This window comes from Sphingomonas palmae (assembly GCF_900109565.1).
In the GTDB taxonomy this organism is placed as follows: domain Bacteria; phylum Pseudomonadota; class Alphaproteobacteria; order Sphingomonadales; family Sphingomonadaceae; genus Sphingomonas; species Sphingomonas palmae.
In genome coordinates, this window is the sequence record NZ_FNZZ01000003.1 from 1 (window position 1) to 54,475 (window position 54,475).

Here is a 54,475-nt window from a genome sequence, read left to right on the forward strand (position 1 = left end):
ACTCGGCCGTGAAACCCTTCTGCGCCAATGGTACTATCGCTCAAGCGATGGAAGAGTAGGTCGCCGCCAGGCATTGACGCCGGTGAAACACACACAAAGAACCCATCACAATGTTACCCCCTGCCAACACGCAGGCCATATCCCGCTGGACCAACATCCAGCCGACGCGGGGTGGAGCAGCCCGGTAGCTCGTCAGGCTCATAACCTGAAGGTCGCTGGTTCAAATCCAGCCCCCGCAACCAACAATACCACGAAAGCCTCAGACCACCCGGTCCGGGGCTTTCGTGCGTCTCGCGTACACGCTCCCTCCGCGAACGCTAGCATCCGGTACCGGTTACCGGATAGCTGAATGGGGCGCCGCTTGCCGCCACGCGCGTACCAGTTGCCAGCTACATATTTCATCCGCAAATGATAATCTCGTTCAAGAGGTGTCTGTCATTAGGCGAGGCCGTCCATGTCAGAACATGCTTGAGATTGGCTTGGAGAGGTTTGGAGGCGTCGGGCCGTTGTAGTCAGCCTTTTGGTGCATCACCTCGACTCACGTCGTTGACGGTTTTACCCGCCGGTAACAGGTCTGTTTCGCGGACGCGGGAGGTTGAATGGACGCGTTCGATGTCATTGTCGTGGGTGGTGGGCACGGTGGAGCTCAAGCTGCCATCGCGTTAAGGCAGTTAGGGTTTTCGGCCAGTCTCGCGGTGATCGGGGCAGAAGCAGAGCTGCCGTACGAGCGGCCGCCGCTGTCGAAGGAATATCTGGCGGGCGACAAGGCATTTGAGCGGATGCTGATTCGCCCGGCGGCGTTCTGGGCCGAGCGCGACATCACCATGCTGTCCGGCCGCGAGATCGTGAACGTCGACGCGGCCGCGCACCGGGTCACCGATGCGGACGGCGTCAGCTACGGCTATCGGCACCTGATCTGGGCGACGGGCGGCAGTCCGCGCCGGCTGAGCTGCGCCGGCCATGACCTGGTCGGGGTTCACACTGTCCGCACCCGCGCCGACGTCGACCTGATGATTCGCGAACTGCCGCAGGTTGAGCAGGCGGTGGTGATCGGCGGAGGCTATATCGGGCTGGAGGCAGCGGCCGCGCTCACCAAGCAAGGCAAGCGCGTCGTTCTGGTCGAGGCGCTGGACCGCGTGCTGGCGCGGGTCGCCGGACCAGCGCTGTCGCGCTTTTTCGAGCAGGAGCACCGCGCGCACGGCGTCGACGTGCGACTGGGTACCGGCGTCGACTGCATCCTGGGCGACGCGGGCGTGGCCGGGGTACGGCTGGCGGATGGCGAGGTGATCCCCGCGCAGATGGTGATCGTCGGGATCGGCATCGTGCCCGCGGTCGCGCCGCTGCTGGCAGCGGGCGCGGCGGGGGGCAACGGCGTGATGGTCGATGCGCAGTGCTGCACCAGCCTGCCCGACATCTTCGCGATCGGCGATTGCGCGCTGCACGCCAATGAGTTCGCCGATGGAGCCGCGATCCGGCTGGAGTCGGTGCAGAACGCGAACGATCAGGCCACCGTCGCCGCGCGTACGATCATCGGCACGCCCGCCGCGTATCACGCAGTACCGTGGTTCTGGTCGAACCAGTACGACCTGAAACTGCAGACCGTGGGTCTTTCGATCGGCCACGACGCAGCGCTGGTGCGCGGCGATCCGGTGACGCGCAGCTTCTCGGTCATCTACCAGCGGCAAGGGCGCGTCGTCGCGCTAGACTGCGTCAACGCGACCAAGGATTACGTGCAGGGCCGCAAGCTGGTCGAGGCGCGTGCGGTATGCGATCCCGCGCAGCTGATCGATGCTGCGACACCGCTGAAGGAGCTGTTGTCCACCGCGACGTAAGGCCTGTGGCGATCAGGCGCGAGTCGATCGTGAAGGAACTTGGGCTGATGAACGCCACCAGCGTATGCGGGTCCTCGAAGTTGCGACCGCCGACGCCGATGACGATAGTGCTGCGCGAGTGATCGGGTGCACAGACTCATCTTGTTTGTCGGCGCCCCCGGCATCGATCCGCGACGAGAGGTGTTTCGCTTGAACGTGCCCGCGTCCGGCCGGGCGCACGAAATCGAATAGGTAGACGGTGTATGCGATGGCGACGGCGTAATCTGGCGTCGATGAGCGCGGACGTGGGCGATGGCTTGGCACCCGGTGTCGAGGCGATCACCGCGCCACCAGCCACGCTAGCCGCGTCCTCCGCGCAGTCACCGGCGAGCGCGCAGGAGCCGGCGCGCGGGTACCGCGTCACCGCGCTGGTCGTCGCCTCCGCTCTCTTCATGCAGCAGCTCGACGGCACGGTGCTGACGGTGGCGCTGCCGACGATGGCGCGCGATCTCGGCACGCCTGCCACCAGCCTCAGCTTGGCGCTCACCAGCTACCTGCTGGCGCTGGCGCTGTTCATTCCGGCGAGCGGGACGCTCGCCGACCGGTTCGGTTCGCGCACGATCTTCTGCGGCGCGATTGGCGTGTTCCTGCTCGGTTCGATCGCCTGCGCGCAAGCGGACAGCCTCGCGATGCTGGTCGCCGCACGGTTCGTGCAGGGGATCGGCGGCGCGATGATGGTGCCGGTCGGGCGGCTGGTGCTGCTTCGCAGCGTCGCCAAGGAGGACATGGTGCAGGCGCTGTCGTGGCTGGTCATGCCCGCACTCGCGGGACCGATCCTGGGCCCGCCGCTCGGCGGGTTGATCGTCACCACGCTCGACTGGCGCTGGATCTTCTACCTCAATCTGCCGATCGGGGTGGCCGGCGTGATTGGCGCCTGGCTGCTGGTGCCCGACGTGCGCGGCGACTCGCGCGTGCGGTTCGACCGGCTGGGCTTCGTGCTGTCGGGCGTGGCACTCGGCTGCCTGCTGTTCGGGTTCGAGCTGTCGAGCCGGCCGGGAACGGGCAGGGTCGCGATCGCGCTGCTGGCGGCGGGCGTGTTGCTTGGGGCAGGCTACGTTCGCCACGCCAAGCGCGTCGCCGACCCGATCCTCGACCCGACGCTGATGCGCGTGCCGACGTTCTGCCTGTCGGTGATCGCAGGCTCGCTGACGCGGATCACGCAGGGCGCGCAGCCGTTCCTGCTGCCGCTGATGTTTCAGCTCGGCTTCGGCCTGTCGGCGGCGAAGACGGGGCTGATCACGATGGCGGGGGCGATCGGCGCGCTGGCGATGAAGGCGCTCGCGCCGCGCGTGCTCCGGCGCTGGGGCTTTCGCGACAGCCTGATCGTGTCGGGGATCGCGAGCAGTCTGGGTTACGCGATCTGCGCTTTTTTTCGCCCCGACTGGCCGGTAGCGGTGATCGTTGCGGTGCTGGGGCTGTCAGGCTTCTTCACTTCATTCCAGTTCACCGGCTACAATGCGATCGCTTATGCAGATGTGGATGCGACGCGGATGAGCGCGGCGACAAGCTTCTACGCGACCTTCCAGCAGCTGACATTGTCGCTCGGCATCTGCACCGCGGCGACGATCCTCGAACTTGGCACGGCGATCGGCGGGAAGGGCGTGCCGACGCTCGGCACCTTCTCCGCCGCCTTCCTAACCGTGGCGGGCATCTCGTTCGCCGCACTGGTATGGAACCGCCGCTTTGCCGAGGATGCGGGCGCGGACATGAGCGGGCACCGGCAGGCCGGGTGACCCGGTCCGCTTGGTTTCCGTGACATGGAAAACCCCGGCGCTCGCGCACCGGGGTTCTTCACTTAGACTGCTCAAAAGAGCGGCGCGCTTACTGACAGGCGAGGCACTCGTCATAGTCAGTCGTCTCGCCGAACTCGTACTTAGGCTTCTCGATCGTGTTGTCGTTCTCGACGCCGCCCGCGAAGCCCGCGCGCTGCACCGACTTGGAACGCAGATAGTAGAGCGACTTAATGCCCAACTCCCACGCGCGGAAGTGGAGCATCAGCAGGTCCCACTTCTCGACATCGGCCGGAATGAACAGGTTCAGCGACTGCGCCTGGTCGATGTACGGCGTGCGGTCGCCGGCGAGTTCGAGCAGCCAGCGCTGATCGATCTCGAAGCTGGTCTTGTAGCAGTCCTTCTCGTCCTGCCCCAGGAAGTCGAGGTGCTGGACCGACCCGCCGTGCTCGAGGATCGAGCTCCACACGGCCTCGGAATCCTTCGACTTTTCGGCCAGCAGCTTCTTCAGATACGAGTTCTTGACCGAGAAGCTGCCCGACAGCGTCTTGTGCGTGTAGATGTTCGCCGGGATCGGCTCGATGCACGCGCTGGTGCCGCCGCAGATGATCGAGATCGACGCGGTCGGCGCGATCGCCATCTTGCAGCTGAACCGCTCCATCACGCCGACGTCGGCGGCGTCAGGGCAGGGCCCGCGCTCGACCGCCAGCTGCATCGATGCCTGGCTGACCTGCGTGTGGATGTGGCGGAAGATCTTGAGGTTCCACGACTTCGCCATCGCGCCCTCGAACGGGAGGCCGCGCGCCTGCAGGAACGAGTGGAAGCCCATGACGCCCAGACCCACCGACCGCTCGCGCGCGGCGGAATAGGCGGCACGCTCCATGCCCGGCTCGTGGCGGTCGATATAGTCCTGCAGAACGTTGTCGAGGAAGCGCATCACGTCCTCGATGAAGGTCTTGTCGTCCTTCCACTGATCCCACGTCTCGAGGTTCAATGACGACAGGCAGCACACCGCGGTGCGATCGTTGCCGAGGTGGTCGCGTCCTGTCGGCAGCGTGATCTCGCTGCACAGGTTCGAGGTCGACACCTTGAGCCCCAGCTCGCGGTGATGCTTGGGCATGTTCGAGTTCACGTGGTCGGCGAACACGATGTACGGCTCACCGGTCGCGAGCCGGGTTTCGACCAGCTTCTGGAACAGCGCGCGGGCGTCGACCTTGCCGCGGACCGCGCCATCCTTGGGGCTCTTCAACTCCCACTCGGCGCCGTCGCGCACGGCTTCCATGAAGGCATCGGGGATCAGCACGCCGTGGTGGAGGTTCAGCGCCTTGCGGTTGAAGTCGCCCGAGGGTTTGCGAATTTCGAGGAACTCCTCGATCTCGGGATGCGAGACGTCGAGGTAGCAGGCGGCCGACCCGCGCCGCAGCGAGCCCTGGCTGATCGCGAGCGTGAGCGAGTCCATCACGCGGACGAACGGGATGATGCCGCTCGTCTTGCCGTTCAGCCCGACCGGCTCGCCGATGCCGCGCACGTTACCCCAATAGGTGCCGATGCCGCCGCCGCGGCTGGCGAGCCAGACGTTCTCGTTCCACGTGTCGACGATGCCGTTCAGGCTGTCGGGTACCGAGTTCAGATAGCAGCTGATCGGCAGGCCGCGACCGGTGCCGCCGTTCGACAGCACCGGCGTCGCGGGCATGAACCACAGCTGCGAAATGTAATCGTAGATGCGCTGCGCGTGCGCCTCGTCGTCGGCATAAGCGGCGGCGACGCGGGCGAACAGGTCCTGGTAGCTCTCACCCGGCAGCAGGTAGCGATCGTTGAGCGTTTCCTTGCCGAAGTCGGTCAGCAACGCGTCGCGCGACGCATCGGTCTTCAACTTGAAGTCGCGCGCGGCGGCCTTCTTGGTCGGCGCACGCTCGGACGCGGCCGACATGCCCGGCGCGCCGCGCTCAGACGCCGGCTTGGGCGCATCGGCGCCCGGCTTCACCACGCGCTCCATCAGGTCCATCATCGACTCGCTGCCGGCATCCCCGAAGTTCATCCTGGCGCTCCTTCAATCTCGTGTTTCGCGTGCCGGGGATCGCTCCCCGATGATCTGATAAGCGCGCTCCGCTGGCCGGTGACGAAGGCCCCGCATCATTGCGAACCACTCCGTGCCGCTCCTGATGGTGCGGCGTCATCCTACCAGCGGTAGCGCGTCTTGCCTGTAAGAACCCCAACAAATTGTGCCAAACCGTCGCGGCGGGCAAGGGGGTAATGCGCGGACGAGGCGCTGGTTCATCGGTGTAAATGTGGGTCTTGCAGCCTCAACCGAACGCGACGCGTGGATTTCCGCGGGGTTCGGCGATGACAAGCGAAAAGGGGGCCAACGAAAATATTTTTACACGCTCCGCACGCTCCAGCTGGCTAGTTCGCTAGCCGATTGGGGCGGGTCCGCGCGTGCGGTCGCCGCACCTAAACTAGCGCGTGAAGCGGCGTAAGCCGAATTGCGGCGAGCGTCCGCGCGACCTTACGCTGCGCGGCGCTGCGTCGACTGGATCAACTGGTCGATGTCGAGCGGATAGGCGAATTGTAGCCCCGCGCGGCCGTCATCGATCCAGCGGATCGTGGCGGGCACGAATTGTCCGTCGATCAGTTCGATCGTCATTTCATACCCGATCGATTCGGGCGGCAGGTCGACGCCGTCGATCAGCACGCCGCCGGTCGACACGTCGCGGATGCGCACCTCTGCGGTTTCGCCCGCCATCGTCGCGCGCGCGGCACGCAACACCTTATGACGCTGCGCGCGGCTGGTCTTGAACCCGACCGCGATTGCCTTACCGTCCGGCTGCGCGAGCTGGTCGTGCACCGCGGCCGATGGGGCGGGCTTGCCGTAGACGTAGCCCTGGATGTGGCTGCATCCCAGCTCGCGGATCAGCGCGATCTCGTCCTGCTGCTCGACACCCTCCGCGGTCGTCTCCATCCCCAGCGTATCGGCGAGCGTCACGATCGCCTTGATGATCGCGGCGTTGCGATTGCTCTCGTTGATCGCGCCGCGCACGAAGCTCTGGTCGATCTTGATCTTGTCGAACGGCGCCTTTTTCAGATAGCCGAGCGAGGAATAGCCGGTGCCGAAATCGTCGAGCGCCAGCCGGACGCCGATCCGCTTCAACGCCGCGAACATCCGCTCGGACGAGGCATCCTCGTTCAGGAACACGCCTTCGGTGATCTCCAGCTCCAACCGACGCGGCGGCAGGCCCGAGGTCGCGAGCGCGCTGGTGACAAGGCTGGGGAGCGCCGGGTTGGCGAACTGGATCGGCGACACGTTGACCGCGACGCGGACGTGGTCGGGCCAGGTCGCCGCTTCCGAACAGGCGGTGCGCATCACCCACTCGCCGATCGCCTCGATCATCCCGCATTCCTCGGCCACGGGAATGAACTCCGCCGGGCTGACGAAGCCACGCGTCGGGTGACTCCAGCGCAGCAGCGCCTCGTAGCCGACGATGCGTTCGTCCTTGGTCGATACCACAGCCTGATAGGCGAGATGGAGCTGGTTCTGCTTCAACGCCTGCCGCAGGTCGTCCTCCAGCTGGCGGCGATATTGCGCGCCCTCCAGCAGTTCGTCGCGGTAGAAACGGTGGACGCCGCGGCCGTCGCCCTTGGCGGCGTAGAGCGCCAGATCGGCGTTGCGGACCAGCGCCTCGGGATCGTCGCCGTGCTCGGGCGCGATTGCGATGCCGATCGAGCAGCCGATCGAGATCGTCGCGCCGTCGATGTAATAAGGCCGCGAAAGCGCAGCGATGATCGCGTCGGCCAGCGTCGCCAGCCGCTCGCGATTGCCCTCGCGGGGCACGATCACCTTGAACTCGTCGCCGCCCAGACGTCCGACCATGCCGGCATCGCCGACCGTCTTCTGCAAGCGCCCGGCGACCTGCTTGAGCAATTCGTCGCCGACCTGGTGGCCGAGCGTATCGTTGACCGCCTTGAACCGGTCGAGGTCGAGCAGGAACAGCGTATTCGACCCCTGCGTGCGCTGCTGCGGCGACAGCATCTGCTCGAGCGACAGGCGCATGCGCTGCCGGTTGGCAAGGCCGGTCAGGCTGTCGAACAGCGCCAGACGCGTGATCTCCGCCTCGGCGCGGCGCTTCTCGGTTAGGTCGGAGCCCGAGCCGATGAAGCCCTGGAAGCGGCCGAACTGGTCGAGCAGCGGACGCCCCGAGATCGACCACCAGCGCTCCGGCGCTTCCTCGGGCGCGGGGCGGACCGAATAATCGGAGAATGACGTGCGACTCGACAGGTGGAATGTCAGTGTCCGCTCGGTTTCGGCGAGCGCGGTGTCGACGCGGAAGACGCGGGTCAGCGCCTCGCCCTTGGCCTTGATCCCGAAGCCTGCGACCTCGCGCGCGACCTTGTCGCTCAGATAGGTCAGCCGCCCGCCGCGATCGGTCTGCCAGAACCAGCCCGAGCCGTGGCTCTCGAACTCGGTGACCAGCCGGCTGGCGAGCAGCTCGGCACCCGCGGCCTCCTCCTGCTCGGCGAGTTCGGCGAGGCCGGCGCGGCTGCGCCCGATGACGCCGTAGGTCAGCAGCGCGGCGAGGATCACCGCGATGCCGCTTGCCCAGGACAGGCCGTGCTGGACGAGGGTCGCGAACGCCAGTGCGGCGGCGAAGGCGATCGTGGCGGCGGCGACCGGCTGGATCACCACCGCGGTGACGATGATGGTCCCGAATAGCGCAACGCTCGCAGCAACGCGGAACCCGGGATCGGTGAACGCACCCGCGACCGCGGACAGCGCGAACAGCGACAGCGCACCGGTCGCGACGACCGCGGCGAGCAGCAGCGTGCGCTGGTGCGGGGCAAGCTGCTGCGCGACGACGAAGCGGAGCAGCACGAACACGCCGAGGGCCGCAATCACCGCTGGAAAGCCGACGAGCGCCATCGTTGCGGCAAGACCGTGCGCGCCCGACACGAGCGCGGCGACGATCAGCGCCAATGGTGCGGCGAGCATCGCGACGCCCGCGACGGGCCACAGGTCCGCGACATGGGTGAGGGCGGCATCGCGGTAATCACCGACGCGCTCCTCGTCGCTGGCGCTCAGGCCGAGGCTCGTCAGGATCGCAGGGCGCGGGACATCGGGGTCCGGCGTGATCGCTGCCGCTTCGCTCTCTGGCCGATGTACTCTTCCCATGAAGGGTCAGATAGCCTGACCCGGCTTTGTCGAAGCTTAGCGCGCATGCTTAACGCGGCGATAACCAGTCGAATATTCCGGGATTGCACCGCGGTGCCACACGGTTGCGAGGGTCGCTATCGCGTCCTACAGGCATCGGCCATGACGACGATCCGCGAAGCCGATTTGATCGAGAGCGTGGCCGATGCGCTCCAGTTCATCAGTTACTATCACCCGATGGATTACATCCGCGCGCTGGGCGACGCGTATGAGGCCGAGGCGAGCCCGGCGGCGAAGGACGCGATCGCGCAGATCCTGACCAACAGCCGCATGTGCGCGGAAGGGCATCGCCCGATCTGCCAGGACACGGGCATCGTCAACGTGTTCGTTAAATGGGGCATGGACTGCCGGCTCGACAACACGTCGCGCTCATTGCAGGACGTGGTCGACGAGGGCGTGCGCCGCGCCTATCTGCACCCGGAGAACAAGCTGCGCGCCTCGGTGCTCGCCGACCCGGCGTTCACCCGCCGCAACACGCGCGACAACACGCCCTGCGTGCTCCACGTCGACATGGTGCCGGGCAACACGGTGTCGGTCGATGTCGCGGCGAAGGGCGGCGGCAGCGAGAACAAGTCCAAGTTCAAGATGATGAACCCGTCCGACTCGATCGTCGATTGGGTGGTCGAGATGCTGCCGCAGATGGGAGCGGGCTGGTGTCCGCCGGGCATGCTGGGGATCGGCATCGGCGGCACCGCTGAACATTGCGTGCTGCTGGCTAAGCAGGCGCTGATGGAGCCGATCGACATGGGGCCGCTCAAGGCCCGCGGGCCGCGCAACGACCTGGAGGCCCTGCGGATCGAGATCTTCGATAAGGTCAACGCGCTCGGCATCGGGGCGCAGGGGTTGGGCGGGCTGTCGACCATCCTCGACGTCAAGATCAAGGACGCGCCGTGCCACGCCGCGGGCAAGCCCGTTGCGATGATCCCGAACTGCGCCGCGACGCGTCATGCGCACTTCACGCTCGACGGCAGCGGCCCGGCGTATCTGGAAGCGCCCAAGCTCGACGAGTGGCCTAAGGTGGACTGGAAGCCCGACACGGCGGCGATCCGCGTCGACCTTGACACGCTGACGCCCGAGGTGGTCGCGCAGTGGAAGCACGGCGACCGCCTGCTCTTGAACGGCAAGATGCTCACGGGGCGCGATGCCGCGCACAAGCGCATCGCCGACATGCTGGCGCGCGGTGAGGAACTGCCGGTCAGTTTCAAGGGCCGGGTTATCTACTACGTCGGGCCGGTCGACCCAGTGGGCGAAGAGGTGGTGGGGCCTGCAGGTCCGACGACCGCGACGCGGATGGACAAGTTCACGCGCATGATGCTCGACCAGGGCCTGCTCGCGATGGTCGGCAAGGCCGAGCGCGGGCCGGCGGCGACTGAGGCGATCCGCGAGGCGAAGAGCGCGTATCTGATGGCGGTCGGCGGCGCGGCTTACCTGGTCGCGCGCGCGATCAAGGGATCGAAGGTCGTCGGGTTCGAGGATCTGGGGATGGAAGCGATCTACGAGTTCGAGGTCAGCGACTTCCCCGTCACGGTCGCGGTCGACGCCGAGGGGCAGAACGTCCACCAGCTCGCCCCGCTGGTCTGGCGCGAGAAGATCGCGCGCGAGGGGCTGCTACAGCCGGCGTGACGCCCACGCGGCGCCGGTCGCGGTGACACGATCGCCGCGCCCGGCGGCCGCTTGACGAGCGACGGTGCGCAGCGGATGGGTGCGTTCCCGTTCCACTGCCCCTAGCGAGCGACTGCATGACCCTGTCCGACCTGCTGCTGCCGACCTACACCCAGATGCTCGGCACGATGGCCAAGTGGCTCGACAAGGCCGAGGCCGCGCGCGGCGATGAAGTGGATGCGCTGCTGGGCGCACGGCTTGCGCCCGACATGTTTCCGCTTGCCGCACAGGTACGCTTCGCGTGCCGGCAGGCGCAGGAGGCGGTCTACCGGCTGCAGGGGCGGGCATTTCCGTCCGACATCCAGGTCCTGCTCGAAGAAGCCCGGAATGCAGGTGAGCAGCCCGGGACGCTCGCCGACGCGCGGGCGCGGATCAACGAAACGCTGTCGGTGGTGGAGGCGGCCGCCGCCGAGGGGTTCACGGTGTCGGAAGATGCACCGCTCTCCCACGAACTGCCCAACGGCATGGTGCTGGACGTGACCGCGACCGTCTACGCGCGCGACTGGGCGCTGCCGCAATTCTATTTCCACGTCGTGACCGCCTACGCGATCCTGCGCGCGCAGGGCATCGAGCTGGGGAAAGCCGATTATTGCGCGCACATGCTGCCGTACTTTCGCATGCCGCAGACCGAATGAGGCGAGCGCGTCGGCGGGGCCGCCAGCGCAGGCTATGTCCTACAGCGATCGTTGACGCTACGCCGGATGCGTCTTTGATAACGCTATAATTCGCCCACGCGCCTGCGCGCGGGCGCGCGCACATTAGGTATGACTTTTGTGACCTTCCGCGGAGGCTGACACAGATGTCCTGCGCGCATCCACCGGCCCGAAAATGAGAAGAGGCTGCCGGACCGTCTTTCGACGAACCCGACAGCCCCTAGACATGGTCAGCGGCCGGAGAGCTCCAGCCCGGGAGACCATGAACGCCTCTGAAAAGGCATCAGCGAACCGTTGAATGAGGAGGCAATCTCCTCCGGTCCGTCAATGCACTCTTAGACGCGCGTCCCCCGAACGAACTGAACCGAACCCACTGCTGAACCATGAGACATCGGATCACCTCCTTTCGCTGGTTGAAGACACGTGCGACCTGCGTTGATCGCACCTGCAATGTGTCCCTGTCGCGGGCGATATACAAGGCTTGTATTGTCGCGCGGTCTGACCGAACATCCGCCGCCGCAGCGTGGCCGCGACACCGCACTCAGCTGCGGCAATCCTCGATTACGCGGCCGATCTCGGCGTAGGGCGGCAGCACCAGCGCGGGCGTGCCGGCCTGTTCGATCACGAACCTCCCGCGACTGAACGCCATCGCGTCGAGCAGCGGGTCGTTCGGCGCAAAGGCGGTCGCGACATAGGGCGGCGTGCCGCCGGTCGGCTGCGCCGCGACGCTGCGGGTCGCCGAGGTCGTGCGGATCGTGAATGGCGTCGCGGCCGTACCAGCGCGCGACAGGAACAGCCGCCGCTCGCCCAGGTCGCAGCGCAGCACCGCCAGCGCGTCGCGTCCCGCGGTGCCGAACAATGCGCGACTGCCGCGCGCGTCACGTCCGTAGCTCCACGTGCCCGGCGTTCGCGGCCAGTCCTGCCAGTCGACCGGCGCGGGGGCGGGCAGCGCGATCGTCGCGGTCGGCGTTGGACGCGGCACGTCGACGGGGGTCGGCGCACGCGGCGGCGCGACGCAGGCGGCAACCCACAGCAGCGCGACGACGGGCGAAAGGCGGAGCGGCGAGTGGAAGCGGTGGCGCGGTGCGATCATCCGTCCTGCTATGCCGGATGCGTCTCGGAGGCTCAACCGCGGCTGGAACCCGCCGCCGCGACAGACGGTTGTTCCGGCGCACGCGCCCCAGGCGCCATCACAGGAGCCCCCATGTCCGACCACGACGCCGCATCAACGACCTCTGGCGAGCCGACCCAGCTGCTGGTCCGCTCGACGCTGTCCTACTCGATGCGGGTCGACAGTCGCGACGGCGACCATCTCGGCGCTGTGCACGCCTTCATGGTGCACAAGGGATCGGGCCGGGTGACGCATGCGGTGCTGAGCCTGGGCGGGTTCCTGGGCATGGGGAAGAGCTTCTACCCGCTGCCGTTCGGGCTGCTGTCACTCGACGCGGTGCGCGACCTGTACGTCGTCACGATCGACCGCCGCATGCTGGAAGGCGGGCCGAGCTGGGCGAACAACCCCCCGGTGTTCAACCAGTCCTACGCCGACAGCGTTGCGCGCTACTACGAAGTGCCGGCCGAGAACCTCGCCAACGGTTGAACGAGAAAGGACCTGTCACGATGAGCATTTTCGGCAAGATCAAGGACGTGATCTTCGGTCACAATGGTCCGCTCGGCGGGCAGTTCGGCGGCAAGAAGGATGCGGCACCCGCACCTGCTCCGACGCCCGCCGGCGGCGCGCCGCACCCAGCGCCGACGCAGCAGCCGCAGTCGGCTCCGGCGCAGGCTCCTGCAACGCCCGCGCCGACCCCGGCGCAGCCGGTCGATGTCGAGCAGGTGCTGACCAGCATCGCCGCGCAAAAGGGTAACCCGAACCTCAACTGGCGCACATCGATCGTCGACCTGATGAAGCTGCTCGACCTCGATTCGAGCCTCGACAACCGCAAGGAGCTGGCGACCGAGCTCGGTTACAGCGGGGCGAAGGACGGCTCGGCCGAGATGAACATCTGGCTCCACAAGGCGGTGATGCGCGAGCTGGAGAAGAACGGCGGCACCGTGCCCGCCAGCATGAAGGATTGAAGCCGATGTCGGACAAGCAGAACGACGTGCAGAAGGCGACCGAGGAGCTGCTCGAAGACCCGGATGCGCCGGAGAAGGGCAACACGCGCCCGCCGCAGACGATCGACGCCGAACCGGCGCGGGCAGACAAGGACGCGCGGTAAGCGGCAAGTGAGGGAGGCGGTGCCTGCGGGGCCGCCTTCCTGTTCACGAACTTACGTGTGACCTCGGTTCGCCGATTACCTGACGTGGTGTCCGGGGTGCTGGTGGCGCACTAAGTCGCCGGCGCACGCGTGATCAGCGCCGGTCGCCCTCGACCGCCCAGGTATGATTCTCCAATATCCACGCCGGGACTGGACGTCCGTCGGCGTCGCGAGAGGGTTCGTAGCGGAAGCGTTGCTGGATCAGGCGGCAGGTGGCGTCGTCGAGCGAGCGATAGCCGCTCGACCGCGTGATGCGGCAGTCGCCGACACGACCGTTGGTTTGCACGAGAAACTTGACGGAAACGGTGCCTTCGAACCCGGTCTCAGCGAGGTCGCGGATGTCGGCGGGGAAGTCGCCGTCGGTGATGCGGCCCTTGCGCTGGATCGGCGGCGTCTCGTCACCGCCGTCTCCGTCGCCATCCCCCCAGCCGCCCGAGCCCGTTCCGTCGCCGATGCCGCCAGCACCGGTACCCGGACCGACGCGCGGCGCCGCACCCTGCGTCGCCTGATTGCCCTGGAACGCCTTGGTCGCGACGACGATCGGGGGTGGCGGTACAGGGATGACGACAAACGGTTTGGGCGCAACGACTTGTGTTGCTTTCGAACGGATGTTGGGCGGCGCGGCGCGACCCTCCGCGCGCTTGCTGACCTTTGGTCTTGGCACGGTCTTTGGCCGCGGCGGAGGCGGGGGCGGCGCGAGGTCGAACAAGCGTAAGCCTTCATCGACACGCTGCCGGATCGCCTCGCCGGCAAGGCCGTTCAGCAGCGCCCAGCCGAGCGCTGCCGTAACCCCAAGCGCGGCGGCGGCGGCACCGAGGCGTTCCTGTCGAGGCTGCGCGTACATGCCGGCCGATGTAGGAAGCGGTGGCTGAACCGCGAGTGGCTGGCGATGATCGAGATCGCCTGAACGGCGCGAGGAGCACACCCATCTGGCGCGTTCAAGTCAGATAAGAGCGGTCCGTTGGAGCAGATCGTCCGGCGGCCGCGATCACCGTGTCAGGTCACTGCTGGCGGGATCGTCCGCGAAATTGGTTGCGGACCAGACCCACGGCACTTGCCCCGATCGCACCGATGCTGGCGATCACGCACGCCGCCCAGCCGTACAGCCCCGCGAAGTTCGGATCGCCGTTCGCAGCGCGCAGGCCGATCACCGCACCTGTCCAGCCGGCGATCACGAGCGCGGCGAGTACCCACCACAGCATGCGCCGACCACGCGGTGCCGCGGTGCCAAGCACGAAGGGCAATACGGTGGGCAGCGTAGTCACCGCGAACCGCAGCCCCGCATCCGCCCCGTTGCCGGTCGTCGCGACGAGCACGATCCCGCACGCCGTTGCAAGCACCCCGCCCGCGATGAGGAACCGTCCACGGGTCATGTCGTCGCGCGTCACCGGCGCTTGTTCATCCGCATCTGCTGCTGCTTGCCGAAGCGAGTCTTGCGCGTGCCGGGCTTGCCCTCGTTCGAGCGGCCCATGATCGGCGCCTTCTGCTCGTGAACGGGCAGGCCGAGTTCCTCCTGCTCGAGCTGACGGATCTCGTCGCGCAGGCGCCCGGCTTCCTCGAACTCGAGGTCGGACGCGGCCTTGCGCATCTTCTTCTCCAGCTCCTCTATATAGGCGCGCAGGTTGTGGCCGACCATGTGCGGGCGGTCCTCGTCGATCTCGATCGTGACCTGATCGCCCTGGCTGACGTGCGCGATGATGTCGCCGATGTTGCGGCGGATCGTCGTGGGCGTGATGCCGTGTTCGAGATTGTACGCCTCCTGCTTCTCGCGGCGGCGCTGCGTCTCGTTCATCGCGCGCTCCATCGAGCCGGTGATCCGGTCGGCGTAGAGGATCACGCGCCCGTCGACGTTGCGCGCCGCGCGACCGATCGTCTGGATGAGTGACGTTTCGGAGCGCAGAAAGCCTTCCTTGTCAGCATCCAGGATCGCGACCAGCCCGCACTCGGGGATGTCCAACCCTTCGCGCAACAGGTTGATGCCGATCAGCACGTCATAGACGCCCAGCCGCAGGTCGCGGATCAGCTCGATACGTTCCAGCGTCTCGACGTCGGAGTGCATGTAGCGGACCTTGATCCCCGCCTCGTGCATATATTCGGTCAGGTCCTCCGCCATCCGCTTGGTCAGCGTGGTGACGAGCGTGCGATAGCCGAGTTCGGTCGTCTTGCGCGCCTCGACGATCAGGTCCTGCACCTGCTCCTCGACCGGCTTGATCTCGATCGGCGGATCGATCAGGCCGGTGGGACGGATCACCTGCTCGGCGAAGACACCGGCCGACTGCTCCATCTCCCACGTGCCGGGCGTCGCGGAGACGCAGACGGTCTGCGGGCGCATTGCGTCCCATTCGTTGAAGCGCAGCGGGCGATTGTCGATCGCGCTGGGCAGGCGAAAGCCGTATTCGGCGAGCGTGATCTTGCGCCGGTGGTCACCACGCGACATGCCGTTGATCTGGCCAATCGTCTGGTGACTCTCGTCGACGAACAGCAGCGCATTCTCGGGCAGGTATTCGAACAGCGTCGGCGGCGGCTCGCCCGGCAGGCGACCGGTCAGGAAGCGGCTGTAATTCTCGATGCCGTTGCAACTGCCGGTGGCCGCGATCATCTCGAGGTCGAAGTTGGTGCGCTGCTCCAGCCGCTGGCGTTCGAGCAGCTTGCCCTCGATCTCCAGTTCCTTCAGCCGCTCGGTCAGTTCGTGGCGGATCGCGTCGGCGGCCTGCTTCATCGTCGGGCCGGGGGTCACGTAGTGCGAATTGGCGTAGATGCGGATCGAGTTGAGGCTGGCCGATTTCTTGCCGGTCAGCGGATCGAACTCGACGATCTCTTCAATCTCGTCACCGAAGAACGACACGCGCCACGCGCTGTCCTCGTAGTGCGAGGGGAAGATCTCGAGATTGTCGCCCTTCACGCGGAAGTTGCCGCGCTGGAAGGCGGCGTCGTTGCGCTTGTATTGGAGCGCGACGAGCTTGCGGATGATCTCGCGCTGGTCGGCGCTCTGCCCCTTCTTCAGGTCGAAGATCATCGCGGAATAGGTTTCGACCGAGCCGATACCGTAGAGGCACGACACCGAGGCGACGATCAGCACGTCGTCACGCTCCAAGAGCGACCGGGTAGCCGAGTGGCGCATCCGGTCGATCGCCTCGTTCACCGAGCTTTCCTTCTCGATGTAGGTGTCCGACCGCGGCACGTACGCCTCGGGCTGATAGTAATCGTAGTAGCTGACGAAATACTCGACCGCATTCTCGGGAAAGAACGACTTGAACTCGCCGTAGAGCTGAGCCGCGAGGATCTTGTTCGGCGCGAGGATCAGCGCGGGGCGCTGCATCTGCTCGATCACCTTGGCCATCGTGAAGGTCTTGCCCGAGCCGGTCACGCCCAGCAGCACCTGATCCTTCTCGCCTGCGCGCGCGGCCTCGACCAGGTCGCGGATCGCGGTCGGCTGGTCGCCCGAGGGCTGATAGTCGCTGACGAGCTTGAACGGGCGGCCACCCTCGACCTTGGGCGGGCGTTGTGGGCGGTGGGGGACGAAATCGTCGCCCGTCTCGGGTTCGGCCAGGCTGGTGCGGATCTGGATCGACATATGTTCACGATATGGGCGCTCGGTGGCGCGGCGTGAAGGAGCTTGGCGCGCGACAAGCTGCGCTTGGTTGACCCCGCCCGTGGTGCCCCATATTGCGCAGCGTTCGCAATCAGAGTGACAGGCTTAAGGCCGTGCCGTCCGGGCGCGGTTCGAGGAAGAACAGGCATGACCGACGTCCGCGCACCCAAGACCATTCCCGAGAGCAAGGCGTTCGCCAGCGTCAAGGTGAACTGGGTTCGCCACTGGAACGAGCATCTGTTCAGCTTCGCGGTCGAGCGGCCGACGAGCCTGCGCTTTCGTTCGGGCGAGTTCGTGATGATCGGGCTGCCGGGCGAAGAGGGCGCGGACGGCAGCGTGGGCAAGCCGGTCATGCGTGCCTATTCGGTCGCGAGCCAGCATTATGCCGAGGAGTTGGAGTTCCTGTCGATCAAGGTCGAGAACGGCCCGCTGACGGGTCGGCTGCAGCAGATCGTGCCGGGCGACGAAATCTATCTCGGCCGCAAGCCGACGGGCACGCTGGTCACCGACGCGCTGCTGCCGGGCAAGCGGCTGTTCATGCTGTCGACGGGCACGGGCCTTGCGCCGTTCCTGAGCCTGGCGCGCGACCCCGACGTGTACACGATGTTCGACCAGGTGATCGTGGTCCACTCGGTCCGCCGGGTCAGCGATCTGGCGTATCACGACGAGCTGGCGGCGCGGCTGGCGGACGATCCGCTGGTGGCGGACGAGGCGGCGCACCAGTTCCACTACATTCCGACTGTCACGCGCGAGCCGTTCCACACCACGGGGCGCATCGACGCGCTGATGGAGAATGGCCGGATGTTCGGCGATCCGATCACCGGCGACAAATGCTTCAACCCGGAAACCGACCGCATCATGATGTGCGGGTCGATGGACATGATCCGCGATACGGCGAAGACGCTGGAGACGCTGGGCTTCGTCGAGGGATCGAACGCTGCGCCGGGCACCTACGTGATCGAGCGCGCCTTCGTCGGTTAAGCGTGCCGTGGCGAGGTCAGAATAGCTCCAACGCCGCCACATCCTCGGCCGACAGGTCGATGCCGAACATCATGCTCAAGCGCATGCGATAGACGCGCGGGTCGGTGATCTCGGCGGCGCTGTCGGTGCTGGCGGCGCGGCGGCGATAATCGCGATCGGTCAGCGTCGCGAAGCCGTGCGGCAGGACGATCGACACGATCGTCGCGTTGGTGAAGCGGCTGGCGGGCGCGCTCGATGACCACCAATTGCCCATCGCTAGGTCGCTGTCGTGGACCTCGCCCAGCGTGAAGCTGTACTGACGCTGCCACCCCGGACCAGCGCCGCGCCCGTCGGTGGTCGCCGCGTCGCCGTCGCGCAACAGGACCCAACCGTGCTCCGTGTCGCGCGCGAGCATGAAGCGCGCGCCATCGGGCGCCTCCGCTGTTTCACCGTCCGCCAGCCGCATCACAGGCGCGTAGCTGCCGCCGAAGCCGGGGTCGGCGATCCAGTGCTCGCCCGCAATGGTCACCAAGGACAGCGTGTGGGTGAGCGGCGGCACCGCGGTCGCGCCGAGCCAGACGCGCGCGAGCAGCGGACGCGCGGCGAAGCCAGTCGCCGCCAGCGCGTCTAGGAACAACCGATTGTGCTCGAAGCAATAGCCGCCGCGCCGCGCGGTCACTAGTTTCGCGAACACCGACGCGGAATCGATCGCGATCTCGCGCCCGAGCCGCACGTCGAGGTTCTCGAACGGGATCGCGAGCCGGTGCGCACGCTGCACCCGCGCCAGCCCTTCCGCGTCTTTGGTCGGACGCGCGGGCAGGTCGATGCGGGCGAGATAGGCATTGAGGTCGAACATGGACCGTCCGTGACCGATCGCGCGCGAGGGGGCAAGGTTCGCGATCCCTCTAGGCATCCCGGTGCGTGCGGCTATGGTCGCGAACAAGAAGAGGGGGAAATGTCATGCGCCTGATCCACCTGCTGACGGCGGCCGGCACGCTTGCTGCCCTGCCTGCACTAACCGCACCCGCGCTCGCCGAGCCCGATTACGCCGCCGCGGTGCGCGCCGACTACAAGCGCGACTTGGGCGCGATGTGGGACGACTTTCATCGTAATCCCGAACTGTCGTTCCGTGAGACGCGCACCGCGGCGAAGATGGCGGCGGCGCTGCGCGCGATCCCGGGCATGACGGTAACCGAGAAGATCGGGCAGACCGGCGTCGTCGGTGTGCTCAAGAACGGTGCCGGCCCGGTCGTGCTGCTGCGTGCCGACATGGACGGGCTGCCGGTCGAGGAGAAATCGGGCCTCGCCAATGCCAGCCACGCGCGGCAGGTCGGTGTCGACGGCGTCGAGGCGCCGGTGATGCATGCCTGCGGGCACGACACGCACATAACCGCGATGGTCGCGACCGCGCGGCGGCTGGCGGCGCTGCGTGACCGCTGGTCTGGCACGATCGTGTTCGTCGTCCAGCCCGCCGAGGAGCGCGTCGGGGGCGCGAAGGCGATGATCGCCGACGGGCTGTTCACGCGCTTTCCCAAGCCCGATTACGCACTCGCTTTCCACGTCGCGGCGGGGATGGAGGCTGGGACCGTCTCGGCGTCAGAGAGCATCCAATATTCCTCGTCCGACTCGGTCAACATCGACGTGCCCGGCATCGGTGCGCACGGCGCCAGCCCGAACGAGGGCAAGGACCCGGTCTATATGGCGTCGCAACTCGTCATCGCGTTGCAGGGGCTGGTCAGCCGCGAGCGCGCGCCGCTCGACCCTGGCGTCATAACGGTCGGCTCGTTCCACGCCGGCCTCAAGCACAACATCATCTCCGACGCGGCGAAGCTGCAGGTGACGGTGCGCGCGAACAACGAGGCGGAACGCGCCCGGCTGCTCGCCGGCATCAAGCGCGTCGCCTACGGCATCGGCGTGATGAACGGCATGCCGAAGGACAAGATGCCAATCGTGACCGTCAGCGAAGGCACGCCGACGACGATCAACGATGCGGTACTCGCGCGGCGGTTGAACGCGGTGATGGCCGAAGCGCTGGGTGCGAAGAACGTGCCCGCATTTCACCAGGATGGCATGGGCGCAGAGGATTTCGCCTATTACGTCCAACCCGATACGGGCGTGAAAGGCTATTATTTCGCGGTCGGCGGGTCGACGCGCGCGGAGATCGACGCGGCGGCGCGCGGTGGGCCGAGAATCGGATCGCACCACTCGCCCGAGTTCCGCATCGCGCCCGAGGCCGCGATCACCACCGGCGCGATCGCGATGACGGCGGCGGTGCTCGACCTGACGAAGCCGGGCGCGGCGCGTGTGGGAACCGGATCGTGAAGCCGCGCCTGTTCCTGCTCGCCGCCGCGCTGCCGCTGGCGGCGTGCAGCGGGGACATCGACCTGACCAACGCGTCGATCGCGGAAGTAGCCGACGCGACGGCGAGCCTCGAGAAGCCTGAGGCGGGGCAGTGGCGTACCGACACGCGCGTCGTCAGTTTTGACGCGGGCGCGGACAAGACGCCCGCCGCCGCTGCGATCCGCGACCAGGTGGGCGACACCGCGACTACCGAGGCGTGCCTGACCGAGGAGGAAGCGGGCAAGCCGCTGTTCGGCGACCTGTCGACCGCCGCGGGGGCGAACTGTCGCTTCCGCCGCTTCGCGCTCAAGGGCGAGCAGCTCGACGCCGAGATGGCGTGCCGCAATGCGAGCGGCGAGACGCTGACCGTCAGCCAGAAGGGGCGCTACTCGGCGAGCGCGGTCGACTTGACCGCGACCGTGCGGCGAGGCGGGATCGCGGCGCAGGCGGGCGGCATGGTGACGCGGATCGTCGCCCGGCGAACGGGCGACTGCGCGGAGGAGTGACCGCGCTCGGCGAGGTGGGCAGCGCCTTCGCCGCGCGGTTCAGGGCAGGACGCGGCTGGTGGCGGGCGGCGTGTCGTCGAGGCGGATCGCGACGCGATTGCTCTTGTCGGGCTTACCGCGGAACAGTTTCTTCACGCCGCCGGCCACATCGCTCGCGAGTTGCCCCGCGCTGGTCGACTCGCCCGGGTTTTCGCAGCAGCTGTCGGGCGAAATGAGCTTCTGTATGCCGCGGACCAGCGCAACCCCGGGTCCGACCACGTCGACGCCGGTCTGGCACCCGCCCGAGCGTGCGGCACACGGCGTTCCTTCCGCGTTCAAGGCGCCGCGGCCGGTCAGATAGCCGTTGATGGGTACGGGCCGGTCCGACACCGCCTCTTGCGGCAACGGCAGTGTCTGCGATGGAAGCGCGTTGGCGCAGACGACGATGTCGTCGCCCTGATGCCGGGTGCATCGCTCATCGGGCACAGGGACCAGGATCGACATACGCTCGGGTACCGCGGGCAGCGGTGTGGCGGCGGTGGCCGCCTGAACGGCGAGGGCGAGGAGCAGCATCAGGTCAGCAGCGTGATCGAGTGCGGCGCGGGCGTCAACGTTCGGCTAACCGGCGGATGCTAGTCGTGGCTGCGTGAACTTCTCGCGTCTCTTTCGTAGCCGCTGGGCCGCGCTGTGGTGGGCAGGCGGCGTGATCTGGTTCGCCTACGATGTCGCGAGTGCGGCGCCGGATGGCAGCGGCGGCGCGAACGTGAGTGCGGTCGCGGATGTGGGTGATGCGGGGGCGAATATGGCGGATGTCGCTGCCATCGCGAATATGCTGGGTTCGTGATCGCTGTGTGAGGGTGTGATCCGATAAGGGTCGGCCGGGCTAGCATCCTAGAAATCGGATGCAGTCGTACAGTGCTCGGCCGCCCGCCGGCGTGTCAGTCGCGGCGAAGCCGCGCCTTGTGCGCCGGCTCCACCGCGCTGGCCGGTCGACGGCGTCACCTGCGTGACGCGCCTTGTGCGAAGCGTTGCTTCGCACATTGGCCTTGCATCGACTTACGGTCTGAGTGCCTTGTCCTGTCCGTCGTCCAGGTCCCCGTCCTCGGCGAGTGTGTTGTCGTCGAAATCGTCCTGCGCCTCGTCCTCGGCGATGTCGGCATCGTCCTCGTCGGCATCGTCGTCCTGCACGCCGACCTCGGCGTCGGTCATCTGCAGGTCGTCGGCGCTCTCCATGTCCTCGTCATCTTCTTCGACGCCCAGGTCGGGATCGATGTCGGTCATGATCGTGCCGTCGCTGGGACCGTCGCGCGTCGCCTCCAGGATCTCGGCGCGCTGCGATTCGTCGTAGCCGTCCTCGTCGTAGCCGTCGTCGCCGCTGCCGTGGCTGGTGACCTGATGACCGCCCATGTTCGCCTCCTTGTTCATTCCCGCAGCGAACGGCGCAGCGGCGTGCCGGGTTCCGCCACCCCCTTGACCGGCGTGGCTTACTCACCCTAGTGTATTGCAACACTAATACGGAGATCGATCATGCACCGTTCGGCCATGCTGCTCACCGCCACGCTGGCGCTATCGGTCGCCGCCTGCAATCGCGGCGAGGAGGGCACGCAGATCGCGGTGACGGCGAACGGCAGCGGCGGATCGATGGGCAGCGACGGGCAGGTCAAGATCGACACGCCCGCGTTCAAGGGCGCGTTCAAGCTGCCGCAGATCAACCTGTCGGCCGAAAATTTCGAGTTGAACGGCGTCCATCTCTATCCCGACAGCAAGATTGCCGCGGTCAACGCCGACGGCACCGGCAAGGACAAGGTGACGGTGCGCTTCACCAGCCCGGCCGATCCCGCCACCGTGCGGACCTGGTTCGCCGAGCAGTTCAAGCAGGCGGGTACCGAAGTTAAGGTCGACGGCAACACACTGACCGGCCGCGACGACGACCAGACTTTCACGATCGACCTGTCGCCGCAAGGGAAGCAGAGCGCGGGCGTCATCCGCATCGGGTAAGCGCGCGCAGGCTGGCGGTGGCGCGCGCGAGGGCTTATGTCGGCGGCAACGATCAACGGACGATTTCACCATGCTCGACACGCCCTCCGCCCAGGTTCCGACGCTCAGCCTCGCCGATCAGGCACGCGATCCGCACGCGTTCGCCGCCGCACTCGGGCAATCGTTCGAGCGCTTCGGCTTCGCGATCGTCGCCGATCACGGCGTGCCGCAGGAGCTGATCGATCGCGCGTGGGACGAGACGCAGCAGCTGTTCGCGCTACCCGAGGAGGAGAAGCGCGGTTATTTCGTCGAAGGGGCGGGCGGCGCGCGCGGCTACACGCCGTTCAAGACCGAGATCGCCAAGGACGCCAAGCACGTCGACTTGAAGGAGTTCTGGCACGTCGGGCGCGAGCTGCCCGAGGGTCACCGCTTCGCGGGCGAGATGGCGCCGAACATCTGGCCCGCGCGGCCCGAGGGGTTCAAGGACACGTTCACCGAGCTGTTCAGCGCGTTCGACACCGCGGGTGACAAGTTGCTGTCGGCGATCGCGCTGCACCTGGGGCTCGACGCCGACTGGTTCGACCCTGCGGTGCGCGACGGCAATTCGGTTCTGCGCCTGCTCCATTACCCGCCGATCCCGGTCGACGCGGAGGGCGTGCGCGCGGGCGCACATGAGGACATCAACCTCATCACGCTATTGCTGGGTGCCGAAGAGGCGGGGCTCGAGCTGCTCGACCGGCAGTCGGGCCGCTGGCTGGCGATCAAGCCGCCCGAGGGTGCGATGGTCGTCAACGTCGGCGATATGCTGCAGCGACTGACCAATCACGTGCTGCCGTCGACCACGCACCGCGTCATCAACCCGCCGCCAGAGCGCCGCGGTCACTCGCGCTACTCGATGCCGTTCTTCCTCCACCCGGCGCCCGATTTCCTAATCGAGACGCTGCCGCAGACGATCACGCCCGAGAATCCGAACCGCTACCCCGAGCCGATCAGCGCGCAGGATTACCTGATGCAGCGGCTGGTCGAGATCGGGCTGATCAAGAAGTGAGCGAACATGGCGGGATCGTCGACGGCGACCTGCTCGTCGATCGCGACACCACCGTGTCGGGCATCGTCAGTGGCGACGTGATCGTGGCTGCCGGCTGCCGCGTGAAGGTGAGCGGGATCGTTAGCGGCGACCTGATCGCCGCCGAGGGTGCCGAGGTTCACCTGAGCGGCATGCTGAGCGGGCGCATCATCGAACGCGGCGGTCGCGTGCGGGTCACCGGCATGGTGTCCGGCGCCTGATCGCAGGTCAGGCGATCCGCTCGGGCACCTCGTCTGCATCGGCCTGGATCGCGCTATCGGGTGCCATCGCCTCCCAGGGAAAGACGAACCAGTCCTTTACTACGGCACGGTCGATCGTGCGCGCGCGGTAGTCGACCTGCTGCGCCGAGCCGGTGTTGTCGATCAGCGTGGCGAAGCGGACACTGCCCGGTGTCGCGCCGGCGCGCGCCAGCATGTCGCGCAGGTGGCCGATCGTGCGGCCTGAATCGTTGATGTCGTCGATGAACAGCAGCCGCTCGCCCGCGCGGGTGCGGTCGGCCAGCCGCGCGATCGCGTCGGTGGCGAGTTCCTCGGCCTGCGAGCTGTAGTCGACCGCGAGCATCGGCAGGCCGCTGGCGTGGCTGAGGTACACCGCGGGGATCAGTCCGCCGCGGCCGATGCCGATCAGATGGTCGGGCGACCAGTCGGCGTCGGCGGCGAGTGCGTCGGCGAGCGCCCGGACTTCAGAAACCAAATCGGCGTGGGTGATGGCGGTGAAGATCGTCATCGCCGCATCAACCCGCCGAGCACGTTGCGTACCACGCTGGCGAGCAGCCCGCCGCTGCTGCTCGACCGGCGCCGCGACGAGGTGCCGAACACCGCCTTGCTGATCTCGTTGCCGACCTGCCGCCCGACCGACGACGAGGCCGAGCGCATCGCCGAGGTTGCCATACGGTTCCACGGCGAGTTCGCCGCCTCGCGCTCCGCGGTGCGCTGCGCACGCTCGTCGGCGGCGCGGGCGCGTGCGGCGTCGCGGTCGGCGCGCGCCTGTTCCTTCGCCTTTTGCGCAGCGGTGCGCTCCGCTTCGTCGCGCGCGTTGGCGGCGGCGACGCCGGCGGCGGCGGCCTGCGTTTTTGCCGACAGGATTTCCTCCGCCGATTCACGATCGATCGGCTCGTCGTATTTGTCGCCGATCGCGTCGGTCTCGATCAGCACGCGGCGCTCTTCGGGGGTGAGCGGGCCGAGGCGGCTGCCGGGCGGGCGGATCAGCGTGCGCGCGACCGGTGAGGGGGCGCCGTCGGGCTGAAGCAGTGATACGAGCGCCTCGCCGACCTTCAACTCGGTGATGGCGGTGGCAACGTCGACACCGGGGCTGGCGCGGAAGGTCTGCGCAGCGGCGTTGACCGCCTTCTGGTCGCGCGGGGTGAAGGCATTCAGCTTGTGCTGGATGCGGTTGTTGAGCTGTCCCGCAACCGTCTCGGGCACGTCGATCGGGTTCTGCGTGATGAAGTAGACGCCGACGCCCTTCGAGCGGATCAGGCGGACGACCTGCTCGATCTTGTCGAGCAACGCCTTGGGCGTGTCATCGAAGAGCAGATGCGCCTCGTCGAAGAAGAAGCACAGCCGTGGTTTGTCGGGGTCGCCGATCTCGGGCAGCGTTTCGAACAGTTCGGACAGCAGCCACAACAGGAAGGTCGAGTAGAGCTTGGGGCTCTGCATCAACTTGTCGGCGGCGAGGACGTTGACGACGCCGCGGCCTTCGTGATCGGTGGCGATCAGGTCGCGCATCTCTAGTGCGGGCTCGCCGAAGAAATGCTCGGCGCCTTGCGTGCGCAATTGCAGCAGCGCGCGCTGGATCGCGCCGATCGACTGTTTGGACACGTTGCCGTACTGCGTCGTCAGCTCGGCCGCGCGCTCGGCGCAGTGCGCCAGCATCGCCTGCAGATCGTCGATGTCGAGGAGCAGCAGCCCTTCCTTGTCCGCCACGTGAAAGGCGATCGTCAGCACGCCTTCCTGCACCTCGTTCAGGTCCATCAGCCGCGCGAGCAGAACAGGGCCGAGTTCGGACACGGTGGCGCGGATCGGGTGGCCTTGTTCGCCGAACAGGTCCCAGAATTGCACCGGCAGCGCGGCGTAGCGCCAGTCGGTGTCGCCGATCTCGGCCGCGCGTGCTTTCAGTGTCTCGTGCATCTTCGCGGTGGGCGAGCCGGGCATGGCGAGGCCGGCGAGGTCGCCCTTCACGTCGGCGACGAAGCAGGGGACGCCCGCGTCCGAGAAGCCCTCGATGATCCCTTGGAGCGTCACCGTCTTGCCGGTGCCGGTCGCGCCCGCGATCAGGCCGTGGCGATTGGCACGGCGTAGGTCGAGCCGTTGCGGGTTCGCGCCGCCCGCCTGCGCGCCGACGAAGAGGCTGCCGGGGGTGCTTGCGGGATCGGTCATGCGCGCTCCTGATCGGGCTGGTTGGGCGTCAACGCTTCATAGGCGCAGTCGGGCGTCGACCCAAGCGGGAGGGCCCCGAAGTTGAGAAAGTTGACACTCACGCGCATGTGCGTGCGTGCGCGTGAGACCGAGCAGCGGCGATGAGCCGGGCGGAAGTTGAGAAAGTTGACAGTCACGCGCGGGCACATGCGTGCGCGCGCGCGCGATCGCTGCCGGGTCGAAGTTGAGAAAGTTGAGACCGGCGCGGATTGTTCGATGTCGCGGGTGAGAAGGCGGTTTGTCATGCCCGGCTTGTCGCAAGCAGCGGGCGTGTAGGACAGCGCGCCGGAAACAAACAAGGCCGTCGCGGTTGCTTACCGCGACGGCCTCGTTCCGCCGATGCAATCGGCTTACTTGATCTTCACCGCGAGCAGCACGCCTGCGGTGCGCTGGCGCGTGATGCTGAGCAGCACCTGCGGGCGACCGGCCGCCTTTGCCGCCGCGACGCCGCGCGCGAGGTCGGCGCTGGTGCGGACCGGCGCGGAGTTGATCGACGAAATCACGTCGCCGCGCTTCAGCTTCTGCGCCGCGTCCGACGAGGGATCGACCGAGGCGATCACAACGCCTTGAACAGTCGAATCAACGCCGATCGAGCGCGCGATCTGCGGCGTGAGCGGCTGGACCGTTACACCGAGCGCGCTTGACGCAGGCGCAACCGCGCTGTCGCCATCGGGAATGCCGTCGTTATCGTCATCGTCGCCCGCACCGGTCAAAGCGGCGAGCTGGTCGTCGGCGGGACGCACCGTAACGGTCGCGTTGAGCGTCGTCGGCTTGCCGTCGCGGATCACGTCGAGGCGAGTCGAACTGCCCGGCGCGGTGTTGGCGACGAGGTAAGACAAGGTCTTGTCGGGGGTGACCGGCGTGCCGCCGACCGCGGTAACGACGTCACCCGAACGCAGCCCCGCCTTCGCACCCGGGCCACCCGGCTCGACGCGGCCGATGATCTCGCCCTGATTCTTCTTGAGGCCGAGTGCGGCGGCAATGTCGTCGGTGACCGGCTGGATCGTGACGCCGAGATAGCCGCGCTTGATCGACTGGCCCTTCATCAGCGTGTCGATGATCGGCTTCGCCTCGGTCGCGGGGATCGCGAAGCCGATCCCGATATTGCCGCCCGACTGCGAGTAGATCTGGCTGTTGATGCCGATGACGTTGCCGTTCATGTCGAACATCGGGCCACCGGAATTGCCCTGATTGATCGCGGCGTCGGTCTGGATGAAGCTGTCGAATGGGCCTGTCTGTCCGGTCGAGCGGTGTACCGCCGAGATGATGCCCGCCGTCACGGTGCCGCCGAGACCGAACGGCTGGCCGATCGCGACGACCCAGTCGCCGACCCGCGCGGCGGTCGAGTTGCCAAAGCGGACGAACGGCAGCGCGGTCGGCGAAGTGATCTTGAGCAGCGCCAGATCCGAGGTCGGGTCGCGGCCGATCAGCTTGGCGGTATATTCCTTGCGGTCCTGCAGCGTGACCTTGATGGACTCAACCGTCGCGCCGCGGCCAGCGGGCGCGATCACGTGGTTGTTGGTCACGACATAACCGTCGGACGAGATCAGGAAGCCCGAGCCGAGCGACTGACCCTCGCGCGTAACCGGCGCGCCGCCCTGTCCACCGCCGCCGAACTGGCCGAACAGGTCACCGAACGGCGTGCCGGCGAACGGGTTCGCCTGCTGCTGCACCGTCACCTTCTGCGTGGTGGAGATGTTGACCACCGCGGGCTGAAGCTTCGCGACCATGTCGGCGAAGCTCATCGGGGCGCCGGCGCGCGGGGCCTGCGCGCTGATCGCGCCGGGCTCGTTCTGCGCGGTCTGCGCGGTTGCGGGGTTCTGCAAGGTCAGCGACGCCGCCGTCCCGCCAAGGAGGAGCGCGCCGGTGAGGGCGTAGGCGTAACGCACTTTCTTCATGTCCTCTCGATCACCCATCTACAAAAAGGGAGAAAAATTCCGTCCAATCATGCCGGGCATGCGATGAACGGGGTTTGAATATGAACGCTTCGCAACGCCGGTCGACCCGCATCGGGCCCGAGCGGCGGTTGTTTTCTCCCCAAGAGACCCGTTCGCGTCACCGCGACGCGCGCCCTTCGAACTCGCGCAGGTAGGAATTGCCCGGGCTCATGATGATGTTGGTCGAACCTTCGGGCTTGGGGCCGCCGTCGGCACCGAAGGTGTGGCGGTACGACTGCATCGCGCGGTAGAAGTCGTAGAAGCTCGCATCCTTGCTGAACGCATCGGCGTAGATGCGCGCCGCGTTGGCGTCAGCCTCTGCGCGAACGATCTGCGCCTGCTTCTGCCCTTGCGCCCGGATCGTGTTCGCCTCCTGCTGCCGCGCGGTACGCATCCGTTGCAGCGCGCTTTCGAGCGGACTGCCGTCGGGCAGGTCGGCGTGCTTGATCCGCACGTCGACGATCTCGACGCCGTACTGGCGCGCGTCGCGCTGGAGCGAGTTCTGGATCGCGTCCATCACGCGGCCACGCTCGGGGCTGAGCAGGAGCGAGAAGGGCACCTTGCCGAGTTCGTTCCTGAGCGCCGTGCCGAGCAGCGGGCGCAGCTGATCGGCCACGCGCTCCTCGGTGTTCGAGGTGCTGCCCGTCGAGGTCACCGCGCGCAGCGGATCGACGATGCGGAAGCGCGCGAAAGCGTCGACGTTGAGGCGCAGCTGATCGGTCGACAGCACCAACGTGTTGTCGAGATCGGCGTCGAGCACGCGCTTGTCGAGCCAGACGATGTTGTCGATCAACGGAATACGCGCGATCAGGCCCGCGCCCGATCCGCCGATCGTCTGTCCGCGCTGCCACTGGTTGACGACGCGCTGCGGGTTGTTGAGCCGGAGCACGACCGCCTGCTGCGTTTCGGGCACGATCGCGAAGGTCATCGCGGCGACGATCACCGCGGCGAGCACCGCGAACATCGCAGCGATCGGATGCTGGAGCAGGCGCGGCATCAGCGTGCTCCCTCCTGCGGGGCGGCAGGGGTGGCGGTCGTCGCTTCCTCGCCCGGCTCGCGCAGCCGCTTGGCACGGTCGAGCGGCAGGTACGGGGTCACGCCGTTCGGCTCCACGATCGTCTTGTCGGTATTGGCCAGCACGGCCTCCATCGTCTCGTAATACATGCGGCGGCGCGTGACCTCGGGCGCGAGGCGATATTGTTCGTACACCTTGTCGAAGGCCGCGGCCTCACCCTGCGCGCGCGCGATCACCTGCTGCGCGTAGGAGCGCGCGTTGTTGAGGTTGCCGACCGCTTCCTGCTGCGCGGCGGTGACCGCGTTGAAATCGTCGATCAGGCTGGCGGGGGCGGAAGCCTGCTTGATCGACACGCCCTGGATGCGGACGCCGGCCTGATAGCTGTCGAGGATCTCCTGCATCGCCTGCGTCACGCGCGCCTCGATCTCGGTCCGGCCCGCGCCGATCGCCTGTTCGAGCGTGGTGGTGGCGAGGACGGCGCGCATCGCGCTCTCCGCGGTGGCGCGAACGGTTTCCTGCGGGTCCTTGATCTCGAACACGTAGTTGCGCGGGTCGGACACGCGCCAGCGCACGGTATAGGCGAGGTCGATGATGTTCTGATCGCCGGTCAGGACGTTCTCCCCGCCTTCACGCGGGAATTCGTCGGTCCGGACCTGCTCGACATCGACCTTGGTCACGCGCGTGAAGGGCGCGGGCAGCGTCACGCGGATGCCGGGCTCGAGCATCCCCGAGTAGCGGCCGAAGAAGGTGACGACGCCGCGCTGCTGCGGCCCGATCTGGTGGAACGAGGTGAACAGGATCCACACCGCGACCAGCAGCGCGACGCCGATCAGCCACAGCGCGCGCGGGTTGGCGCCGATCGGCAGATTGGGACCGGAGCCGCCTCCGCTGCCGCCGCCCGAGCCGCGGGCACGCTTGAGGAATTCATCGAGCGCGGTCGGCTTGTTGCCGCCAGCGCGATTGCCGCCGCCGGGCGGGACCGACCAGGGATTGCGCGGGCCGCTCTTGTCGCCACCGGCGTCGTTGCCGCCGCCACTACCATTTCCCCACGGGCCATTGTTCTCGGCAGACAGGATGTACGGGCGGCGAAGGCGCCGGAACAGGCGCTGCAAGGTCGTCATGACATTCTTTATAGGAGCCGCGCGCGCGAAAAACAGTGGCAAGCGGCCACGGCGGGCGTAACGCCTCGTTGCTATGGACGCAGAACAGGTAAAAGGCGCGGTTGCCGCGGTGGCGGGCACGCGCGCGACGGTCAGGATCGACGGCCAGCGCATCGGCGTGGTGGTGGACGCGAGCGGGCTCGATCAGCAGGCACGCGATGCGCTGGAGGCGAGCGTGCGGATGGCGGCGAGCGTGCCGGGCGCGGAGGTGCGCGTCGTCGTCACCGCCGAGCGACCGACACGGCGGCTGATCGCGGTGGCGAGCGGGAAGGGCGGGGTCGGCAAGTCGACGCTGTCGGCGAACCTCGCGATCGCGCTGGCAAGGGGAGGGCGGCGCGTCGGCCTCGTCGACGCCGACATCTACGGGCCATCGCAGCCGCGGCTGATGGGGGTGGAGGGGACGCGGCCCGAAGCGCGCGACAAGGTGCTGATGCCGGTCGCGACGCCGTACGGCGTGCCGCTGTTGTCGATGGGGCAATTGGTCGAGCCGGGCCGCGCGCTGGCGTGGCGCGGGCCGATGACGGCGGGGGCGCTAGGCCAGATGGTCGATGCCGAATGGGGCATCGCCGATACGCTGGTGGTCGACCTGCCGCCGGGCACGGGCGACGTGCAGCTGACGATGGTGCAGAAGCATCGCCCGGCGGGTGCGGTGATCGTGTCGACGCCGCAGGACCTGGCGCTGATCGATGCGCGCCGCGCGATCGACCTGTTCGACAAGGCGGGGGTGCCGGTGATCGGGCTCGTCGAGAACATGGCGGGCTACGCCTGCCCGCATTGCGGCGAGGTGTCCGACCCGTTCGGGCGCGGCGGCGCGGAGGCAGCGGCGGCGGAGGCGGGCATTCCGTTCCTGGGCCGCGTGCCGCTCGACATCGCGATCCGCACCGCGTCGGACGCGGGGCAACCGCCCGCGGCGCAGGACGACGACCGCGTCTTCGCGGGTATCGCGGCGCAGGTGGCGGCGTGGATGGCGCGCAACTGACCGCGGGGGCGGGGCGTTCCCTTGCCGAAGGAGTTCGCCCATGCCGCTGACGAGTGACGCCGAGATCAAGGCCCTGCTGAAGGAAACGCGCACGATCGCGGTGGTCGGCGCGTCCGATCGCCCCGACCGGCCGTCGTTCCGCGTCATGAAGACGCTGCAGGACCACGGTTACCGCACGATCCCGGTCAACCCGCAGATCACCGGCGAGCATGTCCACGGCGAGTTCGTGTTCCGCGAGCTGGGGCAATTGGGCGACCCGATCGACATGGTCGACGTGTTCCGCCGCTCCGACGCGGTCGGCGCGGTGGTGGACGAGGCGATCGCGATCGGGGCCAAGTCGATCTGGATGCAATTGGGCGTGATCGACGAGGCCGCGGCGGCGCGTGCCGAAGCGGCGGGATTGAAGGTAGTGATGGATCGCTGCCCCGCGATCGACATTCCGCGGCTGGGCGTGGCGCGGATCGAGGGATGACAGGGACGGGGTGATGCTTTTCCTTCCACCCCCACTTGCCGGATCGGGCGCGGCGGCGCATCCTCCCGCCTCATGATCCCGCTGCTGCTGCTGCTCGCCGGTGCCGATGACGCGATGGAAACCTATCGCGCCCGCACCGCAGCGGAGCATCGCTGCGTCGTGTCGCCGAACGCGACCGACATCACCGTGTGCGGGAAGCGGCAGGCGGATCGCTTCCGCGTGCCGTTCGTCGGCGGCGCGAACGGTAACCGTACCGACGACGTGCCGTACGAGCGCGAGGCGCTGCTCCACCGGACCAACCCGATCCAGGACCTGAGCCCGTTCCTGGTCGGCGGCGGGATGGCGGGGGTGAGCGTCAGCACGCGGGGCGGCGTCGGTGGGTACAAGGCGCGCGAGCCCGCGAAATAGCGGGGCGGGTGGCGATCAGGACCGAGTGGCGCGCCGTCCTTGCACCGACGAGCGACTCGATCTCGCGTGGTGCTCGTCGGGGAGCAGTGCTCGCGTTCGCGGCGTGCTGGGCGGACGGTCGGCTGACTCTCCTGCTTTAGTTTAAAAGCGAAATGCCGGATCACGTCCGGGGTGACGATGGCGGTCGTGGCGACGGCGAGATGCTGCTCGGCGAGGGAGCTGTCCGGTCGACGAATCGGCTAGCGCGCTGATCCGACGGCTGGGGCAACATGCGTCGGTGAACCGTCGACAGTCGCGTCACTGACCCTTTCGCGAGCGGTCGCATCTGTTACGATCGCGCGCAAACAAGGGGGTTGCCAGTGTCCAGTCTTTTCCGCCGCAAGCCGATGGCGCCGCCCGAGGCGGACGCGAACGGTCACGTGCTCGCGCGCACCTTGTCGTGGCCGCACCTGGTCGCGCTGGGCGTCGGCGCGATCGTCGGTACGGGCATCCTGACGCTGATTGGGGTCGGTGCCGATCGCGCAGGGCCTTCGGTGATCCTGAGCTTCGTGATCGCGGGCGCGATCTGTTCCTGCGCGGCGCTCGCCTACGCCGAAATGGCGACGATGATCCCGACCTCGGGCAGCGCCTACACCTACAGCTACGTCGTGCTGGGCGAGGTGATCGCCTGGGTGATCGGCTGGTCGCTGATCCTCGAATATTCGCTGGTGGTGTCGACGGTCGCGGTCGGTTGGTCGGGCTACGCCGCGCCATTGCTGACGCCGTTCGGCTTTCCGGCGACGCTGACGCAGGGGCCGGAGTTGGGCGGGCTGGTCAACGTGCCCGCCATCTTCATCATCGCGGTGGTGGCAGCACTGCTGAGTTTCGGTACCAAGGAGAGCGCGACGCTGAACGCGGTGCTGGTGGTGGTCAAGCTGATCGCACTCGCCGTGTTCGTCGCGGTCGCGTTGCCGCATTTCGACGCTGCCAACTTCCACCCGTTCACGCCGTTCGGATTCGCCAAGTCGGTGTCGCCCGACGGGGTCGAGCGCGGGGTGATGGCGGCGGCGGCGATCATCTTCTTCGCCTTTTACGGGTTCGACGCGATCTCGACCGCGGCGGAGGAAACGAAGAACCCGGGGCGCGACCTGGCGATCGGGATCGTCGGGTCGATGGTCGCGTGTGTCGCGATCTACATGCTGGTCGCGGTCGCCGCAGTCGGCGCACTGTCGTTCACGCGCTTCGCCGACTCGCCCGAGCCGCTGGCGCTGATCCTGCGCGGGATCGGGCGACCGGGGTTCGCGACCTTCCTGGCGGTGAGCGCGGTGATCGCGTTGCCGACGGTGCTGCTCGGCTTCCTGTTCGGGCAGAGCCGCATCTTCTTCGTGATGGCGCGCGACGGGTTGTTGCCGCAAGCGCTCGCCAAGGTGTCGTCGCGCGGCACGCCGGTCAGGATCACGGTGATGACTGCGGTGCTGGTGTCGGTGATCGCCGGCGTGATGCCGATCGACGCGATCGCCGCGCTGGCGAATGCGGGAACGCTGGCGGCGTTCACCGCGGTCTGCGTCGCGATGCTGGTGATGCGCAGGCGGGCGCCCGAGGCACCGCGCACGTTCCGCGCGCCGGCGGCGTGGCCGGTTGGGATCATCGGGGTGCTCGGGTGCGTCTATCTGTTCTTCAGCCTGCCGAGCCGAACGCAGCTGTACTTCGTTTTGTGGAACGCCGCCGGGCTGCTGCTGTATTTCGCCTGGGGCCGTCGCCGCGCGAGTGCGATGCTGGGGTGAGAAAAGCGTTCAAACGGTCGGATCAGCCCATTCACGTTCGTGCGACCCGTCGTGATTGGCCGTCTCCGCTTTGGTCAGGGTGCCGAGCGACCCGGCTCGCGGCTCGCAGTGATGCGCTTAAGACGACCATGCCAAGTTAAGTTGAAGGCCTAGCGGACCGCAGAGACTTCCATGTCTGAGTACGGCGGGTGATCGTAGATCCACCATGCCACCTTTTACGGTTTCCTTCCGCGGCGAGCCGTCGGAATGGTCAAGTGCTAGCGCGCAACCAAGCGTGAGGCAGCTGCATGGTGCGTTGATCTCTGCCGAGCGCCAGGCGGCCCATTGCGCGGCAGCGATCGTTTGTCGGAGTAGAAGGAGAGGGTGGTGTCGCGGTCGCCTCTGAAACCAAGGCGCTGGTAGAGCGACTGCCGATCACCCCTGGATTCGTGCTGTCAGCAGCAGTCGTCATCCTTGACCGCCACTTGTTCGAACGCATCCGATCCCGCTCCGGACGTTTCAACCAGCCTCTCACGCGTCGGATTTCACCGCGCGGCCACAATCAAGAGCAACGTCGTGCGTGGTTACGGCTCACCCAAATCAGCGACGTCGGATCGTCGACCCGCCGCCGCACACGTCACCGTCGCTTCGGCTGACCCGCCGCTGCGCCGCCCGACAGGTCCGGATTCTCTCCCGTGCTGTCCTCGTCGAAGCCTTCGCCCGCATTGCCGCCGCCGGCACCGCTGCCGCTACCGTGCACCTCGCCGGTTGCAGGGTCGAACGAGGCGCGCTGGCCGTTGTCGGGCGGGACCGGCGCGGAGTCGGCCACGCGCTCGCCCGGGCGTGCCGCGACCGTGCCCGATGGCGCCTTCGCGCCCATCGCGCGCTCGTCCTCCGAGCTATAGCCTTCGCCGGTATAGCCCGAAGCGCGGTTGAACGGCGCCGGCTGATGCGACCGCTCGGGATCGACGCCGGGGTGATCGAACGCGGCGTCGGCGCGCCGCTCGTCGGTGTTGCGCATCTTGTCGTCCATCAACCCCGAACGCACGACTTGGGCGGCACGATCCCCGGGTTTCGCCTCAGGCGATCTCGAACAGCCCCGCCGCGCCCATGCCGCCCGCCGTGCACATCGACACGACGACGTAGCGCACGCCGCGCTTGCGCCCTTCGATCAGCGCGTGGCCGACCAGCCGCGATCCGGTCATCCCAAACGGATGTCCGACCGCGATCGCGCCGCCGTTGACGTTATATTTCTCCGGATCGATCCCTAGGTGATCGCGGCAGTAGAGGCACTGCGACGCGAACGCCTCGTTCAATTCCCACAGCCCGATGTCGCCGACCGACAACCCCGCGCGTTCCAGCAGCTTCGGAATTGCGAACACCGGACCAATTCCCATCTCGTCGGGATCGCAGCCCGCCGCCTGGAACCCGCGATAGATGCCCAGCACCTGCTTGCCCTCGCCCTCGGCGGTCGCACGATCCATCACGATCTGCGCGGCGGCGCCGTCGGACAGCTGGCTCGCATTGCCTGCAGTCACGTTGCTGCCCGCACCCGTGAACTCGCCGCCCGCCCAGACGGTCTTCAGGCCCGACAGCGCCTCAACGGTCGTGCCCGCGCGAATGCCCTCGTCCTGCGCGATCGTCACCGTCTCGCTGCCGGTCCTGTTGCCCGCCTTGTCGAACAGCGCCTTCTCGACCGTGATCGGCACGATCTCTTGCGCGAACGCACCCGTCTCCAGCCCGCGCGCGGCGCGTTGCTGGCTCATCGCGGCATATTCGTCCTGCGCGGCCCGCGTGATGCCGTAGCGCTCGGCCACGATCTCCGCAGTCTCGATCATCGGGATGTAGGCCGCGGGGACGTTCCGCGTCACGCTCTCGTTGACGAAACGCGGCGCATCCTTCGTCACCGTATAGCTGATCGACTCCATCCCGCCTGCCAGCGCGACGTCGATGTCACCCGCGATGATTGAGCGCGCGGCGAGCGCCACCGCGGTCAGCCCGGAGCCGCATTTGCGATCAAGCGTGAACGCGGGCACCGACTTGGGCAACCCACCGGCGAAGATTGCCATGCGGCCGGCGTTGCCGCCCTGCGTGCCCCACTGATTGCCGACGCCCCAGAACACGTCGTCGATCCGCGCGGGGTCGATTCCGGCGCGCTCGACCGCAGCGTTCATGACGTGCCCGGCGAGCACCGGCGCCTCGGTCGCGTTGAACGCGCCGCGATACGCCTTGCCGATGGCGGTGCGGGCAGTGGATACGATCGCGGCTTCGCGCATGGGGGCTCTCCTGTGATTTGCCCCTGACTAGATCGCGTACCCGCGCGTCGCAATCACGCGCATATGCTATTGCTTGGACGCATCGCCCGCTTGCTTGGACGCAGCATCCTTGTCCGCCGCGGCAAGCGCCATCGCCTGCGCCGATCCGGTGGCAGGCTTGACGCGCACCGCCGACTCCTCGCGTCCGAGCGTCAGGTAGAGTACGCCAGCGATCAGCAGGGCGAGCGTGGCCAGGACAGGCCAGCCGGAAAAGGTTCGGGCGCGGACAGTACGGGTGTTCATGCTACGGCAGCCTTTTGCAAAGGAACAGCCACCTCAATCGCCCGCTGACAGCCGCGTTCCGGCCGGAACGGTTACATATTCTTGCTGGTCAGGCGGCGAGGCCGTGCGCGCCCGCGGCGAGTGCGTCCTCGGCCTGGGCGAGCGCGCGCGGATCGTCGACATCGAGCCACCACGCATCGCCGACATCGACGATGCGCGCGTCGCCCGAGTCTGCCAGTGCCTCGACCCCGGCCGAGATCGACCCCGCACCGCCGTCCGCGATCGAGCGCCGCAACGCGTCGTGGAACCGCCCATCGACGGCGAAAACGCCGGTATCGTAGCAGTCGTAGTCGGGCAGATGCTTGCCGATCGCGACGATCCGGTCGCCGTCGCTACGCACCCGCGTCACGTCGTCTAGGTCGACCAGCGCGTTGTCCAATCGCCGGTCGACACCCAGCACCAGCGCGGCAGGCGCGCTCGCGATCACGCGCGCGACCAGCGCCGGATCGAACAAATGGTCCGCCATCATCAGCAGGTGGCGTTCGGGACCGACCCGGTCGGCACCGGTCAGCACCGAATGTCCGTTGGGGCGCGACCAGTCGGCGGTGCGCACGCAGGTGATCGGCAGACGATAGGCACGCGCGGTCTGCGCCAGATGCGCTTCCAGCGCCTCGCCTTCGTGCCCCGTCACCACGGTGAACGCGCTCGCGCCGCCGTCCCGCGCCGCCAGGATGACGCGGTCGATTAGCGGCACGCCCGCGACCGGGGTCAGCGGCTTCGACGGGGAAACCGCGCGCAGCCGGCTGCCGTAGCCGGCTGCGACGATCACGGCGTGCACGCGCGCGTTCCTGTGAGAGAGTTCTTACTCGGCCGCGATGCGGACGTCGCCGGCGATGAACTCGTCGGTCATCTGCGCCGCGACATCGTCGGTCACCTGCTCGGGCGGGTGCTTGCAGAAGAACGCCGACGGGCCGGTCAGCGCACCGCCGACCTTGCGGTCGAGGCCGAGCTTGACGCAGCGGATCGCGTCCACGACCACCGCTGCCGAATTGGGCGAATCCTCGACCGACAGGCGCAGTTCCAGGTTCATCGGCACGCCGCCGAACAGGTCGCCCTCGAGCCGCAGGAAGCACAGCTTGTTGTCGCCCAGCCACGGGATGTAGTCCGAGGGGCCGACGTGGATGTTCTCGTCCGCCAGCCGCTCGGCGATCACTGCCTGCACGGCCTCGGTCTTCGACTCCTTCTTGCTCGCCAGGCGATTGCGGTCGAGCATGTTCATGAAGTCGGTGTTGCCGCCGGTATTCAGCTGGTAGGTGTGATCAATCGTCACGCCGCGCTGGCCGAACAGGTTGCTAAGCACGCGGTGGACGATCGTCGCACCGACCTGCGCCTTCACGTCGTCGCCGATGATCGGCAGGCCCGCGTCGGCGAACTTCTTCTCCCACTCAGGCCGGCTGGCGATGAACACCGGCATGCAGTTTACGACGCCGAGACCGGCCTCGAGCGCGCATTCCATGTAGAATTCGGTCGCTTCCTGGCTGCCGACGGGCAGGAAGTTGACCATGATCTCCGCGCCCGAGTTCTTCAGCTCGGCGACGATCTCCGCCTTCTCGGCATCGCGCGTGTCGTTGATCTCGAACCCGCGGTCGTTGGCGGCGGTCAGCATGTGGGCGGCGACGCCGTCGAGCTTCGCGCCCATCTTCACGATCGTGCCGGTCTTGGGCACGTCGGCGTGGAACACCTTGGTGCAGTTCGGCTTGGCGAAGATCGCTTCGCCGAGGTCAAGGCCGACCTTGCGGCTGTCGACGTCGAACGCCGCCACGAACTCCATGTCACCGACCTTGTAGCCGCCGATATCCTCGTGGATCAGGCCGCTGGCAGTGTTGCTGCCGGTATAATGGTACTTGCCCTGCACCAGGCTGCTGGCGCAATTGCCGACACCGATTACCGCGACCTTGATGGTATTCATTGATCCCCACTTGCCGGTCATGTCCGGCACAAGACAGAAAGTTTGCCGCTCCGTGACAGAACCGTTGCGGCTGTCAAGCGAACGGGTGATCCTACACCATCGCGGTCGCGCCTGCACGAGGGAAAGCGTGGACGAATTTCGACCCACTGTGGCGGGAAAGCCGCGGGAACTGCAAGGTTTTCTGAACGCGGCGATCTACCACCCGATCGCGGGTGCATTGGCGCGCGCGCTGGTGCCGACGCGCGTGACGCCGAACATGGTGTCGGTGTTCGGCGCGCTGATGGTCGTATCCGCGGGCGTGTTCTACACGCTGGTCGGCGGCGCGTGGGGGATCGCGATCGGCTTTCTGCTCCACCTGTCGTGGCACGTCGTCGATGGCGCCGACGGCATGCTCGCGCGCCTGTCGGGGCGCGCGTCGCCGTCGGGCGAGGTGGTTGACGGGCTATGCGACTATTTCGGCCACGGCATCCTCTACGCCCTGCTCGCGGCCCAGCTCGATCACCGGATCGGCTGGATCGCCTGGGTCATCGCGCTCGCCGCCGGTGTCTCGCGCGCGGTGCAGTCGGTGTTCGCGGAGAGTGGCCGACGGACCTACCAATGGTGGGTCTACGACGTGCCGTGGCTGCAGAACCAGCGTGCGCCTGCGACCGGCATCGGCGCGACGCTGTCGGGTGTTTACCTCTGGGCGTGGAACGCGATGTCGGGGCCGACCCGCCGCGTCGACGCGTTGGTGGTCAGCGCCGAGCACGATCGCGTAGAGCGCGCGCGCATCGCCGAGATCGCGCATGCCGCGGGCACGCGCACGCTGCCGGTGCTCGCCGCGCTCGGCGCCAACCCGCGCACGATCCTGCTCGGGCTCAGCATGATCGCAGGGTCGCCCTTGTGGTTCTTCCTGATCGAGCTGGTGGTGTTGAACGCGGTGCTCGCCTTCGCGATCTGGCAGGCGGCGGCGAGTGCGCGCCGGATCGCGGCACTGGTCGCGCGCGGACGCTGAGCGCGTCGCCGGTTGGCAGGGAACGCGCACGCTACCGACCCGTTTCGCTACCGATCCGGTTCAAACAGGGAGAAGGTGGATGCGGCTGGTCATGCTGATGGCAGGGGGTGCGGTACTCGCGCTCGGCGCGTGCGCGCGTGAGGAGATGGCGACCGGTACGCCGATGGCGGGCGGCGCGAAGGCGGTGGCGATGCTGCGCACCGCGGACGGCACCGACGTCGGCCGCGCGACCGCGACCGAGGTTGCGGGCGGGCTCCGCTTCACGGTCGACGCTATGTCGATGCCGCCCGGCACGCACGGCGTCCACGTCCACACGGTCGGCCGCTGCGACGCGCCCGCGTTCACCACCGCGGGCGGTCACTGGAACCCGACGATGCGCAAGCACGGATCGATGAACCCCCAGGGTCCCCACGAGGGCGACCTGCCCAATCTCGTGATCGACTCGGGCGGCCGCGGCACCGTCGGGGCGACGATCCCGGGTGCGACGATGGCGGGGCTGATGGACGCGGACGGCGCCGCCTTCATCGTTCATGCCAAAGCGGACGACCTGATGACCGACCCGTCGGGCAATTCGGGTGACCGGATCGCCTGCGGCGTGTTCCAGCCGGCCTGAGCTAGATCAGCTCGCCCGCCGCCCGCGCGCGCTCCTCGCGCGTGCGCTCGGCGGCGGGCACTAGGCGATAGGCGGCGACCGCGGCGGCGATCGTGATCGGCGCGGTCAGCAGCAGCGACAGCATGCCGGTCGAAAGGCTGCCGGTCAGCGTCGACACCCGCCCCGCCAGATACGGACCGAGTGCCAGCCCGAGCAGCGTCGTGCCGATGAAGAAGGTCGCGGTCGCCGTGCCCCGCATCCGCGGCAGCACCAGATCCTGCGTCGTCGCCGCCGCGCTGCCGAGTGCCCAGCTGGCGAAGAACTGCGCCGCGAACAGGCATGGGTAGAGCACCAGCGGCGTTCCGGTGGTGAAGCCGATTGCGAGGAACGGCAGCGGCAGGATCGCGCCTGCGACCACCATTACCAGCCGCCCCGCGGGGTTCTGCTGCCGTAGCCGATCGCCGATGACGCCGCCGACGGTCACGCCCAGGAACCCCGACAGCGCGCCGATGCTGCCCAGAATAAGCCCCGCGATCGCCGGCTCCACGCCCAGCACGCGCATCGCATAAGGCGCGGCCCAGAAGCTCGCCGCGTAGGCTAGGAACGCGTTCAACCCGTAGGCAACCACCGTGCACACGAATGCGGGGGTGCCGACGATCAGCGCGAAGGTGGCGGGGTCGCGACGCTTGAGCGCGCACGCCCATGAGAAGACCGCGTAGCAACCGGTGCCGACCGCGAGCCACTGCGGCGCGGGCTCCCCCGCAGAAAGCAGTGCGACGACCGCGAGCACGACGACGCCCAATCCCGCCAGATTGACCATCAGCGCGCGCGTGCCACCGCGCAGTGCGCCGATCAGCGTCAGCGGCGGCAGGATCGTCAGCAACTCGTCGGCGAAGGCGCGAAACGGTGCGGGATGCCGCTCGGGCTCGGGCAGTCCCTCGACCGCGCCGCGGATCGGCTCGCGCAGCGTCGCGATCCACGCCGCCAGCACCAGCCCCGGCAGCCCGACCGCGAGGAACGCCGCCTGCCACCCGACCAATCCCAGCGGACCACCCGATGGATAGGCCGCGTTCCAGCGCTGCACGATCGCGCCGCCGATGAACAAGGAACATCCGCCGCCAACGTAGATGCCTGCCGAGTAGATCGACAGCGCGGTCGCGCGCAGTTTCTTGGGGAAATAATCCGAGATGAGCGAGTAAGCGGAGGGCGACGCCGTCGCCTCGCCGACGCCAACGCCGATCCGCGCTGCGGTCAACTGCGCACCCGATGCGGAAAACCCGGAAAGCGCGGTCATTGCCGACCACAGCCCCAGCCCGATCGTCATCAACCGCACGCGCGACCAGCTGTCCGCCAGCCGGCCAAGCGGGATGCCGAACAGCGCGTAGAACACGCCGAACGCGGTGCCGTAGAGGAACCCCAGGTCCTCGTCTTTAAGGTGCAGGTCGCGCTTGATGTCCTCCGCCAGGATCGAGATCACCTGCCGGTCGACGAAATTCAGGATGTAGACGACGAACAGCAGCGCCAGCACGTACCAGGCGTATCCGCTCGCGCGCGTCTCGCTCTGGCGTATGTCGTCCGGCATGCCCGTCCCCTTCACCTCACCCGAGCCGAGAGCCTAGCGGGCAGGGCAGGGCTACGCCAGCGGCCAGCGCGCGACCGGCTCATATCGCGCGCCCTCGTGTCCCAGGTGGCTCTCGTACAGGATCAGGTGCGGCAGCGTGAACGCGGGCGTCGACAGTCCGGCGTGATCCGCGACCCAGCGCGCGATCGCACCCGCGTCGCTGCTGCCCCGCCCGAAACGCGCCAGCGTCAGGTGGGGCAGGTAGCGCCGCTCGTCGCGCGCTACGCCGGCGCGCGCGAGTGCCTGATCGACCTTGCGGTGGAGCGCGGCGAGTGGCTCGGCCGGCACGATCCGCGCCCACAGAGTATCGACGCGCCCGCGCCGGTCGAATGTGCCGACGCCCTCGACCCGCGCCTCGATCACCGGCGCCGACACCGCGGCTAGCGCGGCGGCGATGTCCTCCGCCTGCGGACGCTCGACCTCGCCGACGAAGCGCAAGGTCACGTGCAACTGCTCGTCGTCCTGCCACCGCGCGCCGGGAAGTGCGTCCATCACGTCGACCAGCGCGTCACGGATCGAGAGCGGCGGGCGGAGGGCGACGAACAGGCGGTGCATGCGTCCTCCACATCGGCGGCGGTCAGGCGTGTAACGAACAATTGCTCACGCTCGCGCTAACCATCCGGCTCGCTTGAAAACGGATCGGCGCCGCGCGATATTCGTCGGTGATCCGGTGTTCCATGCCGGATGAAGGAGCGATTTGACAATGGCAAACTGGTCGGACCCTCGGTCCTCTACCGCCCGCTTCGGGGCGGCGCAGGCCGGTACGCGGGACGCCGCCTACGACGCGGGTCTCCGGTCGTACATGCTGTCTGTTTACAACTACATGACCTCGGGCGTGCTGCTGACGGGCATCGTTGCGCTGGGCTTCGCGCTGTCGGGCTACGCGGCTGCCGTGTTCCAGACGCCGCTCAAGTGGCTGATCGTGCTCGCCCCACTCGCCTTCGTGTTCGCGATGAGCTTCGGGCAGAACCGCTTCAGCGCGTCGCAGCTGCGCGGCATGTTCTGGGGCTTCGCGGTCGCGATGGGCCTGTCGCTGTCGACGATCTTCCTCGTCTATTCGCCGGTCGCGATCGCGCAGGCATTCTTTGCCACGGCGGCGGGGTTCGCGGCGCTGAGCCTCTACGGCTACACGACCAAGCGTGACCTGTCGGCGTTCGGCACCTTCCTGATCATCGGCGTCGTCGGCCTGCTGGTCGCCAGCGTCATCAACATGTTCGTGAACTCGGGCCCGCTCGGCCTCGTCATCTCGCTGGTCGGCGTGCTGCTGTTTGCGGGGCTGACTGCCTATGACACGCAGCGGACCAAGAGCATGTATTTCCAGGTCGCCGGCCACGGTGAACTGGTGTCGAAGGCAGTGGTGCTCGCCGCGCTGACGCTGTACCTCGACTTCATCAACATGTTCCTGTTCATCCTGCGTCTGTTCGGCTCCGGCCGCGACTGATCGCAAGCGCGACCAGGGTGTGAGATCACGGGCCCGGCGGCCGACCGCCGGGCCCGTTTCGTATGTGCCGCGTTCTTGATCCGTCCTCCTGCCCGAAAGACCCGCCCGCGTGCGCCTCTCGATCGACGCCTTTCTCGACTACGGCTTTCCCGAACCCGCCGACGTGCTGCTCCAGATCGAGGCCGCGGCGCTGCCCGACCAGTGGTTGGAGGCGCAGTCGCTGGTGATCGAGAGCGACCATCCGATCCGCGCCGTCATGGGCGAGGAGGGGATCGGCCAGCGCACCTGGGCGACCGCCGAGCACCGGCTCGTCGCGCATTACCGTGCGGTGGTCGACATCCGCCGCGCGACGCCGCCGCTCGCCGCGTTGCCGCACACCCCCGCCGGGCTGCTGCCGCCGCAGACGATCCCCTATCTGCTGCCCAGCCGTTACTGCGAGTCGCACCGTTTCGATCATTTCCTGCGACGCAGCTTCGGCGGCCTGCGCGGCGGCGACCTCGCGGTCGCGCTCAGCGAGTGGGTGCGTAGCAACATCGACTATGACGGGGTCGGCAGCGACGGGCGCAGCAGCGCGCTCGACACCTTTGCCGAGCGCCGCGGCGTCTGCCGCGACTTCGCGCACCTGCTCGTCGCGCTCGCGCGCGCGGGTGAGATCCCGGCGCGCTGCGTCGCCGCCTACGCGCCCGGCGTCGAACCACCCGATTTTCACGCGGTGGTTGAGCTATGGCTGGGCGGCGCGTGGCACTTGGTCGATCCGACCGGGATGGCGCATGCAGACGAGATCGCACGCGTCTGCGTCGGGCGCGACGCGACCGACATCGCATTCATGACGATCTTCGGCAGCGCCTGGCTCCAGCAGCAGCGCGTCAGCGTCACGCGCCTGCTCGACTGAGCGCGCAGGAACAGGCACACGCGCGCGTCGTTGATGGGCACGAAACATCGATGGAGGTTCAGGTGCCCGATAACAATCCGATCGACGACCGCGCACTCGACAGCATGTCGGTCGCGCCCGAGGGTACGCAGGCGGGCAACGCCGGCGGCAGCAAGGACGCGCGGCAGGACGCGGGTCAGGACAAGATGATCAACAAGCGGTTGCAGAAGGACCCCTCGAACGAGGATGCGAAGCTCGACGAGGGCCTCGACGAGTCGATGGACGCGTCGGACCCGATCTCGTCCACCATCCCCGGCCGCAAGGACGAACCGCCGGCGTCGTCCGGCTTTGACGCTGCCGAGGAGGCCGAACGCCAGCGCGACGCCTGATCTCTCAGCGCAGTTCTGATGTGAGAGGGTCGGCCATGCGCCGGCCCTTTTTCCGTGTCTCCCGATTGTGGCCGATGCGACACAGGACCGGGAAAGAAAAAGTCTCACCAACCGCTATTCAACGCATTCATGTTGCGCTGCGGCATTTTCCATGATGGATTTGTGACGTGAGGCGCGTTCGTTAAGGTTGGCGTTAACCATCCTGACGTATGATCCTCACATGACATTGACCGGGCGGGGTGGGTGATGAGCGCGAGGATGAAGCCGGCAGAAGGCGCGATGACGCTGGCGGAGATGAAGGAGTTCGCGAGCTTTCCGGCCGCGACGCAGCGCTACATTCGGCGCAGCCTCGACGTCGGGCTCGACCGCCAGGACGCGATGCTGCGCTGGTCGCGCGACGTGGTCGAGGCCGCGTCGATCCGCGCGCAAGCGCGCCACTACCGCCGGCTCGATACATTGCGGGCGAACGTGCCCGACGATAGCGGGCTCGACGCGGTCGAGCCCTTCCTCTCACCCCTGGTCGTCACCTCGGCGTTCGACCTTGGGCAGGGGCGGTTGCTCAGCTTCTCGGCCTATCGCTTCCTCTACGAACGGCTGATCGGTCCGCGCGTGCGACCGTGGCTTCCCGCCGCCTTCTGCTCGGCCGCGGCGTTGCCGCACCTCCACCCGGAACTGCGTCGCAAGCTGCTGCAATCGATCAGCGAGGCCGCCGCGACCGCGTCGGGCTGGTCGTCGCGCCAACCGGGGTTTTACCCGCACTGGGTGGAAAAGGTCGAGGCAGGTGCGCCGCTTCACTGATCGTCACGCGATGACGAGGCGCGCGTCGACTCCGTACTGGGCACGCGCGTCATCGAAGACGGTGACGAGCCGCGCCAGATAGGTCTGTATCGCGGCGCTCACCTTCTCCGCGCCGCGCACCGTCACCACGAAGGGCAGCGCGACGCGGTAATGTCCCGCCACCAGCGCGTCGTACACCGCGTCCAGATTGGGTCCGTGCCAGTCGGGCGCACCGAGTGCCGTCAGCAGGGCCGCGTAGATGTCGCGGAAATCCTGCCAATCCGCGGCATCGAGCGTGATCGCCGTCACCGGCACGCGCGCCACCCCATTGCACCGCGTTTCGCCTGATCGAGATGGAAGTGGTCGCGGTGCGCAGCGTTATAGTCAGGCGACAGCACGGTCGCGAACAGCCGGCACGCGCCGTCGCGCACCTCGTGCAGGAAGGCGGCTTCGTCCCGCGCCGCCGCGCTTGTGCCGTCGCTCCAGTCGCGCATCACGGTGATGCGGCGCCCGTCCGCCAGCCGGAACCCGGCGATGTCGACTGCGTCGGCGGTCGAATGCTCGCTCCAATTGCCCGCGTCGCGCCCGTAGATGCGCCGGCACGAGTAGCTGCCGAAATGCTCGATCGCGGCGACGCGCGTGCCGAAGTGCCGCTCGGCCGCGGGCTGCACCACGTCCCACTCCCATTTCGCAAGCGCCGCCGCGACCGGGCAGGCGATGCCCAGGCTCGCAGGGGTGTAAGCGACGTCGCGCGCACCGCCTGAGCGCAATCGGACTGCATCGTCGTAGCCGCATTGTGCACCATCGTTGCGCGGCGGCAGCGCGGTGTAGCGAACGCCGGCGCGCTCGAGCAGCACCCGGCACGCACCGAAATCGTCGGTTAGCGCGGTCAGTTTGCGCCCGGTAAACGCGCCGATCGGCTCCGACAGGTCAAGCGGCGTCCACGGCAGGTCTTGTGGTCGTCCGCGCATCACGCCCCACGCGACCAGCGCGAGGATTCCAAGCAGCACCAGCACGACCAGCACGCGCGTGAACCGCCGTGTTCCGCGGATCAGCCGCGCGCCCGCGCTCATGCCGCGCGCTCGGCCAGGCGGAACCGGCCGATCAGCCGCGCATCGCGCTGCCGATCGCCTCCGATGTCACCGGATAGCCGAGGTCCTCGGGTATGCAGAGCCGTTCTTCTCCCTCGCGCCGCTCGGTCCACGGCGTCACCACCCGTATCGGCGTCGCGCGCGCGTGCGCGACTGCCTCGTCGTAGGAAGAAAACCGCGCCAGTCGCTCCAGGTTGCGGCGCGTCGGAAAGATGATCGACAGTCGGCCTGCGTCGGCATCCGCCAGCACACTGGCAGCGCTTGCCCACGCCAGCTGGACGTTCTCGGTCCGGTCGACGCTCGCGGCCGGCGCGTCGGCGGGCAATCGCGCGAGGTAAAAGCGCGTGTCGAAGATCCGCATGTTTGGGTGTGCCGGACGCCAGCGCGCGAACGGCACCAGCGCCTCCAGGTCGAGTGTCGCGCCAGCGTCGCGCAAGACATCGCCGAACGGCACACCCGCGTGAAGCGCACGCCGCATCGCCTCCAGCGTCGCGGGCGCGGGCACGTCGACGAGCCCGACCGGCACGCCGGCTTCCTCGATCGTCTCGCGTATCGCTGCGATCCGTGCCGCCGCCTCGCCATCATCTTCAACGCCACCATCGTGACCGGGCATCAGCGCCCGAGCGAGTGCGTGATCGCCGGGGTCGATCCGCCCGCCAGGGAACACCATCGCACCCGCGGCGAACGCCATCTTCTGCGCGCGCTCGACCATCAGCAGTTCTGGCGAAGCGCCGGCGCGCTCGCGAAAGATCACCAGCGTCGCCGCCGGGATCGCGGCCGGCAGCCCGGCGTCGTCGTCAGCCACCGCTCGCATGGCGGTATCCGAACCGTTCGCGTCGTTACCCGCCTCCGTCATCTGCATCTCCTCGTCTTCGATCATCGGCGCGGGCGCGACATCCCGCAAGCACCGCCTTCCGCATGCAAACCGGCGAGCGGAGAAGTGGATGCGACGAAGCGCCCGTTGCGCCCTCGTAACGATAGGAACGGATCGGCCCTTTGCCGCTTTATTGGGGCGCACACGACGCAGACAATCGGCGCGTTGCTGTCCAGCAAGGAGGACCTAATGGGCTACGAACGTTACCCGCGCGGCACCAATCCGCAAGGCGATTACTACAATCGCGACGAGACGCAGGACTATGGCCGCGACTACGGCTCGGGCCGTCAGTACAGCTATTCCAGCGCGCGCGACTATCAGTCGGCGGGCATGATGGGCCGCGACGACGACCGCGACTATCGCGGTGATCGCGGCGGCCGGGATCGCTACGGCTCGGGTTCGTACGGGTCGGGTTCCTACGGACAGCGCGAGTACGGCAACGCCGGCTACAACCGCGACCGCGACGATAACCGCTCCGGCTACGGCAACTCGAACTACGGCGGTTCGGACTATGGCCGCTCGAGCTATGGCCAGTCGGGCTATGGCCAGTCGAACTACGGGCAGTCGCGCCAGTACGGTTCGTCGGGTAGCAACGAGTATCACGGCAGCTACGGCTCGGACGGACGTCGCTTCGTCGATGTCGGCGATCGCAAGCACTGGGACGACGACAACCGCAACAGCTACGGTCGCGACCAGAACCGCTACGGCGGCAATGACCGCGGCGACTCGCAGCGCGGCAATTACGGCCGTGCGCCGCAGGGCTACAACTACCAGGAGCGCGGCTTCTTCGACCGCGCCGGTGACGAGGTCCGCTCGTGGTTCGGCGACGAGGAAGCCGAGCGTCGCCGCGAGATGGACAACCGCTACGACGAGCGCGAGTACAACCAGCGCGACCGTCACGATCGCGACTCCGATTACCATCACTGGCGCTCGGGCCAGATCGCGGCGCTCGACCGTGATTATGACGAATACCGTCAGGAGAACCGCACCAAGTTCAACAACGAGTTCAGCTCGTGGCGCACCAATCGCCAGACGCAGCGCGACTCGCTCGACAAGGTGAAGGAGCACGCCGAGGTCGTCGGTTCGGACGGCAGCCACGTCGGCACCGTCGACAAGGTGCGCGGTGACCGCATCCTGCTGACCAAGAACGACGTCGACGCGGGCGGCCAGCACCACTCGATCCCGTCGAGCTGGATCAAGTCGGTCGAAGACAAGAAGGTCACGCTGTCGAAGACCGCCGACGAGGCGAAGAAGCAGTGGCGCGACGAAGAGAACAAGCAGGCGATGTTCGGCTACGGTGATCGCACCAGCGACAACATGGCTGGTCAGCGCTCGTCGTCGCAGTCGGGCAGCTACGGCAGCACCTCGGGCCAGACCACGAGCGGCAGCAGCACCTCGTCGACCTCGACGACCGGCAGCGACACGAACCTCAACAGCAGCTTCTCTGGTACCTACCAGAACAAGTAAGCGTCGAGGCACCGGTAACTGGAAGGGCTCGGGCGGAAACGTCCGGGCCTTTTCGTATCTGCGGCTCAGCCCGGAGTCTCGGTCGACCCGGATACGAGCAGCAGTGCAACCTCCAAACGCGGATATCGGACAAGCAGCAAGGCGATCAGCACCGATACAGTCGCGAGGCCGGTCGCGGTGGAGATGGCTTTGAGCACCGAATCAGATTTGGTGGCATGAAGCTCGGGCGCCGCGAGCGTCAGCGCCAGCACGATCTGGCCGACCCAGCTCGCTACGTTCGCGCCCAGCATTCCGCCGAGCACCAGACGCCGCTGGCGCAGGTACCAGGCATCAACATCGGGGCAGTCGGCCGAAACATCGAGCACGACCACCAGCCCTGGCAGCGGCACAAGCCATCCGATGCGTACCGAGTTCGGCCCGCGCGATGCTTTCAGCAAACGCGAGAAGCTCGCCAGCACTTCATAACGTGCGAGGCCGAGCAGCAGACCGAAGACGACGAAGACCGGTCCGAACGGGAGTCACGCGACTTAGCACCGCGACCGCCTGCCAACGATAAACGTGAGGCTTACCATGCTGGCATATGGCGGTTTACGTCACATGGTCGTGATGCCTGATCCTTCGCGTGTTCCGATCCGATCGATCGGGAACGTTAACCCTCCCTGCCTATAGCTTACGCATGCGCGTGCTCACGCTCTCGACCCTGTTTCCAGACGCGTCTCGGCCGAACTTCGGCGTCTTCGTCGAGCGACAGACGCGCGGGCTGGCGGCGCATTCCGGCGTCGACCTGCGCGTCGTCGCGCCGCTCGGCCTGCCTCCGTGGCCGCTTAGCAGGCACCTACATTATCGCGCGCTAGCGGCGCTGCCGCAGCGCGAGACATGGCGCGGCTTGGACGTGATGCGACCGCGCTTCACTACGCTGCCGGCGACCGCCGGACGCTTTCACGCCGCCGCGATGACGCGAACGCTGCGCCCCGTGCTAGACCGCCTGCGCAAGACGTTCGCCTTCGACGTCATCGACGCGAGCTTCTTTTTTCCCGACGGCCCTGCCGCGGTTGCGCTCGGGCGGCGCTACGGCGTGCCGGTCTCGATCAAGGCGCGCGGTGCCGACGTGCATCACTGGGGCCGTGCACCCGCCACCGCCGCGCAGGTCCGGCGCGCGGGGCAGGGGGCGGACGGCCTGCTCGCGGTCAGTACGGCGATGTGCGACGACATGGCGGCACTCGGCCTCTCCGCCGACCGCATCCGCGTTCACCATACCGGCGTCGACCTCGACCGCTTCGCACCCGGCGACCGGGCCAGCCTCAAACGTACGCTCGGCGTCGACGGCGCGCTGATCGTCTCGGTCGGCGCGCTGATCCCGCGCAAGGGGCACGACATCGTCGTCGAGGCGCTGGCAGGCCTACCCGGCGTGACGCTGGCGATCGCCGGAGAAGGACCCGAGCGCGCCCGACTGCAACAACTGATCGACCAGTGCGGCCTTGGCGATCGCGTCCGCCTGCTCGGCAGCGTCGCGCACGCGGAGCTTCCACGCTGGCTCGCCGCCGCCGACGTGTCCGCACTCGCCTCGTCGTCGGAAGGGCTCGCCAACGCGTGGATCGAGTCGCTCGCCTGCGGCACGCCGATCGTCATCCCCGATGCGGGCGGCGCGCGCGAGGTGGTGACCGATGGTGCGGCCGGGCGCATCGTGCCGCGAACACCGGACGCGTTCGCCGCAGCAATGCGTACGATCCTCGCCGATCCGCCGCACGCCACGGACACGCGTCGGCATGCCGAACGCTTTACGTGGGCGGCGAACACCGCCGCGCTTCACGACCATCTGTCAGGGTTGATCGCGCGCTATCGATAGCGCGCTCGCCGCCGCTCAGGCGTCGATCGGGTAGAGCGCCGCCACCACCTGACGGTCCTCGGCGCGCAGCACGCCCCAGGCACGCGCGGCGGCGCGGCTGTCCATCGCCTCTACGCCGATCCCGCGCGCTTCGAGTGCGGCGACCAGCGCGCGCGGCGGTCGCGCCAGGTTTGCGCCGGTGCCCAGCAGTACGAACTCGGGCGCACCCTCCAGGATCGCGGCCAGCGCCGACTCGTCCAGTTGCGCGAGCGGGGGCGGCGACCACGCGTCGGCGCGCGTCGGCGTCAGCGTCAGTGCGGTGTAGACGTTCTCGTCGACGCGGAACCCGCTCGGTCCCATCGCGCGGATCAGCGGTCCCGCCGCGCCCGCGCGGTCCATCCGCATCGATCCGCCCCCTCGTGTCACCATCTGCGCATCACCACGGCGTCAGTTCCGCGGCCCCACGCGCTCGGCATTCTCCATCCCGCCGCGACCCGGCCGCGCCGCGCCGCCTTCCGGCTCCGCGCGCAGTCCCAGCGAAATCAGCAAGGACGACGACACGTAGATCGACGAATAGGTGCCGACCACGATGCCCAGGATCATCGCCGCGGTAAATCCGCGCAGCACGTGCCCGCCCAGCAGCAGCAGCGCGGCGAGCGCGAGCAGGATCGTGACCGAGGTCATGACGGTGCGCGGCAGCGTTTCGTTGACCGACAGGTTGATGATCTCGCGCATGTCCATCTTGCGGTACCGGCGCATGTTTTCGCGGATGCGGTCGTCGATCACGATCTTGTCGTTGATCGAATAGCCGATGATCGTCAGCACCGCTGCGACGATGTTCAGGTCGAACTCGAACTGCGTCAGCGCGAAGAAGCCGAGCGTCATCAGCAGATCGTGGACAATCGCGACGATCGTCGACACGCCGAACTGCCACTCGAAGCGGAAGATCGCGAACAGACCGATGCCCAGGATCGCGAGCACGATCGCGATCGCGCCGTTGCGCACCAGCTCGCCCGACACCTTCCCCGACACGGTCGAGTAGCGCAGGAACGTCGCGCCCGGGAACCTGGCGGCGAGTGCGGCCTCGACCTTCTTCACCGCGGCGTTGGTCGCGCCCTCGTCGCCGCCCGACTGCACCGGCAGGCGGATCGACAAGGTGGTGCCGTCGCCGATCGGCTGGATGTTGGCGTCGCCGACCTCCTGCTGCTCGATCGTGGTGCGGACCTGATCGATCGGCGGCTGCGTCGCGAACCGCTCCTCGATCATCAACCCGCCCTCGAAATCGACGCCGAAGTTGAGCCCGTGGTAGAAGGTCAGCCCGACCGCGACCACGCTCAGCAGCAGCGTCAGGCCGAACGCCCAGCCGCGCAGCCGCACGAAGTCGATGTTGGTGTTGTCGGGGACGAGCTTGAGGAGTTTCATATGCTGTGCCCGGCTCAAATGTTGATCGTCTTGGGCTTGGTGCGGCGCACCCAACCGGCGACGAGCATGCGGGTAAACGTAACGGCGGTGAACACGCTGGTCGCGATGCCGATCAGCAGCACCACCGCGAAGCCCTTGACCGGGCCGGAGCCCAGCAGGAACATGATGATGCCCGAGATTGCGTGCGTCACGTTCGCCTCGAAGATCGTCCGGCTCGCTTCCTTGTAGCCGAGTTCGATCGACTGCACGACGCTGCGCCCGCGGTGGAATTCCTCGCGGATGCGCTCGTTGATCAGCACGTTGGCGTCGACCGCGGTACCGATCGTCAGCACGAAGCCCGCGATGCCGGGCAGCGTCAGCGTCCCCTTGATCAGCGCCAGCACGCCCAGAATCACGAACACGTTGATGACGACCGCAAGGTTCGCATAGGCGCCGAACCGGCCGTAGGTGACGAGCATGAACGCGACCACCAGCGCGACCGCGACCGCGCTGGCGAGGATGCCGGCGCGGATCGAGTCCTTGCCCAGATCAGGCCCGACGGTCGATTCCTCCACCACCTTCAACGCGACCGGCAGCTTGCCCGAGCGCAACGCGATCGCGAGCGCATTGGCGCTCTCGGTCGTGAACCCGCCGTTGATCGCGGCGCGACCGCCCAGGATCGGCTCGTTGATGTTGGGCGCGGAGATGACGCTGTTGTCGAGGATGATCGCGAACGGCTTGTTGACGTTTTCCTGGGTCACGCGCGCGAAGCGGCGACCGCCCTGGCTGTCGAAGGTGATCGATACCTGCGGCGCGTTGGTCTGCGGATCGAACTCCTGCCGCGCGTCCGACAGCATGTCGCCGGTGATGATCGCCGAGCGCTTCACCGCGATGAACGGGATGCCCGACGGGCTGTTGGGGTAAGGGAGCACCTGGCTGCCCGCGGGGGCCTGACCCTTGGCGAGCTGCGCCGGATCGGCATTCTGGTCGACCAGCTTGAACTCAAGCTTCGCAGTCTTGCCGAGCAGGTCCTTCAGCGCCTGCGGATTGCCCAGACCCGGTACCTGCACGACGATACGGTTCGACCCCTGACGAATGATCGTCGGCTCGCGCGTGCCGAGCTCGTCGATGCGGCGGCGCACGACCTCGGTCGCATCCTGCATCGCGCGGTCAACCGCTTGGCTGAGGCCGGCCTGCGTCGGGGTCAGCACGAAGCGGCTGGTGTCGACGACCTGGATGTCCCACTCGCGTTGCCCGGTCATGCCCGCTCCACCACCGGTGATCGCGAGCAGCCGCTCGCGCGCGGCGTCGACCTGGCTCGGATCACGCAGCAGGAACGACAATTGTCCGCCGCGGCTGGAGATGTCGCCGATCTCGATCCGCGGATCCTGCCGGCGCATCTCGGTCTGCACCTGCTCGCGCATCGCCTCGACCCGCGTCGCCGCGACGTCATTGGTGTCGGCCTCGAGCAGCAGGTAACTGCCGCCCGCCAGATCGAGCCCCAGGTTGATCGTTGGCGCCTTGAACGGCAACCGTTCGGAAACGCCGGGCAGGCTCGGGATCGCCAGCGCGACCAGCACGGCCAGGAACGCCCAGATCGAGGCGACCTTCCAGCGTGGGAAATCGAGCATCGTCGCGTGTCCGCTCAGTCGTTGGCGGGCTTGGAGCCGAGCGGAGTGACCTCCGCCAGCGTCGCCTTGACCACGCGCACGCGGGTGTTGGGGGCGATCTCCACCTCGACGAAGGCGTCCTCGACGCGCGTCACCTTGCCGACCAGACCGCCCGCGGTGACGACCGAATCACCCTTCTTCACCGCCGCGACCGCTGCCTGCAGCTTGCGCACCCGCGCCTGCTGCGGACGGATCATCAGGAAGTAGAAGACGATGAAGATGAGGAACAGCGGCGCGAGGCCGAGGAAGCCGCCGAGTGCACCGTTCGCGGAACCCGCACCGCCGGCTGCCTGCGCGTAAGCTGGAGAGATGAGCATCGTGTCCAAGCATGAAAAGTTGCGCGCGCGAGCGTCACCCGCACGCCAAAGAAGTTCCCGGCGCTACCATCGCGCGCCATCCGGCGCAACTGCCCGCCCCGGGAGCACCGCCGGGCGGACCGCGCGGGCGTGCGCGCAACAGGTCGCTTGCATCATCGCGTCGCCGCGCGTAATGGCCGCCGCTCGGTCGGGGCGTAGCGCAGCCTGGTAGCGCATCACACTGGGGGTGTGGGGGTCGCAGGTTCGAATCCTGTCGCCCCGACCAAATCACACAGCGATGACGCGACAAGGCACCGCCTCGGTGCTGTCCTACACGCGCATGTTCACGCAATGTTCCCGCGGTTCAACCGGGGAATGTTTCACGTGATCGATCAACTCATCGACAACGTCATCGACCGCGAGGGCGGCTATTCCAATCACCCGAGCGATCGCGGTGGCGCCACCCGCTTCGGCATCACCGAGGGCACGGCGCGCGCGAACGGCTATGCCGGCGACATGCGGCATTTCTCGCGCGCCGCCGCCGCCGCGATCTACCGCCGCCTCTACTGGCTCCGCCCGCAGTTCGATTCTGTCGCCACCCGCGCGCCGGCACTCGCCGCCGAATTGTTCGACACCGGCGTCAACATGGGGCCGGCGGTCGCGGTGACCTTCCTGCAACGTGCGCTCAACGCGCTCAATCGTGGTGCGACCG

General features: G+C 67.6%; 56 protein-coding genes and 2 tRNA genes (1 of these 58 cut by a window edge). 29 read left to right on the top strand and 29 right to left on the bottom strand.

The genetic code is table 11. The features are described from left to right. Positions 1-165 precede the first annotated feature (165 nt). The 3 genes from BMW51_RS07765 (at position 166) to BMW51_RS07775 (ending at position 3,604) form a co-directional block, all read left to right on the top strand. Positions 166-242 (top strand) — tRNA-Met (locus BMW51_RS07765). Positions 243-599: 357 nt separating this feature from the next. Beyond that, positions 600-1,832 carry an NAD(P)/FAD-dependent oxidoreductase gene (locus BMW51_RS07770; protein ID WP_093005194.1) on the top strand — a complete coding sequence of 411 codons (1,233 nt, stop codon included), beginning with the start codon at positions 600-602 and terminating at the stop codon, positions 1,830-1,832. A gap of 272 nt (positions 1,833-2,104) precedes the next feature. Beyond that, positions 2,105-3,604: an MFS transporter gene (locus BMW51_RS07775; RefSeq protein ID WP_093005196.1), complete on the top strand. Its 1,500-nt coding sequence runs from the start codon at positions 2,105-2,107 to the stop codon at positions 3,602-3,604. Between the two features lie 88 nt (positions 3,605-3,692). Here BMW51_RS07775 and BMW51_RS07780 read toward each other — a convergent pair whose 3' ends face one another. Together BMW51_RS07780 and BMW51_RS07785 are read right to left on the bottom strand one after the other, a co-directional pair. Beyond that, entirely contained in the window at positions 3,693-5,639 is a 1,947-nt protein-coding gene (locus BMW51_RS07780) for a ribonucleoside-diphosphate reductase subunit alpha (protein ID WP_093005198.1), read from the bottom strand. 468 nt (positions 5,640-6,107) lie between these two features. Continuing rightward, positions 6,108-8,765: an EAL domain-containing protein gene (locus tag BMW51_RS07785; protein ID WP_093005200.1), complete on the bottom strand. Its 2,658-nt coding sequence runs from the start codon at positions 8,763-8,765 to the stop codon at positions 6,108-6,110. 141 nt (positions 8,766-8,906) lie between these two features. Here BMW51_RS07785 and BMW51_RS07790 point away from each other — a divergent pair, with 141 nt between their 5' ends. Further along, complete coding sequence (locus BMW51_RS07790) at positions 8,907-10,427, top strand: fumarate hydratase (protein ID WP_093005202.1); 1,521 nt, start codon at positions 8,907-8,909, stop codon at positions 10,425-10,427. Positions 10,428-10,543: 116 nt separating this feature from the next. After that, positions 10,544-11,101, top strand: coding sequence for a DUF1993 domain-containing protein (locus BMW51_RS07795; RefSeq protein WP_093005204.1), 558 nt, complete (start codon positions 10,544-10,546; stop codon positions 11,099-11,101). 559 nt (positions 11,102-11,660) lie between these two features. Here the strand turns inward: BMW51_RS07795 and BMW51_RS07800 are convergent. Then, on the bottom strand, positions 11,661-12,212 hold the full coding sequence (locus tag BMW51_RS07800) for a hypothetical protein (protein WP_093005206.1): 552 nt from the start codon (positions 12,210-12,212) through the stop codon (positions 11,661-11,663). A gap of 111 nt (positions 12,213-12,323) precedes the next feature. Here BMW51_RS07800 and BMW51_RS07805 point away from each other — a divergent pair, with 111 nt between their 5' ends. From BMW51_RS07805 to BMW51_RS16070, 3 genes are read left to right on the top strand one after another with little or no spacing between them, the layout of a single operon-like run. Continuing rightward, positions 12,324-12,716, top strand: coding sequence for a PRC-barrel domain-containing protein (locus BMW51_RS07805; RefSeq protein WP_093005208.1), 393 nt, complete (start codon positions 12,324-12,326; stop codon positions 12,714-12,716). A 20-nt stretch (positions 12,717-12,736) separates the two neighbouring features. Further along, the gene (locus BMW51_RS07810; RefSeq protein ID WP_093005210.1) at positions 12,737-13,195 is read left to right on the top strand and encodes a DUF3597 domain-containing protein; all 459 of its coding nucleotides are present in this window, start codon (positions 12,737-12,739) and stop codon (positions 13,193-13,195) included. Positions 13,196-13,200: 5 nt separating this feature from the next. Then, positions 13,201-13,338 (top strand): hypothetical protein, encoded by a 138-nt coding sequence (locus BMW51_RS16070; RefSeq protein ID WP_177171594.1) that lies wholly within the window; start codon positions 13,201-13,203, stop codon positions 13,336-13,338. A 133-nt stretch (positions 13,339-13,471) separates the two neighbouring features. Here BMW51_RS16070 and BMW51_RS07815 read toward each other — a convergent pair whose 3' ends face one another. The 3 genes from BMW51_RS07815 to uvrB all read right to left on the bottom strand — a co-directional run bounded on the left by BMW51_RS07815 (position 13,472) and on the right by uvrB (position 16,951). Next, entirely contained in the window at positions 13,472-14,221 is a 750-nt protein-coding gene (locus BMW51_RS07815; RefSeq protein ID WP_245708351.1) for an energy transducer TonB, read from the bottom strand. A 157-nt stretch (positions 14,222-14,378) separates the two neighbouring features. Then, positions 14,379-14,750 (bottom strand): hypothetical protein, encoded by a 372-nt coding sequence (locus tag BMW51_RS07820; RefSeq protein ID WP_143051834.1) that lies wholly within the window; start codon positions 14,748-14,750, stop codon positions 14,379-14,381. 11 nt (positions 14,751-14,761) lie between these two features. Beyond that, positions 14,762-16,951 carry an excinuclease ABC subunit UvrB gene (uvrB, locus tag BMW51_RS07825; RefSeq protein ID WP_093005214.1) on the bottom strand — a complete coding sequence of 730 codons (2,190 nt, stop codon included), beginning with the start codon at positions 16,949-16,951 and terminating at the stop codon, positions 14,762-14,764. Positions 16,952-17,116: 165 nt separating this feature from the next. Between uvrB and BMW51_RS07830 the strand changes: the two genes are divergently transcribed. Then, on the top strand, positions 17,117-17,950 hold the full coding sequence (locus tag BMW51_RS07830) for a ferredoxin--NADP reductase (RefSeq protein ID WP_093005216.1): 834 nt from the start codon (positions 17,117-17,119) through the stop codon (positions 17,948-17,950). Positions 17,951-17,966: 16 nt separating this feature from the next. On the opposite strand, the gene BMW51_RS07835 is transcribed toward BMW51_RS07830, so the two are convergent. Then, a complete protein-coding gene (locus BMW51_RS07835; protein ID WP_093005218.1) occupies positions 17,967-18,785 on the bottom strand; it encodes an arylamine N-acetyltransferase family protein in 819 nt (272 codons plus the stop codon). A gap of 104 nt (positions 18,786-18,889) precedes the next feature. On the opposite strand from BMW51_RS07835, the gene BMW51_RS07840 reads away from it, so the two are divergent. Together BMW51_RS07840 and BMW51_RS07845 are read left to right on the top strand one after the other, a co-directional pair. Beyond that, on the top strand, positions 18,890-20,251 hold the full coding sequence (locus BMW51_RS07840; protein ID WP_093005220.1) for an amidohydrolase: 1,362 nt from the start codon (positions 18,890-18,892) through the stop codon (positions 20,249-20,251). After that, a complete protein-coding gene (locus tag BMW51_RS07845; RefSeq protein ID WP_177171595.1) occupies positions 20,248-20,775 on the top strand; it encodes a DUF3617 domain-containing protein in 528 nt (175 codons plus the stop codon). Before BMW51_RS07840 ends, BMW51_RS07845 begins: the two co-directional genes overlap by 4 nt. Positions 20,776-20,814: 39 nt before the next feature. On the opposite strand, the gene BMW51_RS07850 is transcribed toward BMW51_RS07845, so the two are convergent. Then, the gene (locus BMW51_RS07850) at positions 20,815-21,327 is read right to left on the bottom strand and encodes a hypothetical protein (RefSeq protein ID WP_093005224.1); all 513 of its coding nucleotides are present in this window, start codon (positions 21,325-21,327) and stop codon (positions 20,815-20,817) included. A 73-nt stretch (positions 21,328-21,400) separates the two neighbouring features. On the opposite strand from BMW51_RS07850, the gene BMW51_RS07855 reads away from it, so the two are divergent. Beyond that, the gene (locus tag BMW51_RS07855) at positions 21,401-21,598 is read left to right on the top strand and encodes a hypothetical protein (RefSeq protein WP_093005226.1); all 198 of its coding nucleotides are present in this window, start codon (positions 21,401-21,403) and stop codon (positions 21,596-21,598) included. A gap of 212 nt (positions 21,599-21,810) precedes the next feature. Here the strand turns inward: BMW51_RS07855 and BMW51_RS07860 are convergent, their stop codons facing one another. Next, positions 21,811-22,161 carry a DNA primase gene (locus tag BMW51_RS07860; protein WP_093005933.1) on the bottom strand — a complete coding sequence of 117 codons (351 nt, stop codon included), beginning with the start codon at positions 22,159-22,161 and terminating at the stop codon, positions 21,811-21,813. Positions 22,162-22,281: 120 nt separating this feature from the next. Between BMW51_RS07860 and BMW51_RS07865 the strand changes: the two genes are divergently transcribed. The 3 genes from BMW51_RS07865 to BMW51_RS07875 all read left to right on the top strand — a co-directional run bounded on the left by BMW51_RS07865 (position 22,282) and on the right by BMW51_RS07875 (position 24,018). Then, positions 22,282-22,752, top strand: coding sequence for a hypothetical protein (locus tag BMW51_RS07865; RefSeq protein ID WP_143051835.1), 471 nt, complete (start codon positions 22,282-22,284; stop codon positions 22,750-22,752). 70 nt (positions 22,753-22,822) lie between these two features. Next, positions 22,823-23,779, top strand: a complete 957-nt coding sequence (locus BMW51_RS07870; protein ID WP_093005230.1) for an isopenicillin N synthase family dioxygenase — start codon at positions 22,823-22,825, stop codon at positions 23,777-23,779. Next, positions 23,776-24,018, top strand: a complete 243-nt coding sequence (locus tag BMW51_RS07875) for a hypothetical protein (RefSeq protein WP_093005232.1) — start codon at positions 23,776-23,778, stop codon at positions 24,016-24,018. Before BMW51_RS07870 ends, BMW51_RS07875 begins: the two co-directional genes overlap by 4 nt. A gap of 7 nt (positions 24,019-24,025) precedes the next feature. Here the strand turns inward: BMW51_RS07875 and BMW51_RS07880 are convergent, their stop codons facing one another. The 5 genes from BMW51_RS07880 to hflK form a co-directional block, all read right to left on the bottom strand. After that, positions 24,026-24,544, bottom strand: coding sequence for a phosphoribosyltransferase (locus BMW51_RS07880; RefSeq protein WP_093005234.1), 519 nt, complete (start codon positions 24,542-24,544; stop codon positions 24,026-24,028). Next, on the bottom strand, positions 24,541-26,196 hold the full coding sequence (locus BMW51_RS07885; protein WP_093005236.1) for a helicase HerA-like domain-containing protein: 1,656 nt from the start codon (positions 26,194-26,196) through the stop codon (positions 24,541-24,543). Before BMW51_RS07885 ends, BMW51_RS07880 begins: the two co-directional genes overlap by 4 nt. A gap of 389 nt (positions 26,197-26,585) precedes the next feature. Continuing rightward, complete coding sequence (locus BMW51_RS07890; RefSeq protein WP_093005935.1) at positions 26,586-28,124, bottom strand: Do family serine endopeptidase; 1,539 nt, start codon at positions 28,122-28,124, stop codon at positions 26,586-26,588. 166 nt (positions 28,125-28,290) lie between these two features. After that, entirely contained in the window at positions 28,291-29,169 is an 879-nt protein-coding gene (gene hflC, locus BMW51_RS07895; RefSeq protein WP_093005238.1) for a protease modulator HflC, read from the bottom strand. After that, on the bottom strand, positions 29,169-30,308 hold the full coding sequence (hflK, locus tag BMW51_RS07900; RefSeq protein ID WP_093005240.1) for a protease modulator HflK: 1,140 nt from the start codon (positions 30,306-30,308) through the stop codon (positions 29,169-29,171). Before hflK ends, hflC begins: the two co-directional genes overlap by 1 nt. Before the next feature lie 73 nt (positions 30,309-30,381). Between hflK and BMW51_RS07905 the strand changes: the two genes are divergently transcribed. The 4 genes from BMW51_RS07905 (at position 30,382) to BMW51_RS07920 (ending at position 33,969) form a co-directional block, all read left to right on the top strand. Beyond that, the gene (locus tag BMW51_RS07905; protein ID WP_093005242.1) at positions 30,382-31,326 is read left to right on the top strand and encodes an Mrp/NBP35 family ATP-binding protein; all 945 of its coding nucleotides are present in this window, start codon (positions 30,382-30,384) and stop codon (positions 31,324-31,326) included. Between the two features lie 40 nt (positions 31,327-31,366). Beyond that, complete coding sequence (locus BMW51_RS07910; RefSeq protein WP_093005243.1) at positions 31,367-31,798, top strand: CoA-binding protein; 432 nt, start codon at positions 31,367-31,369, stop codon at positions 31,796-31,798. Between the two features lie 72 nt (positions 31,799-31,870). Next, positions 31,871-32,206 (top strand): hypothetical protein, encoded by a 336-nt coding sequence (locus BMW51_RS07915; RefSeq protein WP_093005245.1) that lies wholly within the window; start codon positions 31,871-31,873, stop codon positions 32,204-32,206. Between the two features lie 386 nt (positions 32,207-32,592). Next, positions 32,593-33,969: an amino acid permease gene (locus BMW51_RS07920; RefSeq protein WP_177171621.1), complete on the top strand. Its 1,377-nt coding sequence runs from the start codon at positions 32,593-32,595 to the stop codon at positions 33,967-33,969. A 616-nt stretch (positions 33,970-34,585) separates the two neighbouring features. Here BMW51_RS07920 and BMW51_RS07925 read toward each other — a convergent pair. The 5 genes from BMW51_RS07925 to BMW51_RS07945 form a co-directional block, all read right to left on the bottom strand. Continuing rightward, the gene (locus BMW51_RS07925) at positions 34,586-34,981 is read right to left on the bottom strand and encodes a hypothetical protein (RefSeq protein ID WP_093005249.1); all 396 of its coding nucleotides are present in this window, start codon (positions 34,979-34,981) and stop codon (positions 34,586-34,588) included. A gap of 46 nt (positions 34,982-35,027) precedes the next feature. Then, positions 35,028-36,224 carry an acetyl-CoA C-acyltransferase gene (locus BMW51_RS07930; RefSeq protein WP_093005251.1) on the bottom strand — a complete coding sequence of 399 codons (1,197 nt, stop codon included), beginning with the start codon at positions 36,222-36,224 and terminating at the stop codon, positions 35,028-35,030. A gap of 66 nt (positions 36,225-36,290) precedes the next feature. Next, positions 36,291-36,506: a hypothetical protein gene (locus BMW51_RS07935; RefSeq protein WP_093005253.1), complete on the bottom strand. Its 216-nt coding sequence runs from the start codon at positions 36,504-36,506 to the stop codon at positions 36,291-36,293. An 88-nt stretch (positions 36,507-36,594) separates the two neighbouring features. Continuing rightward, a complete protein-coding gene (locus tag BMW51_RS07940; RefSeq protein ID WP_093005255.1) occupies positions 36,595-37,323 on the bottom strand; it encodes a phosphocholine cytidylyltransferase family protein in 729 nt (242 codons plus the stop codon). Between the two features lie 24 nt (positions 37,324-37,347). Beyond that, positions 37,348-38,454, bottom strand: coding sequence for an inositol-3-phosphate synthase (locus BMW51_RS07945; RefSeq protein ID WP_093005937.1), 1,107 nt, complete (start codon positions 38,452-38,454; stop codon positions 37,348-37,350). A 127-nt stretch (positions 38,455-38,581) separates the two neighbouring features. On the opposite strand from BMW51_RS07945, the gene BMW51_RS07950 reads away from it, so the two are divergent. Further along, entirely contained in the window at positions 38,582-39,448 is an 867-nt protein-coding gene (locus BMW51_RS07950; RefSeq protein ID WP_245708353.1) for a CDP-alcohol phosphatidyltransferase family protein, read from the top strand. 79 nt (positions 39,449-39,527) lie between these two features. Next, positions 39,528-40,061 carry a superoxide dismutase family protein gene (locus tag BMW51_RS07955; protein WP_093005259.1) on the top strand — a complete coding sequence of 178 codons (534 nt, stop codon included), beginning with the start codon at positions 39,528-39,530 and terminating at the stop codon, positions 40,059-40,061. A 1-nt stretch (position 40,062) separates the two neighbouring features. On the opposite strand, the gene BMW51_RS07960 is transcribed toward BMW51_RS07955, so the two are convergent. Both BMW51_RS07960 and thpR read right to left on the bottom strand, forming a co-directional pair. Continuing rightward, entirely contained in the window at positions 40,063-41,622 is a 1,560-nt protein-coding gene (locus tag BMW51_RS07960; RefSeq protein WP_093005261.1) for a spinster family MFS transporter, read from the bottom strand. Between the two features lie 51 nt (positions 41,623-41,673). Beyond that, positions 41,674-42,216: an RNA 2',3'-cyclic phosphodiesterase gene (thpR, locus tag BMW51_RS07965; protein WP_093005263.1), complete on the bottom strand. Its 543-nt coding sequence runs from the start codon at positions 42,214-42,216 to the stop codon at positions 41,674-41,676. Between the two features lie 148 nt (positions 42,217-42,364). Here thpR and BMW51_RS07970 point away from each other — a divergent pair, with 148 nt between their 5' ends. The 4 genes from BMW51_RS07970 (at position 42,365) to BMW51_RS07985 (ending at position 45,160) form a co-directional block, all read left to right on the top strand. Further along, positions 42,365-43,102: a Bax inhibitor-1/YccA family protein gene (locus BMW51_RS07970; protein ID WP_093005265.1), complete on the top strand. Its 738-nt coding sequence runs from the start codon at positions 42,365-42,367 to the stop codon at positions 43,100-43,102. 109 nt (positions 43,103-43,211) lie between these two features. After that, positions 43,212-43,994, top strand: coding sequence for a transglutaminase-like domain-containing protein (locus tag BMW51_RS07975; RefSeq protein ID WP_093005267.1), 783 nt, complete (start codon positions 43,212-43,214; stop codon positions 43,992-43,994). Between the two features lie 62 nt (positions 43,995-44,056). Next, the gene (locus tag BMW51_RS07980) at positions 44,057-44,362 is read left to right on the top strand and encodes a hypothetical protein (protein ID WP_245708354.1); all 306 of its coding nucleotides are present in this window, start codon (positions 44,057-44,059) and stop codon (positions 44,360-44,362) included. Between the two features lie 258 nt (positions 44,363-44,620). After that, on the top strand, positions 44,621-45,160 hold the full coding sequence (locus tag BMW51_RS07985; protein WP_425440981.1) for a hypothetical protein: 540 nt from the start codon (positions 44,621-44,623) through the stop codon (positions 45,158-45,160). Between the two features lie 3 nt (positions 45,161-45,163). Here the strand turns inward: BMW51_RS07985 and BMW51_RS07990 are convergent, their stop codons facing one another. Genes BMW51_RS07990 through BMW51_RS08000 form a run of 3 tightly spaced genes read right to left on the bottom strand, consistent with a single transcriptional unit; the run spans position 45,164 to position 47,044 of the window. Beyond that, entirely contained in the window at positions 45,164-45,454 is a 291-nt protein-coding gene (locus BMW51_RS07990; RefSeq protein ID WP_177171596.1) for a barstar family protein, read from the bottom strand. Further along, a complete protein-coding gene (locus BMW51_RS07995) occupies positions 45,445-46,212 on the bottom strand; it encodes an extensin-like domain-containing protein (RefSeq protein WP_093005275.1) in 768 nt (255 codons plus the stop codon). Before BMW51_RS07995 ends, BMW51_RS07990 begins: the two co-directional genes overlap by 10 nt. A 31-nt stretch (positions 46,213-46,243) precedes the next feature. Beyond that, entirely contained in the window at positions 46,244-47,044 is an 801-nt protein-coding gene (locus tag BMW51_RS08000) for an NUDIX hydrolase (RefSeq protein WP_093005939.1), read from the bottom strand. A gap of 249 nt (positions 47,045-47,293) precedes the next feature. Between BMW51_RS08000 and BMW51_RS08005 the strand changes: the two genes are divergently transcribed. After that, on the top strand, positions 47,294-48,571 hold the full coding sequence (locus tag BMW51_RS08005) for a DUF2171 domain-containing protein (protein WP_177171597.1): 1,278 nt from the start codon (positions 47,294-47,296) through the stop codon (positions 48,569-48,571). Between the two features lie 65 nt (positions 48,572-48,636). Here the strand turns inward: BMW51_RS08005 and BMW51_RS08010 are convergent, their stop codons facing one another. Next, entirely contained in the window at positions 48,637-49,029 is a 393-nt protein-coding gene (locus BMW51_RS08010; RefSeq protein ID WP_245708355.1) for a hypothetical protein, read from the bottom strand. Between the two features lie 218 nt (positions 49,030-49,247). Here BMW51_RS08010 and BMW51_RS08015 point away from each other — a divergent pair, with 218 nt between their 5' ends. Next, positions 49,248-50,417, top strand: coding sequence for a glycosyltransferase (locus tag BMW51_RS08015; RefSeq protein ID WP_093005281.1), 1,170 nt, complete (start codon positions 49,248-49,250; stop codon positions 50,415-50,417). A 15-nt stretch (positions 50,418-50,432) separates the two neighbouring features. On the opposite strand, the gene BMW51_RS08020 is transcribed toward BMW51_RS08015, so the two are convergent. Genes BMW51_RS08020 through yajC form a run of 4 tightly spaced genes read right to left on the bottom strand, consistent with a single transcriptional unit; the run spans position 50,433 to position 53,784 of the window. Continuing rightward, entirely contained in the window at positions 50,433-50,801 is a 369-nt protein-coding gene (locus BMW51_RS08020) for an Mth938-like domain-containing protein (RefSeq protein WP_093005283.1), read from the bottom strand. Between the two features lie 42 nt (positions 50,802-50,843). After that, positions 50,844-51,818, bottom strand: coding sequence for a protein translocase subunit SecF (secF, locus tag BMW51_RS08025; protein ID WP_093005285.1), 975 nt, complete (start codon positions 51,816-51,818; stop codon positions 50,844-50,846). Positions 51,819-51,832: 14 nt separating this feature from the next. Further along, entirely contained in the window at positions 51,833-53,428 is a 1,596-nt protein-coding gene (secD, locus tag BMW51_RS08030; protein ID WP_093005287.1) for a protein translocase subunit SecD, read from the bottom strand. Positions 53,429-53,442: 14 nt separating this feature from the next. Beyond that, a complete protein-coding gene (gene yajC, locus BMW51_RS08035; protein ID WP_026325758.1) occupies positions 53,443-53,784 on the bottom strand; it encodes a preprotein translocase subunit YajC in 342 nt (113 codons plus the stop codon). Between the two features lie 188 nt (positions 53,785-53,972). Between yajC and BMW51_RS08040 the strand changes: the two genes are divergently transcribed. Together BMW51_RS08040 and BMW51_RS08045 are read left to right on the top strand one after the other, a co-directional pair. Further along, positions 53,973-54,049 (top strand) — tRNA-Pro (locus BMW51_RS08040). 89 nt (positions 54,050-54,138) lie between these two features. Continuing rightward, positions 54,139-54,475 carry the 5' portion of a glycoside hydrolase family 108 protein gene (locus tag BMW51_RS08045; protein ID WP_093005941.1) on the top strand. 290 nt of this gene lie beyond the right edge of the window, so only the first 337 of its 627 coding nucleotides appear in the window; it begins with the start codon at positions 54,139-54,141; the stop codon falls past the right edge of the window.

What these genes read in the sequence shown, in the direction of transcription:
- thpR (WP_093005263.1), bottom strand. Translation starts at nt 42,216, where the DNA reads ATGCACCGCCTGTTCGTCGCCCTCCGCCCGCCGCTCTCGATCCGTGAC.
- BMW51_RS07955 (WP_093005259.1), top strand. Translation starts at nt 39,528, where the DNA reads ATGCGGCTGGTCATGCTGATGGCAGGGGGTGCGGTACTCGCGCTCGGC.
- BMW51_RS07785 (WP_093005200.1), bottom strand. Translation starts at nt 8,765, where the DNA reads ATGGGAAGAGTACATCGGCCAGAGAGCGAAGCGGCAGCGATCACGCCG.
- BMW51_RS07850 (WP_093005224.1), bottom strand. Translation starts at nt 21,327, where the DNA reads ATGCTGCTCCTCGCCCTCGCCGTTCAGGCGGCCACCGCCGCCACACCG.
- BMW51_RS07810 (WP_093005210.1), top strand. Translation starts at nt 12,737, where the DNA reads ATGAGCATTTTCGGCAAGATCAAGGACGTGATCTTCGGTCACAATGGT.
- BMW51_RS07905 (WP_093005242.1), top strand. Translation starts at nt 30,382, where the DNA reads ATGGACGCAGAACAGGTAAAAGGCGCGGTTGCCGCGGTGGCGGGCACG.
- BMW51_RS07830 (WP_093005216.1), top strand. Translation starts at nt 17,117, where the DNA reads ATGACCGACGTCCGCGCACCCAAGACCATTCCCGAGAGCAAGGCGTTC.
- BMW51_RS07920 (WP_177171621.1), top strand. Translation starts at nt 32,593, where the DNA reads ATGGCGCCGCCCGAGGCGGACGCGAACGGTCACGTGCTCGCGCGCACC.
- secD (WP_093005287.1), bottom strand. Translation starts at nt 53,428, where the DNA reads ATGCTCGATTTCCCACGCTGGAAGGTCGCCTCGATCTGGGCGTTCCTG.
- BMW51_RS07885 (WP_093005236.1), bottom strand. Translation starts at nt 26,196, where the DNA reads ATGACCGATCCCGCAAGCACCCCCGGCAGCCTCTTCGTCGGCGCGCAG.
- BMW51_RS07910 (WP_093005243.1), top strand. Translation starts at nt 31,367, where the DNA reads ATGCCGCTGACGAGTGACGCCGAGATCAAGGCCCTGCTGAAGGAAACG.
- BMW51_RS07925 (WP_093005249.1), bottom strand. Translation starts at nt 34,981, where the DNA reads ATGGACGACAAGATGCGCAACACCGACGAGCGGCGCGCCGACGCCGCG.
- BMW51_RS07915 (WP_093005245.1), top strand. Translation starts at nt 31,871, where the DNA reads ATGATCCCGCTGCTGCTGCTGCTCGCCGGTGCCGATGACGCGATGGAA.
- BMW51_RS07870 (WP_093005230.1), top strand. Translation starts at nt 22,823, where the DNA reads ATGCTCGACACGCCCTCCGCCCAGGTTCCGACGCTCAGCCTCGCCGAT.
- BMW51_RS08020 (WP_093005283.1), bottom strand. Translation starts at nt 50,801, where the DNA reads ATGCGGATGGACCGCGCGGGCGCGGCGGGACCGCTGATCCGCGCGATG.
- secF (WP_093005285.1), bottom strand. Translation starts at nt 51,818, where the DNA reads ATGAAACTCCTCAAGCTCGTCCCCGACAACACCAACATCGACTTCGTG.
- BMW51_RS08015 (WP_093005281.1), top strand. Translation starts at nt 49,248, where the DNA reads ATGCGCGTGCTCACGCTCTCGACCCTGTTTCCAGACGCGTCTCGGCCG.
- BMW51_RS07815 (WP_245708351.1), bottom strand. Translation starts at nt 14,221, where the DNA reads ATGTACGCGCAGCCTCGACAGGAACGCCTCGGTGCCGCCGCCGCCGCG.
- BMW51_RS08005 (WP_177171597.1), top strand. Translation starts at nt 47,294, where the DNA reads ATGGGCTACGAACGTTACCCGCGCGGCACCAATCCGCAAGGCGATTAC.
- hflC (WP_093005238.1), bottom strand. Translation starts at nt 29,169, where the DNA reads ATGCCGCGCCTGCTCCAGCATCCGATCGCTGCGATGTTCGCGGTGCTC.
- yajC (WP_026325758.1), bottom strand. Translation starts at nt 53,784, where the DNA reads ATGCTCATCTCTCCAGCTTACGCGCAGGCAGCCGGCGGTGCGGGTTCC.
- BMW51_RS07835 (WP_093005218.1), bottom strand. Translation starts at nt 18,785, where the DNA reads ATGTTCGACCTCAATGCCTATCTCGCCCGCATCGACCTGCCCGCGCGT.
- BMW51_RS07930 (WP_093005251.1), bottom strand. Translation starts at nt 36,224, where the DNA reads ATGCGCGAAGCCGCGATCGTATCCACTGCCCGCACCGCCATCGGCAAG.
- uvrB (WP_093005214.1), bottom strand. Translation starts at nt 16,951, where the DNA reads ATGTCGATCCAGATCCGCACCAGCCTGGCCGAACCCGAGACGGGCGAC.
- BMW51_RS16070 (WP_177171594.1), top strand. Translation starts at nt 13,201, where the DNA reads ATGTCGGACAAGCAGAACGACGTGCAGAAGGCGACCGAGGAGCTGCTC.
- BMW51_RS07820 (WP_143051834.1), bottom strand. Translation starts at nt 14,750, where the DNA reads ATGACCCGTGGACGGTTCCTCATCGCGGGCGGGGTGCTTGCAACGGCG.
- BMW51_RS07795 (WP_093005204.1), top strand. Translation starts at nt 10,544, where the DNA reads ATGACCCTGTCCGACCTGCTGCTGCCGACCTACACCCAGATGCTCGGC.
- BMW51_RS07840 (WP_093005220.1), top strand. Translation starts at nt 18,890, where the DNA reads ATGCGCCTGATCCACCTGCTGACGGCGGCCGGCACGCTTGCTGCCCTG.
- hflK (WP_093005240.1), bottom strand. Translation starts at nt 30,308, where the DNA reads ATGACGACCTTGCAGCGCCTGTTCCGGCGCCTTCGCCGCCCGTACATC.
- BMW51_RS07995 (WP_093005275.1), bottom strand. Translation starts at nt 46,212, where the DNA reads ATGAGCGCGGGCGCGCGGCTGATCCGCGGAACACGGCGGTTCACGCGC.
- BMW51_RS07880 (WP_093005234.1), bottom strand. Translation starts at nt 24,544, where the DNA reads ATGACGATCTTCACCGCCATCACCCACGCCGATTTGGTTTCTGAAGTC.
- BMW51_RS07860 (WP_093005933.1), bottom strand. Translation starts at nt 22,161, where the DNA reads ATGGGCGGTCATCAGGTCACCAGCCACGGCAGCGGCGACGACGGCTAC.
- BMW51_RS07865 (WP_143051835.1), top strand. Translation starts at nt 22,282, where the DNA reads ATGCACCGTTCGGCCATGCTGCTCACCGCCACGCTGGCGCTATCGGTC.
- BMW51_RS07945 (WP_093005937.1), bottom strand. Translation starts at nt 38,454, where the DNA reads ATGAATACCATCAAGGTCGCGGTAATCGGTGTCGGCAATTGCGCCAGC.
- BMW51_RS07770 (WP_093005194.1), top strand. Translation starts at nt 600, where the DNA reads ATGGACGCGTTCGATGTCATTGTCGTGGGTGGTGGGCACGGTGGAGCT.
- BMW51_RS07935 (WP_093005253.1), bottom strand. Translation starts at nt 36,506, where the DNA reads ATGAACACCCGTACTGTCCGCGCCCGAACCTTTTCCGGCTGGCCTGTC.
- BMW51_RS07960 (WP_093005261.1), bottom strand. Translation starts at nt 41,622, where the DNA reads ATGCCGGACGACATACGCCAGAGCGAGACGCGCGCGAGCGGATACGCC.
- BMW51_RS07985 (WP_425440981.1), top strand. Translation starts at nt 44,621, where the DNA reads ATGAAGCCGGCAGAAGGCGCGATGACGCTGGCGGAGATGAAGGAGTTC.
- BMW51_RS07800 (WP_093005206.1), bottom strand. Translation starts at nt 12,212, where the DNA reads ATGATCGCACCGCGCCACCGCTTCCACTCGCCGCTCCGCCTTTCGCCC.
- BMW51_RS07805 (WP_093005208.1), top strand. Translation starts at nt 12,324, where the DNA reads ATGTCCGACCACGACGCCGCATCAACGACCTCTGGCGAGCCGACCCAG.
- BMW51_RS07970 (WP_093005265.1), top strand. Translation starts at nt 42,365, where the DNA reads ATGGCAAACTGGTCGGACCCTCGGTCCTCTACCGCCCGCTTCGGGGCG.
- BMW51_RS07780 (WP_093005198.1), bottom strand. Translation starts at nt 5,639, where the DNA reads ATGAACTTCGGGGATGCCGGCAGCGAGTCGATGATGGACCTGATGGAG.
- BMW51_RS07790 (WP_093005202.1), top strand. Translation starts at nt 8,907, where the DNA reads ATGACGACGATCCGCGAAGCCGATTTGATCGAGAGCGTGGCCGATGCG.
- BMW51_RS07775 (WP_093005196.1), top strand. Translation starts at nt 2,105, where the DNA reads ATGAGCGCGGACGTGGGCGATGGCTTGGCACCCGGTGTCGAGGCGATC.
- BMW51_RS08000 (WP_093005939.1), bottom strand. Translation starts at nt 47,044, where the DNA reads ATGCGAGCGGTGGCTGACGACGACGCCGGGCTGCCGGCCGCGATCCCG.